This is a genomic window from Blastococcus sp. VKM Ac-2987 (assembly GCF_026967805.1).
Classification (GTDB): Bacteria; Actinomycetota; Actinomycetes; order Mycobacteriales; family Geodermatophilaceae; genus Blastococcus.
The window spans coordinates 387,143-441,930 of record NZ_JAPVBG010000001.1 but is presented as its reverse complement, the minus strand read 5'-3'; the positions used below and the strand labels follow the sequence as shown (position 1 = coordinate 441,930).

Annotated in this window: 59 protein-coding genes, 1 tRNA gene and 1 riboswitch; of the genes, 37 read left to right on the top strand and 23 right to left on the bottom strand. The window is 74.6% G+C overall.

All coding sequences use genetic code 11. The annotated features are described in order from the left end of the window. Positions 1-60 precede the first annotated feature (60 nt). From O2W17_RS02135 to O2W17_RS02085, 11 genes are all read left to right on the top strand, one after another. Positions 61-261: a hypothetical protein gene (locus tag O2W17_RS02135; RefSeq protein ID WP_269190745.1), complete on the top strand. Its 201-nt coding sequence runs from the start codon at positions 61-63 to the stop codon at positions 259-261. A gap of 73 nt (positions 262-334) precedes the next feature. Next, on the top strand, positions 335-1,249 hold the full coding sequence (gene era, locus O2W17_RS02130) for a GTPase Era (protein WP_269190744.1): 915 nt from the start codon (positions 335-337) through the stop codon (positions 1,247-1,249). A gap of 14 nt (positions 1,250-1,263) precedes the next feature. Continuing rightward, positions 1,264-2,058, top strand: coding sequence for a DNA repair protein RecO (gene recO / locus O2W17_RS02125; protein ID WP_269190743.1), 795 nt, complete (start codon positions 1,264-1,266; stop codon positions 2,056-2,058). Further along, positions 2,048-2,812 carry an isoprenyl transferase gene (locus O2W17_RS02120; protein ID WP_269190742.1) on the top strand — a complete coding sequence of 255 codons (765 nt, stop codon included), beginning with the start codon at positions 2,048-2,050 and terminating at the stop codon, positions 2,810-2,812. The genes recO and O2W17_RS02120 overlap by 11 nt, the downstream gene beginning before the upstream one ends. A gap of 140 nt (positions 2,813-2,952) precedes the next feature. Next, positions 2,953-3,837, top strand: coding sequence for a hypothetical protein (locus O2W17_RS02115; RefSeq protein ID WP_269190741.1), 885 nt, complete (start codon positions 2,953-2,955; stop codon positions 3,835-3,837). A gap of 140 nt (positions 3,838-3,977) precedes the next feature. Beyond that, a complete protein-coding gene (locus O2W17_RS02110; protein ID WP_269190740.1) occupies positions 3,978-4,961 on the top strand; it encodes a tripartite tricarboxylate transporter substrate binding protein in 984 nt (327 codons plus the stop codon). A gap of 45 nt (positions 4,962-5,006) precedes the next feature. Next, the gene (locus tag O2W17_RS02105; RefSeq protein ID WP_269190739.1) at positions 5,007-5,930 is read left to right on the top strand and encodes a CoA transferase subunit A; all 924 of its coding nucleotides are present in this window, start codon (positions 5,007-5,009) and stop codon (positions 5,928-5,930) included. Beyond that, complete coding sequence (locus O2W17_RS02100) at positions 5,927-6,727, top strand: CoA-transferase subunit beta (protein WP_269190738.1); 801 nt, start codon at positions 5,927-5,929, stop codon at positions 6,725-6,727. The genes O2W17_RS02105 and O2W17_RS02100 overlap by 4 nt, the downstream gene beginning before the upstream one ends. 109 nt (positions 6,728-6,836) lie before the next feature. Next, complete coding sequence (locus O2W17_RS02095) at positions 6,837-7,112, top strand: antibiotic biosynthesis monooxygenase family protein (protein ID WP_269190737.1); 276 nt, start codon at positions 6,837-6,839, stop codon at positions 7,110-7,112. A 23-nt stretch (positions 7,113-7,135) separates the two neighbouring features. Further along, the gene (locus O2W17_RS02090; RefSeq protein WP_269190736.1) at positions 7,136-7,531 is read left to right on the top strand and encodes an HNH endonuclease; all 396 of its coding nucleotides are present in this window, start codon (positions 7,136-7,138) and stop codon (positions 7,529-7,531) included. 71 nt (positions 7,532-7,602) lie between these two features. Continuing rightward, positions 7,603-9,000, top strand: coding sequence for a glycine--tRNA ligase (locus O2W17_RS02085; RefSeq protein ID WP_269190735.1), 1,398 nt, complete (start codon positions 7,603-7,605; stop codon positions 8,998-9,000). 80 nt (positions 9,001-9,080) lie between these two features. Here the strand turns inward: O2W17_RS02085 and O2W17_RS02080 are convergent, their stop codons facing one another. Further along, positions 9,081-10,199 (bottom strand): type IV toxin-antitoxin system AbiEi family antitoxin domain-containing protein, encoded by a 1,119-nt coding sequence (locus O2W17_RS02080; protein WP_269190734.1) that lies wholly within the window; start codon positions 10,197-10,199, stop codon positions 9,081-9,083. A gap of 291 nt (positions 10,200-10,490) precedes the next feature. On the opposite strand from O2W17_RS02080, the gene dusB reads away from it, so the two are divergent. The 6 genes from dusB (at position 10,491) to O2W17_RS02050 (ending at position 15,851) form a co-directional block, all read left to right on the top strand. After that, positions 10,491-11,651: a tRNA dihydrouridine synthase DusB gene (dusB, locus tag O2W17_RS02075; RefSeq protein ID WP_269190733.1), complete on the top strand. Its 1,161-nt coding sequence runs from the start codon at positions 10,491-10,493 to the stop codon at positions 11,649-11,651. A 79-nt stretch (positions 11,652-11,730) separates the two neighbouring features. Continuing rightward, entirely contained in the window at positions 11,731-12,171 is a 441-nt protein-coding gene (locus tag O2W17_RS02070) for an Rv0361 family membrane protein (RefSeq protein WP_269190732.1), read from the top strand. A gap of 111 nt (positions 12,172-12,282) precedes the next feature. Further along, positions 12,283-12,906 carry a YdcF family protein gene (locus O2W17_RS02065; RefSeq protein WP_269190731.1) on the top strand — a complete coding sequence of 208 codons (624 nt, stop codon included), beginning with the start codon at positions 12,283-12,285 and terminating at the stop codon, positions 12,904-12,906. A gap of 13 nt (positions 12,907-12,919) precedes the next feature. Beyond that, positions 12,920-13,396, top strand: coding sequence for a hypothetical protein (locus tag O2W17_RS02060; RefSeq protein ID WP_269190730.1), 477 nt, complete (start codon positions 12,920-12,922; stop codon positions 13,394-13,396). Next, the gene (gene dnaG, locus O2W17_RS02055) at positions 13,396-15,297 is read left to right on the top strand and encodes a DNA primase (protein ID WP_269190729.1); all 1,902 of its coding nucleotides are present in this window, start codon (positions 13,396-13,398) and stop codon (positions 15,295-15,297) included. Before O2W17_RS02060 ends, dnaG begins: the two co-directional genes overlap by 1 nt. Then, on the top strand, positions 15,294-15,851 hold the full coding sequence (locus O2W17_RS02050) for a hypothetical protein (protein WP_269190728.1): 558 nt from the start codon (positions 15,294-15,296) through the stop codon (positions 15,849-15,851). Before dnaG ends, O2W17_RS02050 begins: the two co-directional genes overlap by 4 nt. A 7-nt stretch (positions 15,852-15,858) precedes the next feature. Here O2W17_RS02050 and O2W17_RS02045 read toward each other — a convergent pair whose 3' ends face one another. Continuing rightward, the gene (locus tag O2W17_RS02045; RefSeq protein WP_269190727.1) at positions 15,859-16,068 is read right to left on the bottom strand and encodes a hypothetical protein; all 210 of its coding nucleotides are present in this window, start codon (positions 16,066-16,068) and stop codon (positions 15,859-15,861) included. Between the two features lie 139 nt (positions 16,069-16,207). On the opposite strand from O2W17_RS02045, the gene O2W17_RS02040 reads away from it, so the two are divergent. Continuing rightward, a tRNA-Asn gene (locus O2W17_RS02040) sits at positions 16,208-16,280 on the top strand. Between the two features lie 375 nt (positions 16,281-16,655). Here O2W17_RS02040 and O2W17_RS02035 read toward each other — a convergent pair. Together O2W17_RS02035 and O2W17_RS02030 are read right to left on the bottom strand one after the other, a co-directional pair. Continuing rightward, entirely contained in the window at positions 16,656-17,360 is a 705-nt protein-coding gene (locus tag O2W17_RS02035) for a transglycosylase SLT domain-containing protein (RefSeq protein ID WP_269190726.1), read from the bottom strand. Between the two features lie 178 nt (positions 17,361-17,538). Continuing rightward, positions 17,539-17,701: riboswitch (cyclic di-AMP (ydaO/yuaA leader) on the bottom strand. A gap of 244 nt (positions 17,702-17,945) precedes the next feature. Then, positions 17,946-18,350 carry an MmcQ/YjbR family DNA-binding protein gene (locus O2W17_RS02030; RefSeq protein ID WP_269190725.1) on the bottom strand — a complete coding sequence of 135 codons (405 nt, stop codon included), beginning with the start codon at positions 18,348-18,350 and terminating at the stop codon, positions 17,946-17,948. A 117-nt stretch (positions 18,351-18,467) separates the two neighbouring features. On the opposite strand from O2W17_RS02030, the gene O2W17_RS02025 reads away from it, so the two are divergent. The 5 genes from O2W17_RS02025 to O2W17_RS02005 all read left to right on the top strand — a co-directional run bounded on the left by O2W17_RS02025 (position 18,468) and on the right by O2W17_RS02005 (position 22,893). Continuing rightward, a complete protein-coding gene (locus O2W17_RS02025) occupies positions 18,468-18,839 on the top strand; it encodes a nuclear transport factor 2 family protein (RefSeq protein WP_269190724.1) in 372 nt (123 codons plus the stop codon). Further along, positions 18,836-20,530 carry a flavin monoamine oxidase family protein gene (locus O2W17_RS02020; RefSeq protein ID WP_269190723.1) on the top strand — a complete coding sequence of 565 codons (1,695 nt, stop codon included), beginning with the start codon at positions 18,836-18,838 and terminating at the stop codon, positions 20,528-20,530. Before O2W17_RS02025 ends, O2W17_RS02020 begins: the two co-directional genes overlap by 4 nt. Before the next feature lie 277 nt (positions 20,531-20,807). Then, positions 20,808-21,608, top strand: a complete 801-nt coding sequence (locus O2W17_RS02015) for a TIGR02587 family membrane protein (RefSeq protein ID WP_269190722.1) — start codon at positions 20,808-20,810, stop codon at positions 21,606-21,608. Positions 21,609-21,623: 15 nt separating this feature from the next. After that, the gene (locus O2W17_RS02010) at positions 21,624-22,037 is read left to right on the top strand and encodes a hypothetical protein (RefSeq protein WP_269190721.1); all 414 of its coding nucleotides are present in this window, start codon (positions 21,624-21,626) and stop codon (positions 22,035-22,037) included. A gap of 172 nt (positions 22,038-22,209) precedes the next feature. After that, positions 22,210-22,893: a hypothetical protein gene (locus tag O2W17_RS02005; RefSeq protein ID WP_269190720.1), complete on the top strand. Its 684-nt coding sequence runs from the start codon at positions 22,210-22,212 to the stop codon at positions 22,891-22,893. A 21-nt stretch (positions 22,894-22,914) separates the two neighbouring features. On the opposite strand, the gene O2W17_RS02000 is transcribed toward O2W17_RS02005, so the two are convergent. The 3 genes from O2W17_RS02000 to O2W17_RS01990 form a co-directional block, all read right to left on the bottom strand. Continuing rightward, a complete protein-coding gene (locus O2W17_RS02000; protein ID WP_269190719.1) occupies positions 22,915-24,015 on the bottom strand; it encodes an AI-2E family transporter in 1,101 nt (366 codons plus the stop codon). Positions 24,016-24,335: 320 nt separating this feature from the next. Further along, on the bottom strand, positions 24,336-24,959 hold the full coding sequence (locus O2W17_RS01995) for a hypothetical protein (protein ID WP_269190718.1): 624 nt from the start codon (positions 24,957-24,959) through the stop codon (positions 24,336-24,338). Positions 24,960-25,124: 165 nt separating this feature from the next. After that, positions 25,125-25,904 carry a formate/nitrite transporter family protein gene (locus tag O2W17_RS01990; protein WP_269190717.1) on the bottom strand — a complete coding sequence of 260 codons (780 nt, stop codon included), beginning with the start codon at positions 25,902-25,904 and terminating at the stop codon, positions 25,125-25,127. Between the two features lie 226 nt (positions 25,905-26,130). Here O2W17_RS01990 and O2W17_RS01985 point away from each other — a divergent pair, with 226 nt between their 5' ends. The 4 genes from O2W17_RS01985 (at position 26,131) to O2W17_RS01970 (ending at position 29,672) form a co-directional block, all read left to right on the top strand. Then, entirely contained in the window at positions 26,131-26,442 is a 312-nt protein-coding gene (locus O2W17_RS01985; protein WP_269190716.1) for a hypothetical protein, read from the top strand. Between the two features lie 8 nt (positions 26,443-26,450). Then, positions 26,451-27,704 (top strand): cytochrome P450, encoded by a 1,254-nt coding sequence (locus tag O2W17_RS01980; protein WP_269190715.1) that lies wholly within the window; start codon positions 26,451-26,453, stop codon positions 27,702-27,704. After that, positions 27,701-29,230, top strand: coding sequence for a patatin-like phospholipase family protein (locus O2W17_RS01975; protein WP_269190714.1), 1,530 nt, complete (start codon positions 27,701-27,703; stop codon positions 29,228-29,230). Before O2W17_RS01980 ends, O2W17_RS01975 begins: the two co-directional genes overlap by 4 nt. Before the next feature lie 187 nt (positions 29,231-29,417). Next, positions 29,418-29,672, top strand: a complete 255-nt coding sequence (locus O2W17_RS01970) for a hypothetical protein (protein ID WP_269190713.1) — start codon at positions 29,418-29,420, stop codon at positions 29,670-29,672. Between the two features lie 26 nt (positions 29,673-29,698). Here the strand turns inward: O2W17_RS01970 and O2W17_RS01965 are convergent, their stop codons facing one another. Both O2W17_RS01965 and O2W17_RS01960 read right to left on the bottom strand, forming a co-directional pair. Next, entirely contained in the window at positions 29,699-30,286 is a 588-nt protein-coding gene (locus O2W17_RS01965) for a lipoprotein (RefSeq protein WP_269190712.1), read from the bottom strand. Positions 30,287-30,333: 47 nt separating this feature from the next. Next, the gene (locus O2W17_RS01960; protein ID WP_269190711.1) at positions 30,334-30,846 is read right to left on the bottom strand and encodes a hypothetical protein; all 513 of its coding nucleotides are present in this window, start codon (positions 30,844-30,846) and stop codon (positions 30,334-30,336) included. 234 nt (positions 30,847-31,080) lie between these two features. Here O2W17_RS01960 and O2W17_RS01955 point away from each other — a divergent pair, with 234 nt between their 5' ends. Next, positions 31,081-32,361, top strand: a complete 1,281-nt coding sequence (locus O2W17_RS01955; RefSeq protein ID WP_269190710.1) for a phospholipase D-like domain-containing protein — start codon at positions 31,081-31,083, stop codon at positions 32,359-32,361. An 82-nt stretch (positions 32,362-32,443) separates the two neighbouring features. Beyond that, positions 32,444-34,027 (top strand): sulfite oxidase, encoded by a 1,584-nt coding sequence (locus tag O2W17_RS01950; protein WP_269190709.1) that lies wholly within the window; start codon positions 32,444-32,446, stop codon positions 34,025-34,027. 69 nt (positions 34,028-34,096) lie between these two features. On the opposite strand, the gene O2W17_RS01945 is transcribed toward O2W17_RS01950, so the two are convergent. The 8 genes from O2W17_RS01945 to O2W17_RS01910 form a co-directional block, all read right to left on the bottom strand. After that, the gene (locus O2W17_RS01945) at positions 34,097-34,981 is read right to left on the bottom strand and encodes an alpha/beta fold hydrolase (RefSeq protein WP_269190708.1); all 885 of its coding nucleotides are present in this window, start codon (positions 34,979-34,981) and stop codon (positions 34,097-34,099) included. A 61-nt stretch (positions 34,982-35,042) separates the two neighbouring features. Further along, positions 35,043-36,536, bottom strand: coding sequence for a phosphatase PAP2 family protein (locus tag O2W17_RS01940; RefSeq protein WP_269190707.1), 1,494 nt, complete (start codon positions 36,534-36,536; stop codon positions 35,043-35,045). 94 nt (positions 36,537-36,630) lie between these two features. Continuing rightward, the gene (locus tag O2W17_RS01935) at positions 36,631-37,029 is read right to left on the bottom strand and encodes a hypothetical protein (RefSeq protein WP_269190706.1); all 399 of its coding nucleotides are present in this window, start codon (positions 37,027-37,029) and stop codon (positions 36,631-36,633) included. After that, positions 37,026-37,577, bottom strand: a complete 552-nt coding sequence (locus O2W17_RS01930) for a hypothetical protein (RefSeq protein ID WP_269190705.1) — start codon at positions 37,575-37,577, stop codon at positions 37,026-37,028. Before O2W17_RS01930 ends, O2W17_RS01935 begins: the two co-directional genes overlap by 4 nt. Then, positions 37,574-39,637: a PEP/pyruvate-binding domain-containing protein gene (locus O2W17_RS01925; protein WP_269190704.1), complete on the bottom strand. Its 2,064-nt coding sequence runs from the start codon at positions 39,635-39,637 to the stop codon at positions 37,574-37,576. Before O2W17_RS01925 ends, O2W17_RS01930 begins: the two co-directional genes overlap by 4 nt. 97 nt (positions 39,638-39,734) lie before the next feature. Continuing rightward, entirely contained in the window at positions 39,735-40,760 is a 1,026-nt protein-coding gene (locus tag O2W17_RS01920; RefSeq protein WP_269190703.1) for an acetamidase/formamidase family protein, read from the bottom strand. Then, on the bottom strand, positions 40,757-42,187 hold the full coding sequence (locus O2W17_RS01915) for an APC family permease (RefSeq protein WP_269190702.1): 1,431 nt from the start codon (positions 42,185-42,187) through the stop codon (positions 40,757-40,759). Before O2W17_RS01915 ends, O2W17_RS01920 begins: the two co-directional genes overlap by 4 nt. Before the next feature lie 87 nt (positions 42,188-42,274). Next, positions 42,275-43,318: an ABC transporter substrate-binding protein gene (locus O2W17_RS01910; protein WP_269190701.1), complete on the bottom strand. Its 1,044-nt coding sequence runs from the start codon at positions 43,316-43,318 to the stop codon at positions 42,275-42,277. 21 nt (positions 43,319-43,339) lie between these two features. Here O2W17_RS01910 and O2W17_RS01905 point away from each other — a divergent pair, with 21 nt between their 5' ends. The 4 genes from O2W17_RS01905 (at position 43,340) to O2W17_RS01890 (ending at position 46,934) form a co-directional block, all read left to right on the top strand. Further along, on the top strand, positions 43,340-43,789 hold the full coding sequence (locus O2W17_RS01905) for a MarR family winged helix-turn-helix transcriptional regulator (protein ID WP_269190700.1): 450 nt from the start codon (positions 43,340-43,342) through the stop codon (positions 43,787-43,789). 99 nt (positions 43,790-43,888) lie between these two features. Then, entirely contained in the window at positions 43,889-45,589 is a 1,701-nt protein-coding gene (gene bluB, locus O2W17_RS01900; protein ID WP_269190699.1) for a 5,6-dimethylbenzimidazole synthase, read from the top strand. After that, complete coding sequence (locus tag O2W17_RS01895) at positions 45,586-46,131, top strand: bifunctional adenosylcobinamide kinase/adenosylcobinamide-phosphate guanylyltransferase (protein WP_269190698.1); 546 nt, start codon at positions 45,586-45,588, stop codon at positions 46,129-46,131. Before bluB ends, O2W17_RS01895 begins: the two co-directional genes overlap by 4 nt. After that, positions 46,128-46,934 carry an adenosylcobinamide-GDP ribazoletransferase gene (locus tag O2W17_RS01890; protein ID WP_269190697.1) on the top strand — a complete coding sequence of 269 codons (807 nt, stop codon included), beginning with the start codon at positions 46,128-46,130 and terminating at the stop codon, positions 46,932-46,934. Before O2W17_RS01895 ends, O2W17_RS01890 begins: the two co-directional genes overlap by 4 nt. 45 nt (positions 46,935-46,979) lie before the next feature. Here O2W17_RS01890 and O2W17_RS01885 read toward each other — a convergent pair whose 3' ends face one another. The 3 genes from O2W17_RS01885 to O2W17_RS01875 form a co-directional block, all read right to left on the bottom strand. Beyond that, a complete protein-coding gene (locus O2W17_RS01885) occupies positions 46,980-47,573 on the bottom strand; it encodes a dihydrofolate reductase family protein (RefSeq protein WP_269190696.1) in 594 nt (197 codons plus the stop codon). A 165-nt stretch (positions 47,574-47,738) separates the two neighbouring features. Beyond that, a complete protein-coding gene (locus tag O2W17_RS01880; protein ID WP_269190695.1) occupies positions 47,739-48,515 on the bottom strand; it encodes an esterase/lipase family protein in 777 nt (258 codons plus the stop codon). 29 nt (positions 48,516-48,544) lie between these two features. Continuing rightward, the gene (locus tag O2W17_RS01875) at positions 48,545-48,850 is read right to left on the bottom strand and encodes a hypothetical protein (protein ID WP_269190694.1); all 306 of its coding nucleotides are present in this window, start codon (positions 48,848-48,850) and stop codon (positions 48,545-48,547) included. A 173-nt stretch (positions 48,851-49,023) separates the two neighbouring features. Between O2W17_RS01875 and O2W17_RS01870 the strand changes: the two genes are divergently transcribed. Then, positions 49,024-49,287 (top strand): hypothetical protein, encoded by a 264-nt coding sequence (locus O2W17_RS01870; RefSeq protein WP_269190693.1) that lies wholly within the window; start codon positions 49,024-49,026, stop codon positions 49,285-49,287. A gap of 86 nt (positions 49,288-49,373) precedes the next feature. On the opposite strand, the gene O2W17_RS01865 is transcribed toward O2W17_RS01870, so the two are convergent. After that, the gene (locus O2W17_RS01865) at positions 49,374-50,552 is read right to left on the bottom strand and encodes an acyl-CoA dehydrogenase family protein (RefSeq protein ID WP_269192037.1); all 1,179 of its coding nucleotides are present in this window, start codon (positions 50,550-50,552) and stop codon (positions 49,374-49,376) included. Between the two features lie 36 nt (positions 50,553-50,588). Between O2W17_RS01865 and O2W17_RS01860 the strand changes: the two genes are divergently transcribed. Next, positions 50,589-51,722 (top strand): glycerate kinase, encoded by a 1,134-nt coding sequence (locus O2W17_RS01860; protein WP_269190692.1) that lies wholly within the window; start codon positions 50,589-50,591, stop codon positions 51,720-51,722. A gap of 35 nt (positions 51,723-51,757) precedes the next feature. Then, positions 51,758-52,792, top strand: coding sequence for a potassium channel protein (locus O2W17_RS01855; protein ID WP_269190691.1), 1,035 nt, complete (start codon positions 51,758-51,760; stop codon positions 52,790-52,792). Here the strand turns inward: O2W17_RS01855 and O2W17_RS01850 are convergent. Both O2W17_RS01850 and O2W17_RS01845 read right to left on the bottom strand, forming a co-directional pair. Further along, positions 52,789-52,938, bottom strand: coding sequence for a hypothetical protein (locus tag O2W17_RS01850; RefSeq protein WP_269190690.1), 150 nt, complete (start codon positions 52,936-52,938; stop codon positions 52,789-52,791). The two genes, O2W17_RS01855 and O2W17_RS01850, sit on opposite strands and share 4 nt — an antisense overlap. 50 nt (positions 52,939-52,988) lie before the next feature. Further along, on the bottom strand, positions 52,989-53,393 hold the full coding sequence (locus O2W17_RS01845) for a hypothetical protein (RefSeq protein ID WP_269190689.1): 405 nt from the start codon (positions 53,391-53,393) through the stop codon (positions 52,989-52,991). A gap of 163 nt (positions 53,394-53,556) precedes the next feature. Here O2W17_RS01845 and O2W17_RS01840 point away from each other — a divergent pair, with 163 nt between their 5' ends. After that, positions 53,557-54,120: a hypothetical protein gene (locus tag O2W17_RS01840; protein WP_269190688.1), complete on the top strand. Its 564-nt coding sequence runs from the start codon at positions 53,557-53,559 to the stop codon at positions 54,118-54,120. The last annotated feature ends 668 nt before the right edge of the window (positions 54,121-54,788 follow it).

Here is a 54,788-nt window from a genome sequence, read left to right as displayed (position 1 = left end):
TGCGCACGCGGTCGCTCCTGCCACTTCTCTGACGAGCGCGGACGGCGGAGGGTCGGGGGTGTGACGACGCTGCTGTTCCTCCTCCTGCTCGTGCTCGCCCTGCGGTCGCTGGGCCGCCCCACCGCCGGACCCGCCCGCGAGCCGGCCCGCTCCTGGGCCGAGGCCGGGCACCGGCTGACCGGCGACGTGGTGGCCGGCGTCCGCGTGCTCGGCCGGCTCGCGGCCACCCGCCGCGACCGGATCGGCAGTCCCTGGTCCTGACCGCCGCGCCGCGGGGAGCGCGTCGGGAGTCCGGCGCGCGGGGATGTCGGCCGCCGGTGGGAGACTGGCGGCCGTGACCGTCCCTGACCAGCCCTACCGCAGTGGCTTCGTCGCGCTGGTCGGGCGCCCCAACGCCGGCAAGACCACGCTGACCAACGCGATGGTCGGCGAGAAGGTCGGCATCGTCAGCAACCGCCCGCAGACGACGCGGCACGCCATCCGCGGCGTCGTCCACCGGCCGGGCGGGCAGATCGTGCTGGTCGACACCCCGGGGCTGCACAAGCCCAAGAGCCTGCTGGGCAAGCGGCTCAACGACGTCGTCCGCGACACCCTCTCCGACGTCGACGTGATCGTCTTCTGCATCCCCGCCGACCAGCCGGTCGGCACCGGTGACAAGTTCATCGCCCGCCAGCTCGCCGACGTGAAGGCGCCGGTGGTCGTGGTGGTCACGAAGACCGACGCCGCGCACAAGGTGCAGGTCGCCGAGCAGCTGATGGCCGCCAGCCGGCTGGTCGAGGCCACCGAGGTGGTGCCGGTGAGCGCGGTCGGGGGCGACCAGGTCGAGCTGCTCGAGGACCTGCTGATCAAGCTGCTCCCGGAGGGGCCGGCGCTGTACCCGGAGGAGCAGACGACCGACGAGGACGTCGAGCGGCAGATCGCCGAGCTGATCCGCGAGGCCGCGCTGGAGAAGGTGCGCCAGGAGGTGCCGCACTCCCTCGCGGTCACCGTCGAGGAGCTGAACCGGCGTCCCGACCCCAAGCGCGCGGGCAGCGAGCTGGTCGAGGTGCACGCGCTGCTGCACTGCGAGCGGCCCAGCCAGAAGCCGATGCTGCTGGGCAAGGGCGGGAACATCATCAAGGCGATCGGCACCGAGGCGCGGGCCGGCATGGAGACGCTGCTGGGCGCCCGGGTGCACCTGGAGCTGCACGTCACCGTGCTCGGTGAGTGGCAGGACGACCCGAAGAAGCTCAACCGGCTCGGGTACTGAGGGCCGGCCGACCGATGAGCGCGCACACCCCGAAGGCGCTGTACCGGGACGAGGGCATCGTCCTGCGCACCCAGAAGCTGGGCGAGGCCGACCGGATCGTCACGGTGCTCACCCGCCGGCACGGCAAGGTCCGGGCGGTGGCCAAGGGCGTGCGCCGCACCAAGAGCAAGTTCGGCGCCCGGCTGGAACCGTTCACCCACGTCGACCTGCAGCTGTACACCGGCCGCAACCTGGACATCGTCAGCCAGGCCGAGTCGATCCGGTCCTACGGCCAGGAGGTCGTGGCCGACTACCCGGCCTACACCGCCGGCACCGCCGTGCTGGAGACCGCCGACCGGCTGACCGCCGAGGAGAAGGAGCCCTCGCTGCGGCTGTTCCTCCTCGTGGTCGGCGCGCTGCGCGCGCTGGGGGAGAAGAGCCACCCCGCGCCGCTGGTCCTCGATGCGTTCCTGCTGCGGGCCATGTCGGTGGCCGGCTGGGAGCCGGCGCTGGCCGACTGCGCGCGCTGCGGCGAGGCCGGCCCGCACCGGCACTTCTCCGTGCCCGCCGGCGGCACCGTCTGCCCCGCCTGCCGGCCCACCGGGTCGGCCATGCCCAGCCCGGTCACCATCGAGCTGCTCGACGCGCTGCTGACCGGCGACTGGGGCCGGGCCGAGGCCAGCCAGGGCATCAACCGGCGCGAGGGCAGCGGCCTGGTGGCCGCCCTCCTGCAGTGGCACCTGGAGCGCGGGCTGCGCTCGCTGCCGCTGGTCGATCGAACCGAGCCGTCGGCACCCCGCCGGGAAGTGAGCCTGCTCAGTGAGGCGTGAGGTCAAGGCACCGAATCCGCACCCGTCCGGCGCGCGGCCTCCCCAGCTGCCGAAGGACAAGGTGCCCCAGCACATCGCCATCGTCATGGACGGCAACGGCCGCTGGGCCAAGCAGCGCGGGCTGCCGCGCACGGCCGGGCACGAGGCGGGGGAGTCCTCGCTGTTCGACTGCGTCGAGGGGGCCATCGAGCTGGGCGTGAAGGCGATCAGCGCCTACGCCTTCTCCACCGAGAACTGGCGGCGCAGCCCCGACGAGGTGCGCTTCCTCATGGGGTTCAACCGGGACGTGATCCGCCGCCGCCGGGACGAGATGCACGAGCTCGGGGTGCGGGTGCGCTGGGCCGGACGCCGGCCGAAGCTGTGGCGTTCGGTGATCAGGGAGCTCGAGGTCGCCGAGGAGCTGACGAAGGACAACGACGTCCTGACCCTCACCATGTGCGTCAACTACGGGGGCCGGGCCGAGATCGCCGACGCCGCCGCGGCCATCGCCCGCGAGGTCGCGGCCGGCCGGCTGAACCCGGACAAGGTCGACGAGCACACCGTCGCGCGCTTCCTGGACGAGCCCGACATGGCCGACGTCGACCTGTTCGTGCGCAGCTCCGGGGAGAACCGGACCAGCAACTTCCTGCTGTGGCAGTCGGCCTACGCCGAGTTCGTCTTCCTGGACACGCTCTGGCCCGATTTCGACCGCCGGCACCTGTGGTCGGCGTGCGAGGAGTTCGCCTCCCGGCAGCGCCGGTTCGGTACCGCCTGACGTCGACCGGCCACTCCAGGTCACGACTCCGTCGGGGCGGTCCACGTCGGGCGAAACCCCGTGGGCGGCCGGACCAGGGCTGAGTACCTTCCGGTCCTCCGGGCCGATCCCGCCCGGCGTGCACGAGAAGGACGTCCGCCATGAGCCAGCCGCCCCCGGGCGACCGCCCCGCCGGCCCGCCCGACCCCGCCTCCCGCCCGGGCAGTGCTCCGGCGGGTGGGCCGGGCTGGCCGCCGCACGGTCAGCAGCCCGCGCCCGGGCAGCAGTACGGCTGGGCGGCCCCCGGCCAGCAGCCGCCCTACGGCCAGCAGCCGCCCTACGGGCAGCCCGCGTACGGGCAGCCGCCGCAGCACGGCCTCCCGGGGGCCGGGGGTGGGCCGGGGTACCCGCCAGGCGGCTACGGTCCTCCGCCGTTCGGTGAGCCGGAGCCCGAGGAGTCCCGGAAGTTGCTGCCGTGGCTCGCCGGCGCGGGAGCGCTGCTGCTGGCCGGGCTGGGCATCCTGCTCGCCATCCTGCTGAGCGTCGACGGCGGCGACGAGGACGGCGACGGGGACACCGCTCCGCAGGCCACCGCCCCGACCAGTTCGGCGATCGCGCAGCCGCCCGGGACCGCCGCACCAGCGCCGCGCACCGGTACCGGCCAGCTGCCCGGCGGCGCCCGGTTGGCCGAGCCGGTGCCGGCGAGCGGGGGCCAGTACGCCGGATCGGGCGACGTCGCGGTCGCCTGGGTGGAGGCGATGGGGCAGGGCGACTTCCAGACCGCCTACGACCTCTCCTGCGCCGAGGTGCAGGAGGCGTCCGTCACCGCGGCGGCCGGTGGCGACCCGGCGCAGGTGCTCGGCGACTACTTCTACACCGACACCCTCGGCGGGCAGGGCTTCACCACCGGCACGTTCGACGGGGTGCAGTACCAGGCCGACTCCGGCACCGACATGGCCACGTTCATCCTCGAGCTCGACGACGGCGAGCCGTTCCAGCTGCTGGTCCACGTGATGCCCGACGGGACGGTCTGCGACTTCCTCTGACCCCTGCCGGGCCGGCGCCGGGCACCGGGCTGGGATGGACATCGCCGACGGCACTGGGCAGAGTGACGGGGACCACACCCGCACGTCCGGGACCCGGCCCGTCGGGACACCACCCCGGCCCCGACTGCTTCTGGAGAGCGATGACGTCTCTGCGTGCTTTCGCCGCACCGCTGCTCGCCGCCGGCCTGGTCCTCACCGCCTGCGGCGAGGAGTCCGGTTCCACCGAAACCTCCGCCGAGGGCGCGGAGTTCCCCACGGAGTCGATCCGCCTCATAGTGCCCTACACCGCCGGCGGGCCGACCGACATCGCCGCGCGGTCGCTGGCCTCCTACCTGGAGGAGGAGCTCGGCGAGACGGTCGTCGTCGAGAACCTGCCCGGCGCCTCGGGGGCCACCGCCTACCAGCAGCTCATCGCCGCGGAGGCCGACGGCCACACGCTGTCGATGACGGCGCTGCCCACCGCGGTGCTCAACTACCTCGTCAACGACGTCGGCTACACCCGTGAGGACTTCGTCCCGATCGGCGTCGCCACCCAGGTCCCCTCCGCACTCCTCGTGCCGGGGGACAGCCCGCACCAGGACCTCGAGTCGCTGTTCGAGGCGGCCCGCGCCGACCCCGGCTCGGTCACGGTCGCCACGCCGGGGGCCACCAACACCCACGCTGCCGAGACCCAGCGGATCACCGAGCTCTACGACGTGCCGCTGACCGTGGTCCCGTTCGAGGGCGGCTCCGAGGTCAAGACGGCGCTGCTGGGTGGCAACGTGACCGCGGGCTTCACGAACATGTCACAGGACATGCTCCCCTCCCTCGAGTCCGGCGAGCTGCGGGCTCTCGCCGTCGGCACCGAGGAGCAGCTGGACTACGTCGACGCGCCCACCTTCACCGAACTGGGCTACCCGGAGCTCACCCAGAGCACCACGACGTTCGGCGTCATCGCACCGGCGGGCACGCCTGACGAGGTGGTGCAGGAGCTCGAGGACGCCATGCGCAGCGCCACCGAGGACCCCGAGGTGGTGGAGGCGCTGGACCCGAACTACGTGCCGGAGGAGTTCATCGGCAGCGAGGGGCTCGAGGAGCTGTTCGTCGACGTGGAGGAGACCTTCGGCGATGTCCTCGGGGGCTGAGCCGGCCCGGGCCGGCACGACCACGCCTGGCGGGAAGCGGGTGCGGTGAAGCCGGTCAAGACCCGTGGGCTGGCCGACGCGATCGCGGAGTACGTCGAGGACGGGATGACCGTGGCCCTGGAGGGCTTCGGGCACCTCATCCCGTTCGCGGCGGGGCACGAGATCATCCGGCAGGGCCGACGAGACCTGACGCTCTGCCGGATGACGCCGGACCTGATCGCCGACCAGATGATCGCGGCGGGCACGGTGCGCAAGCTCGTGGCCAGCTTCTTCGCCAGCGGGTCCGCCGGCTCGCTGCACGAGGTGCGCCGGCGGATCGAGCAGCACGATCCCGAGCCGCTCGAGGTGGAGGAGTACAGCCACTACGGGATGTTCTGCCGCTACCAGGCGGCGGCGTCGGGGCTGCCGTTCTTCCCGCTGCGCTCCTACGCCGGCAGCGACCTGCCCGAGCTCAACCCGCAGATCCGGGTGGTCGAGGACCCCTACGGCGGCGCCCCGGTGCACGTCGTCCCGGCCTTGGCGCCCGACGTCACCGTGGTGCACGCCCAGCGGGCCGACCGCTACGGCAACGTCCAGCTGTGGGGGATCGTGGGCGCGCAGCAGGAGGTCGTCTACGCCGGCCGGCGGGCGATCGTCACGGTGGAGGAGATCGTCGACGAGGAAGTCGTGCGCTCCGACCCCAACCGCACCCTCATCCCGGCGCACGCGGTGGACGCGGTCGTGCACTGCCCGGGCGGGGCGCACCCGTCCTACGTGCAGGGCTGCTACGACCGGGACAACGCCTTCTACCGCGACTGGACGCCGATCAGCAGGGAGCCGGCGCGGTTGCAGGCGTGGCTGGCCGAGTGGGTCCACGGGGTGCCCGACCGGGCGGCCTACCTGGCCAAGCTGGGCGACCACTGGCCGGCCGCCGTCGCCGTCGGGGAACGGCTGTCCCGACCGGTCGACTACGGACGGAGGCTGCCGTGACCGCCATCGCCACCAGCGAGCCCGACGACAGCGTCGCGGTGTCGAGCACGGAGTTCCTGGCGGTCGTCGCGGCGCGGGAGCTGGCCGGGAAGGGACGGGTCTTCGCGGGCGTCGGGTTGCCGACGCTGGCGGTGGACCTGGCCAAGCGCACGGTCAACCCGTTCCTCGAGCTGGTCTACGAGTCCGGTGTCATCGGAGCGCATCCCGAGGGCATGGCCGAGGGCATCGCGGACTCGGTGCTCGTCTCGGGGGCCGACGCCGTGGTGAGCATGCAGGCGCTGTTCGGTTACGTGCTGCAGGGCGGCAACGTCGACGTCGGGTTCCTCGGCGCCGCCCAGGTCGACCGGCACGGCAGCCTCAACACCAGCCTGATCGGGGACTGGCGCCGGCCCACGGTGCGGCTGCCCGGCTCCGGCGGGGCGGCGGACATCATGCCGAACGCGGGGGAGTGCATCGTGGTCCTCCGCCGGCACGACACCGGGGCGCTCCCGGCGGAGCTGGACTTCTGCACCTCGCCCAGCCCGGTGCGCGCGCGAGCGGCCGATCCGCGCTCGATCCCTCCCGGGCACGGGGTCGCCACGGTCATCACCCCCCTGGGCGTGCTCCGCCGGCCGGACAAGTTCGGCGAGCTCGAACTCGCGCAGGTGCACCCGGGGGTGTCCGTGGAGCAGGTGCGGGAGAACACCGGCTGGGACCTGGCGCTGGCCCGGGAGCTCACCGAGACGCCGCGCCCGACCCGTGAGGACGTCCGGCTGCTGCGGGAGGAGATCGACACCGTCCGCCTCTACCTGCGGTGAGCACCCGCCCGGGCGGACCGGGGATCGCGCTGCCGGGTGGTGCGGACCACGCGTCCACGGGAACAGGCCCGCGTGAGAGCGTCTGCGCAGCCGGACGAGGGGAGCACGGGTGTTCGCGGTGACGCGGTTGCGGGTGGCGGAGGCGGACGCGCCGGTACTGGCGGACGAGGTGGCCCGGCTGCTGGCCGCGCTCGCCGGCCGGCCAGGCTTCCGGGACGGCGAGGTGGGCCGCTCGGCCGACGAGCCCGGGCTCTGGGCCCTGGTGACCCGGTGGGACGGCGTCGGCTCCTACCGCCGGGCGCTGTCGGCGTCCGAGGTGAAGATCGCCGGGGCGCCGGTCTGGGTGCACGCCGTCGACGAGCCGGGTGTCTACCTCACCGACTGACCGGCAGCGCCTACGGTCGGCCGGTGGTCAGCCGCACCCGCACCGCCCGGTACGCCCGCCGGCGCAAGCGCCGCATGGACGCGGTCGAGCACGACCTGAGCGCCGAGCAGTGGGGGGCGCTGCAGGACGCCTGGGGTGGCTGCGCCTACTGCGGGGCGACCGGCACACCGCTGCAGCGCGACTGCGTGCTCGCGCTGTCCCGTGGCGGGCGCTACACGCTGGACAACATCGCGCCGGCGTGCGCCTCGTGCAACGCCAGCAAGTGCAACGACGAGGTCACCGGCTGGCTGCGTCGCAAGCGCCTGGACGAGCGCGCCTTCCTCGTGCGGCACGCCGAGATCCGGGCGGCCCTGGCGCTGCGCTTCGCCGCGGGGCCGGCGTCCGCCGCCGGGCAGGCGCCGGCCGCGGTCACCGACTGAGGACGCCGGCGGGCAGGCAACTACCGTGGACGGGTCAACCGCCGACCGCCAGCCGGATGGAGCCCCTCCGCGTGAGCACCGCCAAGCACGACCCCGCCCGCCTCGACAAGGTCGTCAACCTCTGCAAGCGCCGGGGGTTCGTCTTCCCGTCCGGCGAGATCTACGGCGGTACGCGGTCGGCGTGGGACTACGGCCCCCTGGGCGTCGAGCTCAAGGAGAACATCAAGAAGCAGTGGTGGCGCACCGTCGTCCAGAGCCGGGACGACATCGTCGGCCTGGACTCCTCGGTGATCCTGCCCCGCCAGACGTGGGTGGCCTCCGGTCACGTCGGCGTCTTCACCGACCCCCTGACCGAGTGCCAGAGCTGCCACAAGCGCTTCCGGGCCGACCACCTCGAGGAGGCCTACGAGGAGAAGAAGGGCCGGTTGCCCGAGAACGGCCTGGCCGACATCTCCTGCCCGAACTGCGGCACCAAGGGCGCCTGGACCGAGCCGCGCGACTTCAACATGATGCTGAAGACCTACCTCGGCCCGGTCGAGGACGAGTCCGGCCTGCACTACCTCCGCCCGGAGACCGCGCAGGGCATCTTCGTGAACTTCGCCAACGTGATGGGCGCCGCCCGGAAGAAGCCGCCGTTCGGCATCGGCCAGATCGGCAAGTCCTTCCGCAACGAGATCACGCCGGGCAACTTCATCTTCCGCACCCGCGAGTTCGAGCAGATGGAGATGGAGTTCTTCGTCGAGCCGGGCAGCGACGAGGAGTGGCACCAGTACTGGATCGACGAGCGCACCCGCTGGTACACCGACCTGGGCATCGCCCCGGAGAACCTGCGGCACTACGAGCACGCGCAGGAGAAGCTCTCGCACTACTCGAAGCGCACCGTCGACATCGAGTACCGGTTCGGGTTCCAGGGCTCGGAGTGGGGCGAGCTCGAGGGCATCGCCAACCGCACCGACTTCGACCTCTCCACGCACTCGAAGCACTCCGGCACGGACCTGTCGTACTTCGACCAGGCGACCAACACCCGCTGGACGCCCTACGTGATCGAGCCCGCGGCCGGCCTGACCCGGTCGCTGATGGCCTTCCTCGTGGAGGCCTACACCGAGGACGAGGCGCCCAACGCCAAGGGCGGCGTCGACGTCCGCACGGTGCTCCGGCTCGACCCGCGGCTGGCGCCGGTCAAGGCCGCCGTCCTGCCGCTGTCGCGCAACGCCGACCTCTCGCCCAAGGCGAAGGACCTGGCCGCCGCGCTGCGGCGGAACTGGAACGTCGACTTCGACGACGCCGGCGCCATCGGCCGCCGGTACCGCCGCCAGGACGAGATCGGCACGCCGTTCTGCCTGACGGTCGACTTCGACACCCTCGAGGACGACGCGGTGACCGTCCGCGAGCGCGACTCGATGAGCCAGGAGCGCGTGGGCCTGACCCAGGTCGAGTCCTACCTGGCCGCCCGACTGCCCGGCTGCTGATCCCGCCTCACCCCCGTCCTGTCCCTGTCCCGTCCGGCTTGACCCGGACGGGACAGGGTTGAGCCGCGTGCGCACGCGGCTCAACCGCGCCCTGCACGGGTCGACCCGGTCGGGGTGAGGTGGCCGGTCGGTGTCCGGCCCACCCGGTCGTCGACCCGGGCCAGCCAGCCGTCGTCCCCGGTGTCCCCGGCCCGGTGCCGGCCCTCGGCCCGCGGCACCTCCCGGAACCCGCGCACCGACGGCGCGGCCCGTGCGAGCGACCGCCGCACCTGCCGGACCAGCGCCGCGCGACCGTCGGTCAGGTCCTCGTTGGTGATGCGCACGAACTGGACCCCCAGCGATCTCAGCAGGTCCTCCGTCCGCTTCTCCCGCCAGAGCTCCTCCTCCGGCGTCCGCCCGTGGGCGGGCCGGCGGTACTTGACCCGGCCGTCGAACTCGACGGCGAGCGCAGCGTCCGGGTACCAGCCGTCCACCACCTTCAGCAGGCGTCCTTCCGCCCAGAGCTCGACCTGCGGGGTGAAGGGCGGGAGGCCGAGCGCGGCGAAGGTCAGCCGGCCGTACGTCTCCAGCCACGACTCGGCCCGCCCGTCGGCCAGCGCGACCGCGCGCACCGCGCGGGGGACCCCCGGGACGCACCACTGCCGGTCCAGGACCCGCCGCAGCTCCTCCCGGGTGGTCAACCCGCGCAGCAAGGCAGCATCCGCCGCGGCGACGGCATCCACCTCCGGCCAGGCCCTGGCGACGTCGACGAGCGTGCGGGCGGCGGTGGTCACCGGGTAGGCGCCGCGCACGGTCACCTCGTCGTCCGGCAGGGCGGCGCGCGTCATCAGCCATCCCCGGCCGCGGCGCCACCGGTGGGGGTCGGTCAGCTCGGTCAGCGGCGTCGCCGACCGTGGTCGCGGCAGGCCCCACACCCACGCGGCGGTCGCGCCGCTGAGCACGGCCGTCGGGCGGTCGAGGCTGGTGAGCACGGACAGCGCATCCAGCCCCGGGCGCCGTCCGCTGCTCGTCGTCTCGCGGAGGTCCGCCGCGGTGACCAGGACGCCGGGCCGGAGCCGGACCCAGGCGCCGCTGCGGACGGCGCCGGCGATCTCCGTCTTCGTCACGCCGGCGGCGGTGAGCTCGGCCGTCGTGACGATGCCGAGCCGCCGGCGTGCGGGTTCGGCGACGGTGAGCGGCACGGACGGGGAGCGGAGCATGCCGACGAGGGTGCCGGTGCGGCACCGGGCCGGAGCGGGTCGCGGGCGAGCTGTGGAACCACGCCGGGATGGGGACCGGGCCCGACCGGCGAACGAGGGGTCCGTGCTACCGGCTCGACCCGCGCGAGGGGAGGTCCAGCCGCGTGCGCGCCCGGCTCCACGCTGCTCCGCGCGGGTCGAGCCGGGCGGGACGGCCAGGGCGGGGTGAGCCGGCGCCGCTGCCGGGCGGGAGGTGCGGCTCACCCGGCCGGGCGGTCGGGGTGACCGTCCTCGCCGCCTACTCTGGGTCCCATGACCAGCACGCTCGAGCGGACGACGACGGCGCTGCCGCCGCTGCGGCTGGGCGCGCTCACCGTGGACCCCGCCGTCGTGCTCGCGCCGATGGCCGGCATCACCAACCCGGCCTTCCGCACGCTGTGCCGCGAGTTCGGTGCCGGGCTGTACGTCTGCGAGATGATCACCACGCGGGCGCTGGTCGAGCGGAGCGCGAAGACGCTGCGGATGATCCGGGCGACCGCCGACGAGAAGGATGCCTTCTCCGTCCAGCTGTACGGCGTCGACCCCGCCACCGTCGGGCGGGCGGTGGAGATGCTGGTCGACGAGGGCGTCGCCGGCACGCGCCCGGCGCACATCGACCTGAACTTCGGCTGCCCGGTGCCCAAGGTGACCCGCAAGGGCGGCGGTTCGGCCCTCCCGTGGCACCGGGTGCTGCTGCGGAACATCGTGCGCGAGGCGGTGCGCGCCGCCCGCGACGTCCCGGTGACCATCAAGACCCGCATCGGCATCGACGCCGACCACGTCACCTACCTCGACGCCGGCCGGATCGCCCAGGACGAGGGCGCCGCCGCCATCACGCTGCACGGGCGCACCGCCGACCAGCTCTACAGCGGCACGGCCGACTGGTCGCCCATCGCCCGGCTGGCCGAGGCCGTCGACATCCCGGTGCTCGGCAACGGGGACATCTGGGAGGCCGACGACGCGCTGCGCATGGTCGCCGAGACCGGGTGCGCGGGCGTCGTCATCGGGCGTGGGTGCCTGGGCCGGCCCTGGCTGTTCGGGGACCTGGCCGCCGCCTTCGCCGGTGAGAGCCGCCGGGCGCTGCCCACGATGCGCGAGGTGGCCGCCGTGATGCACCGGCACGCCACGCTGCTGGCCGAGGAGCACGGCGAGCAGCACGGCTGCAGCGACTTCCGCAAGCACGTGGCCTGGTACCTCAAGGGCTTCTCGGTGGGGTCGGACACCCGGCGGGCGCTGGCGATGGTCAGCGGTCTCGAGGAGCTCGCCGCGCTGCTCGACGGCATCCCCGACCAGCCGTACCCGACCGCCGTCCTGGGCGCGCCGCGCGGGCGCACCAGCACGCCGCGGCCGGTGGCGCTGCCCGAGGGCTGGCTGGCCGACCGCGACGACCCACGGCCTCCCGCGGGGGCAGAACTGGAGACGAGCGGCGGATGACGTCCACGAGAACGACGGTCGAGGGAGCATCGCAGCGAGCGCCAGCGAGCGAGGAGCGGATCGAGACCGGAGTCGAGTCATGACGCAGGGACCCTTCCTCTACGACGACGACCCGGCGCCGCTGCACACGGGCACCCCGCGACGTCGCCAGGGCTGGCTGATCGCCGGCATCCTCGGCGTCGCCCTGCTGGCCGGCGGCATGGTGGCCGGGCTGTACGTGGTCCGGGGCTCCCCGGCCGACCAGTCCACCGAGGTCACCCAGGTGTTCCTCGCCGCCCTCGCCGCCGGTGACACCGAGACCTCCTACCAGCTCCTCTGCGAGGAGGAGCGGCAGCGGCTCGACGTCCCGGGGATGCAGGACGAGTACCTCCGGCCGGGATCGGCCGAGGTCGCCGAGGTGGTCGACGACCCGGTCGAGGGCGCGACGGTCCAGCAGGTCACGGTCCGCTGGGAGGACGGCGCCACCGCGGAGCTCGCGGTCATCAACGAGAACGGTCCCCGCGTCTGCCGGATCGGCTGAGCCCGGCCGACCGGACCGCCCCGGACGGCGCCCGCGCCGGCTCCGGGCGGGGCTCCGGCACACCCGCGGGGGAGGGCGCGCACGGTCGGTGCCGCGTGGTACCCATGACGGGTGGGTGTGCGGAGTCTGGTGTCGCGAGTGGCCGGGGCCGGCGTCCTGGCCGCCCTGCTGCTGGTCGCCTCCACGGCGCTGGCCATCTGGTGGACGGCGCGGCAGGACTCCCGCCCGGAGTCCGACGCCATCGTGGTGCTCGGTTCGGCGCAGTACAACGGCGTGCCGTCGTCGATCTTCGAGGCGCGGCTCGAGCACGCGCGGGCGCTGTACGAGGCCGGGGTCGCCCCGGTGATCGTCACGGTGGGGGGCAAGGCGGCGGGTGACGCGTTCACCGAGGCCGAGGCCGGCCGCGACTACCTGGTTCGGGCCGGAGTGCCCGCCGAGGCGTTGCTGGCGGTGCCCGAGGGCGTGGACACCCTGGAGAGCATGCGGGTGGTCGGTCGGGCCTTCGCCGAGCGCGGCTGGGAGCGGGCGGTGCTGGTCACCGACCCCTGGCACGCGATGCGCGCCGAGCGGATGGCGGAGGACGCCGGGATGCAGGCGGACAGCTCGCCCACCCGGCAGGGGCCGGCGGTGCAGACCCGCGCCACCCAGTTCCGCTACATCCTGCGGGAGACTGCCGCATACCTGCTCTACCGCGTCACCGGCGAGAGCGTCGCCGGCGCACCGGGCATCGGCTGAGGGAGGGACGACGGTGCTCAAACTGGGCAGGGCCGGCACGCACGGCCTTCCGAAGGGCGTCCTGCCGGTGCTCCGCGACGGCGAGGTCGTCGCGACGCTGCGGTCCGCGACGTGGACGGAGTCGGCGACGGTGGCCGTCGACGGCGTGGCGTGGGTGTACGCGCGGCACAGGCGCGAGCTCACCGGGCGCCGGGAGGGCGACCCGGAGGACACCGCCCGGCTGCGGGCGCGGCAGGCGTCGGCCTGGAAGGGCACCTGGGCGATCGACCTGGAGGGCACGGCGATCGAGGTGCGGCCGGCGTCCCGGTGGAGGGGTACGCACCGGTTCCTGCGGCACGGGCGCCCGGTGGCCGAGAGCGGCAGCACCCCCGGCTGGACCCCGCGGGCCACGATCACCATGGACGGCGAGCTGCCCCTCGACCAGCAGATCTTCCTGCTGTGGTGGGAGCACGTGCTCCGCCGGCGGGCCGCAGCGGCGGCGGCTGCCTGATGGCCGGGCGGGGTCGCATCCGGGCAGCGGACATCGCGCTGGTCCGCGAACGCAGCAAGATCGACGAGATCGTCGGCGAGCACCTGCAGCTCAAGCGTGCGGGTGGCGGCAGCCTCAAGGGGCTGTGCCCGTTCCACGACGAGAAGTCCCCGTCGTTCCAGGTGACGCCCAGTCGCGGCCTCTACCACTGCTTCGGGTGCGGGGTGGGCGGTGACGTCATCCGCTTCGTGCAGGAGATCGACCATCTTTCTTTCTCCGAGGCCGTCGAGCTGCTGGCCGGCCGGGCCAACGTCGAGCTGAAGTACGAGGACGACGGTGGTCGCCCCACCGCCGGGCCCGACCGGGCGTCGGTCGGCCAGCGGGCGCGGCTGGTGGCGGCCAACACCGCGGCGGCTGCCTTCTACGCCGAGCAGCTCGGTACGCCGGAGGCAGCGCCGGCCCGGCAGTTCCTCGCCGACCGCGCGTTCGACCGGCAGGCCGCGCTGGACTTCGGCTGCGGCTACGCGCCGGGCGGGTGGGACGGGCTGACCCGCCACCTGCGGGCCAAGGGGTTCACCCAGGCCGAGCTGGTCACCGGCGGGCTGGCCAAGGAGTCCTCCCGAGGCACCCTGATCGACCGGTTCCACCGGCGGCTGGTGTGGCCGATCCGCGACATCACCGGCGACGTCATCGGCTTCGGCGCGCGCAAGCTCATGGACGACGACCCGGGGCCCAAGTACCTCAACACCCCGGAGACCCCCCTCTACAAGAAGAGCAGCGTGCTCTACGGCATCGACCGCGCCAAGCGCGACATCGCCCGTCGGCACCAGGCCGTCGTCGTCGAGGGCTACACCGACGTGATGGCCTGCCACCTCGCCGGTGTGACGACGGCGGTGGCCTCCTGCGGCACCGCCTTCGGCGCCGAGCACATCGGCGTGCTGCGCCGGCTGCTCATGGACCAGGACGAGTTCCGCGGCGAGGTCGTCTACACCTTCGACGGCGACGCCGCCGGCCAGGCCGCGGCGATGAAGACCTTCGCCGAGGACCAGCGCTTCGTCGGGCAGACCTTCGTCGCGGTCGAGCAGGAGGGGCGCGACCCCTGCGAGCTGCGGCAGGAGCACGGCGACGCCGCCGTCCGCGACCTCGTCGCCCGGCGCACGCCGCTGATCGCCTTCGTGCTCAGGACCACGCTCGCCGGCTACGACCTGGACACCGTCGAGGGCCGGGTGGCCGCGCTGGAGAAGACGGTGCCGCTGGTCGCGCAGATCAAGGACCACGCGCTGCGGCCGGCCTACGCCCGCGAGCTGGCCGGGTTGATCGGCAACACCGACGAGTCCGAGGTGCAGGAGCGGGTGCGCCGGCTCACCGGCGACGGGGGCGGGGGCGGGGGCGGGGGCGCCTCGCGCGGCCGCCCCCGCGCGCCCAAGCGGAGCCCGGACGACGCCGCGGTCGCCGTCGAGCGGGAGGCGGTGAAGGCTGCGCTGCAGGTGCCCGAGTACGCCGGGCCGGCCTTCGACGCGGTCCCGCCGGCCGCTTACACCGATGCCGACTACGCCGCCGTCGCCGCGGCGGTGGCCGCGGCCGGCGGTGCCGCCGGGGCGACCGTCACCGGTCCGGCCTGGCTGGACGAGGTGTCCGGGCACTGCGACCGGGAGAGCGCCCGCGCCCTGCTGACGGCGCTGGCGGTGGAGCCCATGCGCTCGGTGACCGGCGAGGGCGACCCCGCCTACGTCAACGCGATCCTCGCCCGGCTGCAGGAGATGGCCACCGTCCGCCAGGTGGCGGCGCTCAAGGGGCGGCTGCAGCGGATGAACCCGGTCGAGCAGGCCGAGGATTACACGAAGATCTTCGGCCAGCTCGTGGCGCTCGAGGCGCAGGCGCGGTCGCTGCGGGAGCGGGCGATGGGCGGGCTCGCGTCATGACGTTCCTGGACGGGTTGCGACGCAGGTTCGCGCGACCGCCGGAGGTGGTGCGCGCGGCGGTGGCCGATCCCGACGAGCAGGTGCTCGCCTGGGGCGCGCGCGCCCGTGACGGCGGGTGGCTGGTCGCCACGTCCCGGGGGCTGCGGACCGTCGACGCGGCCGGGGGAGCGGCGGCGCTGCTGCCCTGGCACGAGGTCGGGCACGCCCGCTGGGCCGCGACCAACGACGGCGGCGGCTCCTTCACCGTCACCCCGCTCACCGAGGTGGAGCCCGGCGTGCAGGCCCGGCTGCCGGCAGTGCGGCACGTGCTCACCGACGCCGGTGAGCTGCCGGCGGTCGTGCGCCGGCGGGTGGACCAGACGATCGTCACCAGCCGCCGCACCCCGCTGCCGGGGCGTGGCGGCGTGGTGCTGGTGGCCCGCCGGGTGCCCGGTCAGGCGGAGCGGGAGTGGACCGTCGTGTTCGACGACGACGCCGACCGCGACGACCCGGTGGCCCGCGAGACCGCCCGCCAGAAGCTCGCCGAGACGGTCGCCGCCGAGCAGCCGGACTGAGCCGGGCTCAGCGCTGGGGTTCGCCGCCCAGCTGGGCCTTGAGGGTGGACACCGCGTCGTCGGCCTTGGCCTGCGCCATGCCCGCGATGCTCTGCAGGCGCGGGTCGTCCTTGGCCTTGTCCCAGGTGCGCCGGAGCTGCTCGTAGCGCTCGCGGCCGGCGCGGGATCCGAGCACGTAGCCAGCGCCGAATCCGGCGAGGAACGACAGCTTGGCCATGGGGGTTCCTCCAAGGTGAACGTGCGGTGAACGTCGACACGCTACCTGGGCTGCGCACGCCTCCGCCGTCCGCGAGCCGCGCGCGGGGGCCTCTCGGGCGTGCGGTACTCTCGACGGGCCAGCGGGTCGATCCCGCTCATCCCCCGTAGCTCAATTGGCAGAGCATGCGACTGTTAATCGCAGGGTTACTGGTTCAAGTCCAGTCGGGGGAGCCGCACAAGGCCTTTGACCAGCACTTTTGCCGGTCGGAGGCCTTCGTCGTCCGGTGAGCCAGGCGATGATCCCCGTGAACGCCCCGGTTTCATCCCGCCCGCCGGGCCAGGAGCAGCAGATCAGCGGCTCTTCTCGAGGCGGTGTGACGGCTCGTGCAGAGGTCCTGGGTCGTGCTCGCGCCCGGGATCTCGCGCTCAGGGCCGGTGTGGGATGGAGGGTCGCCGCCGGCGCGCTGCCGTCGGGTGCGCCGCATGACCGGACCGCCTGCCACCCCGTTGCACCCGGCGGGCCGAGGTGCTCCGGGATCGCCTTCCCCAGGAGTGGACGCCGGGGGCCGCTCCCGCTGCTGAGAGGGGCCCGCGGCGTTCAGGGGATCAGTACCAGTTGTTGGCCTGGTGGAAGTCCCAGGCCGCGCAGGGGGTGCCGTAGCGGTTCTCGATGTAGATCAGCCCGGCGTCGATCTGCCGGTTCGGGTCCGACGTCTTGGCGATGCCGGTGCCCGCCCACGTGGAGTCGAGGAACTGGGCGATGCCGTACGCGGTGCTGGTGGGGTTCTGCGCATTCGGGTTCCACCCGCTCTCCGCCTCCCAGAGCTGGACGAGGCAGCCGAACTGGGTGCTGTCGCCACCGAGCTGGGTCAGCGCGTAGTCCTTGTACGCCTGCTCGCCGGTGGCGGCGGGGGCCGGCGCGGGAGCCGGAGCGGGAGCCGGCGCAGGAGCCGGGGCCGGAGCCGACGCCGGTGCCGCCTCGGGAGTGGGGGCAGGCGCAACCGCCTCCTCCCGCTCCGGCGCCCAGTCGCCGCGCCAGTCCCGGTCCCCGTCCCAGCTCGAGCCGGATCCGTCGCCACGCCACGGGCGCTCGTCGGCCTGGGCGACCGCCTGCCCGGCGAAGGTGAGGGTGAGGGTCATGGCCGCCGTGGCGGTCAGCAGGTGCAGGACGCGGCGGCGCGGCGGCGCGTCGTCGAGGCTGCGCGGGGCGCAGGTGTGCTCGCGATCGGTGGGTGCGTGCATGAGGTCGTCCTCCTGGAGGGCATGGGCGCCGGGCGTCGTCCCAAGGACGGCGCCGCGGTGCTCGGGCATGGGGCTGCGGCACGAGGCCTGATGGGCAGGGATCGGCAGCCGAGCGCGCGGCAGAGGTCGCACCAGTGGGTCCGGCCGGAGGCGTGCGACGGCTGGTGTGCAGATACGTGAGCAGGCGGGAGCGCGACGGTCCCGGACCTGGGCGCGCGGGGCCACTGTGCCCGGGCGCGGCTGTTCTCCGTTCTCCCTCAGCCGCCTACCAGGTGAGCTGACGGGTTCGGGCTGGGAGTGCTGCCCTACCCGCTCCCGGTGAGTGACCGGGAGCGGGACTCACCCCGGTGCTGCAGGTGGGTCCCCGGCTCGCGCCCACGGGCGCGGACGCGACTCGGCGGCATCCGGCGCGGTTCCCCCGGATGGGAGCGATGCAGGCCGTCCGGACGCAGACACTGTAGGTCCGTTATGGATCCGTGACAATCGCAGCGATGCCGAAAGACGGTCCCGGCCCGGTCGAGGTCGAGTGGTGGCCACCGCCCGCGGCCGCGGGGTGCTGCCCGCCGTCGTCACGGCGCTCGGACCCCTCAGCCGCGCGCCGGCCGGGCCTGTCCAGGTGCCAGCAGGACCCGACGTCCGCCCGGGTCGCCACGGTCAGGAGCGGGTGTGACGGCTGTCGACCTCGGCCAGCAGGCGCTTGGGCGCGCGTACCCGCCACGCGTCCTCCACCAGCTCGGCGAGCTCCTCCACGGGGATCCGGTCGAGCCGCACGAGCACCACGGCGTACCCGTCGAAGTGCGGGGTGGTGAGGAAGGCGTCGGGGTCGGCGGCGAGCAGCGTGGCCTTCACCCCCTCGTCGGCCACCTGCACCCCCAGCACCGGATCGTCCTCGTCCGGCGCTGCCGCGCCGAGCGCCGCCCGGTCGGCCCCGCGCAGCGGGCGCTCCCAGACGAAGCCCTTCCCGTGGACCCGCCAGGACGGGAGCCCGCCGTACGAGGGGTGCTCGTCGGTGTCCGGCAGCGCGGCGACCAGTCGCCGGACGTCCTCCCAGGTGGCCATCCCCGCAGTGTGGACCCCTCACCACGTGTTCGTGAAAGGGTGCTCGTCGGACCGTGCTGTGGGCCCGACCCCGTGCGTCCAGGCCTGCCGCAGCGCCGTGGAGAGAGAGGAACAGCCGTGCCGACCGACCCCTTCGCCGCCTTCCGGGCTGCCGTCGAGAGCCGCGACGTCGACGCCGCGGTGCGGCTGTTCACCGACGACTGCGTCTTCTCCTCGCCGATCGTCCACGAGCCCTACCGGGGGACCGGGGCGCTGCGCGCGATCCTCACCGGCGTGATGGCGGTGTTCGAGGACTTCCACTACACCGCGTCCTACGCGGGCGACGACGGCCACGTCCTCGCCTTCAGCACCCGGGTCGGCGACCGGGACCTCGAGGGGGTGGACGTGCTGCGCAGTCGCGACGGCATGCTCACCGAGCTGACCGTGATGGTCCGGCCCTACTCCGCCGCGACGGCGCTCCGCGAGCGGATGGCGGCCCTCCTCGCGTGAGTGCGCCGAGTACACCGGGGGAGGCCGACCAGGAGGAGGCCCGACCGCCGGTCACGATCTTCGGTCCGGACTTCCCCTTCGCGTTCGACGACTGGATCACCCATCCGGCGGGCCTCGGTGCCGTTCCCCCCGAGCGGCACGGCGAGGAGGTCGCCATCGTCGGCGCGGGGATCTCCGGCCTGGTCGCGGCGTACGAGCTGATGAAGCTCGGGCTCAAGCCGGTCCTCTACGAGGCCTCGCAGCTGGGCGGGCGGTTGCGGTCGTCGCGGTTCGAGGGCGCCCCGGCCGAGATCGTCGCCGAGCTGGGCGGCATGCGGTTCCCGGTGTCATCGACCGCCTTCTACTGCTACGTCGACCTGCTCGGCCTGGAGACGAGGCCGTTCCCCAACCCGCTGACGCCGGCTTCCGGCAGCACGGTCGTCGACATCGAGGGGGAGACCCACTACGCGGAGTCCTCCGAGGCGCTGCCGCCGATGTTCCGGCAGGTCGCGGCGGCCTGGGCCGACGCCCTGGAGACCGTGAGGTTCACCGAGATCCAGGACGCGATCCGGGCGCGTGACGTCCGCACGCTGAAGTCGCTCTGGGACGCACTGGTCCCGCTCTGGGACGACCGCACCTTCTACGACTTCGTCGCCAGTTCCGATGCGTTCTCGAGGCTGTCCTTCCACCACCGGGAGGTCTTCGGGCAGGTGGGGTTCGGCACCGGCGGGTGGGACTCCGACTTCCCGAACTCGATGCTGGAGATCTTCCGCGTCGTGATGACCAACTGCGACGAGGACCAGCGATTCGTCGTGGGCGGGGTGGAGCAGGTGCCGTGGGGACTGTGGAACCACGCGCCGCCGGAGCTCGCGCACTGGCCTGCCGGGACGACGCTGGCGAAGCTGCACTCCGGCGCGCCGCGCGCCGGGGTCGCCGCCATCGCCCGGGACGCCGACGGGAGCTTCGCCGTCACGGACGCCTGGGGGCACGTCGTCCGCTACCCCGCGGTGCTCGTCACCTGCCAGAGCTGGCTGCTGACGACGCAGATCGACTGCGACGAGAGCCTCTTCTCGCAGAAGATGTGGACGGCCCTCGACCGCACCCGGTACATGCAGTCGTCGAAGACCTTCGTGATGGTCGACCGCCCGTTCTGGAAGGACAAGGATCCGCGGACGGGCCGCGACGTCATGAGCATGACCCTCACGGACAGGTTGACCCGCGGGACCTACCTGTTCGACCACGGCGACGACCAGCCCGGCGTCATCTGCCTGACGTACTCCTGGATGAGCGACGCGCTGAAGATGCTTCCCTACCCGGTGGACCAGCGCGTGCGCCTCGCGCTCGGCGCGCTGAAGAAGATCTACCCGGACCTGGACATCGCGCAGCACATCATCGGGAACCCGATCACCGTCTCGTGGGAGGCCGACGAGCACTTCCTCGGCGCCTTCAAGGGCGCCCTGCCCGGTCACTACCGCTACAACCAGCGGATGTACGCGCACTTCGTGCAGGACGACCTCCCGCCCGAGCACCGCGGCATCTTCCTGGCCGGCGACGACGTGTCGTGGACGCCGGCCTGGGTCGAGGGCGCCGTGCAGACCTCCCTCAACGCGGTCTGGGGCATCATCCGGCACCTCGGTGGCGGCACCCACGCGCAGAACCCCGGCCCCGGTGACTCGTTCGCCGAGCTCGGCCCGATCGCGCTGCCGGACTAGGACGCCCCGCGCGAACCGCCGTCCACACGAGCGTGTCGCGCGCCGGCGCCGCCGCCGCGCAGGTGTCTGCAGCGTGCGCACCGGCGCGTCGTGACGGCGGCCGCAGACCCCGATGCGGGCATGACGTTGCGATGACCATCCCCGCCCGGGTCCCCGTCGTGCAGCCCTCCGCCGAGCCTGCCGTGTAGACAGGTCTGGGGGCCGGTCGAGCGAGGGTCCCGGTCCCGCTGAGCTGCGGCGGTGAATGGCGCGACCCACCGGATCCCCTTGGAGCGCGATGCCGCAGCAGACCGATGTGCGCCAACTGGTCATGGGCTTCGGGCGCGGTATCGGCGGCGCCCTGCTCTTCGCCATGCCGCTGCTCATGACGATGGAGGTCTGGCGACTGGCCCACGCCGTCGATCGCCACCGGCTGGCTGCGCTCGTGCTGGGGACCGTCCTGCTGGTGGTGGGCCTCGCCCGCAATCTCGGCTCCACGGGGGCCGGCTGGCGCGCGAGCCTGGTCGACGCCGGGGTCGCCTTCCTCGCAGCCGCCTTCGCCACGGCGTCGATCCTCACGGCCCTCGACGTCCTCGACTGGCTGCAGGACTGGCGCGACGCCGTGTCCGTCCTGCTGCTCGCGCTGCTGCCGGCCGCGGTGGGTGCCTCCTACGCCCGGGCGCAGCTCGGGGAGAGCAGCGTCGCGCCCCAGGGCTCCGGGTACCGCCACGAGCTCTTCCTGATGGTGGCTGGGGCGGTGGTGTTCGCGTCGAACCTCGCCCCGACGGAGGAGATAGTCCTCCTGGCGGCGAAGATGACCCCCTGGCACACGCTGGTGGTCGTCGCCGTCAGCCTCACGCTGATGCACGCCTTCGTCTACCTGGTCGGCTTCGGCGGGCAGGAGGAGCACGACGGCCCGGTCCAGGCCTTCATGGCCTACACCGTCGTGGGGTTCGTGCTCGCGCTGTGCATCGCCGCCTACCTGCTGTGGACGCTCGGCCGCTTCGCGGACACCGGTCTGCTGATGGTCATCACCGAGTCGGTGGTGCTCGCCCTCCCCGCGGGCCTGGGCGCTGCAGCGGCCCGGCTCATCCTGTGATCAGAGAGGAATCCCATGACCGGATCCGATGACGACACCCAGGGGCAGCGCGCCGCCACCACGTCGGCGGCCGAGTACGTCCTCGGCGGTCTGGGCGGCCTCCTGGTGCTGCTGTTGGTCGCCTTCCTGGGGTATGAGGCCGTAGCCGTCCGGGAGGGCGGCCCCGACCTGGCCGTCGAGATCACCGCGGTGGAGCCGGCGGGCGCCGGGTACGAGGTGTGGCTCCGCGTGCGCAACGACGGCGGGACGACGGCCGAGACGGTGCAGCTGGGGGGCCGGCTCACGCGAGGCGGGCGCCTCGTCGAGCAGGCTTCGGCCACCGTCGCCTACGTCCCGCCGGAGAGCGTGCGCGACGCGGTGCTGGTCTTCGCGTCCGATCCGCGCGACGGGGTCCTCGCGGTCGGCCCCGAGGGTTACCGGGTCGCCTGAGGTTCCGCGGGACAGCGCGGTCCGCCGCCCGGTCACGCCGGCCGCAGGTCCTGCCGGCAGGTTGCGACCCGGTCTCGAACGGCCGGATCAGGGCTCCGGGTGCAGGGTGAGGGTAGTCGGTGGACGTCGCGAATCGGGGTGTGCACCGCCCCGTCCGAGCGGAGGAGAGTGCATGCGCACCCAGCGAGAGACTTGCACCGGGCGGCGACCGGTCGCCACCAACCTCCCCGCCACCAGAACCGTGCTGGCCGTGGTGCTCGCGCTGGGGGGGCTGGCCGCCTGCGGGAACGATCCCGCCGGGCCGGCGACCGACCCGGCAGCGGCCGAGGAGCGCCAGCAGCTGCGCGAGGAGATCGCCGCGCTGCAGGACCGCATCGACGCCCTGGAGGAGCAGTCCCGTCCGGACGGCGGGCCGGGTGACGATGCACCCGCCGACGGCGATCCGCAGTCCGGCGAGCAAGGGACGGCCGGCGGAGGCGCGTCCGGGCGGGCCTCCGCCGACCCCGTCGGCGTGTTCACCGACCCCGAGCCCCTGGTCGGTCAGGACGTCACCGTGACCGCCGAGGTCTCGGGCCTCATCTCCGTGACCCAGGTGGGTGCCGCCTTCCGCCTCGCCGACGGCGAGGGGAACACCATCGGCGTGATCATGGTGACCCCACCGGCCGATCTCGAGGTCGGCGACGTCATGCGCGTCACCGGCCCCCTCGCCCGGGTCGAGCAGGACGGTTTCGAGGCTGACTTCGGCATCGCCGCCGACGCGTTGGTCGACGATCCCGAGGCCTTCTTCGACGACGTCGCCGGCGAGTTCGCCATCGCGGCCCGCGACGTGGAGGTCCTGCAGCAGCCCTCCGGCTGATGCCGTCGACGGCCGGGGGGCCTACCGGGTGCCGGCAGCCGCCGACGGCTCGGGTGCCGGATCGTCCGGCAGCGGCGCGGGCGCCGGCTCCTCAGGCGCCGATCCGGGCGAGGGGGCTGCCGTGGGGTTCTCGCGCACGTGGTTCAGGACCCGGTAGGCGACCGCCACGAGCGGCACGGCCAGCAGGGCGCCGGCGAGCCCCCAGAGCAGCGACCCGGCAGTCACCGCGACGAGGATGACGGTCGGGTGCAGCCGCAGCGTCCGGCCGACGATGAGCGGCTGCAGGATGTTGCCCTCCACCTGCTGCACCACCAGGACGGCGAGCAGCACGATGATCGCGTCGGTGAAGCCGTTGGTCACCAGGGTGACGAGCACGGCTACGGCCCCGCTCACCGTGGCACCGAACAACGGGACGAAGGCGCCGAGGAAGGTCAGCAGTGTGAGGGAGGCCCACAGCGGGACGCCCAGGATCAGCAGCGCGGCGCCGATGCCCACCGCGTCGATGAGCGCCACGATGATCACCCCGCGCACGTACTGGGACAGCGTCGTCCAGGCCGCGCTCCCTGCGCCGTCGACCTGCTCCCGCCGTCTGGCCGGGACGAGGCGCAGCACCCAGGCCCACATCGACGCGCCGTCCTTGAGCAGGAAGAACGTCAGGAAGGCGACCAGGATGACGGCCGCCAGGGCGTAGAGCGCCATGCTGGCCGCGGCCGTCGGTTCGGGCGCGAGCCGGAAGATGCGGTCCACGACCGCGTTCCGGGCCTCGGTGACCTGCTGCGGATCCAGGCCCAACGGTCCCTCGATCAGCCACACGCGGATCCGGTCGATGCCCGCGGCCAGCGGCCGGGTGAGGTTCCGCAGCTGGTCCGCGGCGCGGAACCCGATGAGGAAGCCGGAGCCGACCAGGACGCCGAGGAGGAGGAGGACCGACAGCAGTGCCGCGAGCGCCCGGGGGAGCCCCCGGGCGGCGAGCCACCGGTTGATCGGCTGGACGATGGCGGTCAGCAGCAACGCGACGGCGATGGCCACCGTCACCAGCGGCAGCCGGAGCAGGAACCAGAACAGCAACCAGCCGATACCGGCCAGCGCCAGCAGGGCGGCGCTGACCACCAGGGTCCGCACCGCCCACGCGGGGGCGATCGTCGGGCTCCCGCCACCCCCGGGTGGAGGTGGCGGCGGAGGAGGCATCGCATCAGCGGGAGCGGCGGGTCGGTCCCGCACCGCACCTGCCCCGCCTCGAGCCGCGCGTCTCAGCACAGCGAACCCGTACGCACAGCTCGTTCTCCGATCATGGGACCTGCGGCCCGCAGCCCAGGCGGGACGTCGACGGCGGGCATGTCCGCATCTTCGATCATCCGGGCCCGACCGGCCGGATGAGGCGGACGGCCGCGGTGCCGCCCGCGAGGATCCGGGGCGTCACCGCGTGCCGGCGGTCCGCTGGGTCAGTCGTTCTGGCCCTGCTCCTGCAGCACCTCGATGCGGTCGGCGGAGATGGCCACGGAGCCCTCTTCCACCTCGAACCACGCGTCGGCGTCCTCGAACAGCTCGTCGGCGGCAACACCGAAGTCCTGCTCGAAGGTGTCCCGCTGCACCTGGACGACGGTGCCCGACACCTGGACCACGTCGTTCGCGTCCAGCTCCATCGGCTGGGAGGCCATGACGACGGCGATCGGGTCACCGGACTCACCGGCGATGCGGAAGGAGCTGCCGACGTCGGTCGTCGTCACCATCTCCGAGACCTCGGCGCTGACGGTCACCTCCTGGCCGATGTAGGACTCGGTGTCGTCGTAGAAGGCGGCCGTGTCGTCGTCGGCTCCCAGCGGGTCGACCGCGGCGTCCGTGCCGATGCCCTCCTCGAGCACCCCCACCCGCTCGTCGAGCCCAGCGAGGTCGTCCTCGACCTGCTGCAGGTCCTCGGCGGTGACCCCACCGGCCTCCGGGCCGGCGGAGTCGTCGCTGCAGGCGGCCAGGCCACCCAGGCCCACGACCGCGGCGATGACGGCGCCGGCGGTACGGCCGGCGCGGCGGTTCCGGACGGAGGTCATGCGTGCGGCATTGGTGTTCATGTCGTCTCCTCGTGTGCACCGGGGCGGCCGTTCCGGCCGGCCCACGACTGTTCGGACAACCCATTGCATGCACGGCGACGGACGAGCGGCTCGGACGTTCGCGGCTCTGACACGGAGCCGACACCGTGTCGCCACATGCTCACGGTCAGGTGACACCGGCGAGCCTCACCGCGAACCCTTGACCTGGGCCGTGTGGGTGAGCGTGATCAGCGTGAGGCCACCCACGACGTTGCCCGCGACGGACAACCCGAGGTTGACCAGCAGGTCGAGGTAGCCGACCGCATCGGACAGCCAGATGCCGAAGAGCAGGTGCAGCGCGGAGACCGCCGCGTGGTCGAAGGGGCCGAGGGCCAGGAAGAAGCCGACCATCCCGGTGACCAGGATGCGGGCGGTCACGGTGTCGACCGCCTTGAGCATGTACGACAGCAACGTCACGAGTGCGCCGGCGAGGACGGCTCGGGCGAGCGTGGCCGTCCAGGGCTTCCCGGCGATCTCCTCGGCGAGGTGGGTGAGCACACCGGCGGCGCCCCCGGGGAGTGCGCCGTCGACGGTCATGACCGCTGTCAGGACGGCGCCGCCGACGAGGTTCAGCGAGAGGATGGCGCCCCACAACCGGAGCACCCGGCGCCACACCGACCAACCTCGCTCCTCGATCGCCGCGGCCACCGGGTCGAAGAAGTTCTCGCTGAACAGCTCGCTTCGGCCGACGATGAGGAAGACCATCCCAATGGAGAAGGCGAGCGCGCCGGGGACCTCGGCCGCGTTCCCGCCGACGGCGCCCTCCAGGTAGGCGACGACGACGGCGAGGGCCACGATGCCGAAGACGATGGTGACGCCGGCGATGAAGCCGGTCGCCACCTGCTCGAGCGGCGGCATGTACAGCCGTCGGTGACCCTCTTCGCGGGCACGCGCGTAGATCTGATCAGGATCCGGGGCCACAGCCATGGGACGGCTGTACCGCCGCCGGCCCGCGCCTGCACCGGTCGCGGCGCACCGTCGCGAGGTCGCAACAAACCCAGCACCCTGGTCGGTGCGCCGCGGGGCCGTGGGTCGTGTTGCGGGCTCCTTGCGGAACGGTGTCAGGACGGCGGCATCGCGGTGGCCGGCGCGTGCGCGCGGGCACAACCGCCGGCGGAGTCCCTCTCACCGCCTGCGCCGTCCGGAGGAAGTCATGACCCAGCCCGTCCTGTCCCGACCCGTCGGTGGATGGTCGGGCCCTCGGCCCCTCGCCGCCATCGACGGGGATCTCCACTCCTGCCGGCGCATCCGTCGGGACGCGGAGCGGGAGCTCGCAGAGGTCCGGCGGCGCCAGGAAGAGCTCGCCGACCTGGAGGCCACCCTGCTGGTCACCATCGACTGCCGGTCGCGGCTGGTCGACCACCTCCTCGACGAACGCCTGAGCGCCTTCCCCGCCGGCGCGAGCAGCCTGGAGCTCCCCGTGGCCGAGACGTCGTCGCCTCGCCCGCACGAGGGCCCGAGGTGACTGCGCGGATGCCGACGGTCGCCGGAATCCCGCACCTGGACGGACGGGACAGCAGCGCCGCACTCCTCCGCGAGGGCTACGCCTTCGGGGCCCACCGGTTCCTGCGAGCGGGCTCGGACGCCTTCGAGACCCGCTTGATGCTGCAGAGGGCGGTAATCGCCTACGGCGAGGAGGCGGCGCGGCTGCTCTACGAGCCGGACCGGATGACCCGCCGCCGGGCGCTGCCGGTCACCACGCTGACCCTGCTGCAGGACTTCGGCAGCGTCGAGCTGCTCGACGAGCAGCCGCACCGGCACCGCAAGGCGATGTTCATGTCCCTCATGACGCCGGACGGGCTCGGCGAGCTGGCCGACCTGGTCGAGCAGGAGTGGCGGGGCCAGCTCCCCGACCGGCGGTTGGCCGGGGACGTCGTCCTCTTCGACGTGGTCCGCGAGGTGCTGTGCCGCGCCGTCTGCTCGTGGGCCGGCATCCCGCTGCGAGAGGCGGAGGTGGCGGTGCGCACCCGGCAGTTCGCCGCCATGGTCGAGGGAGCCGGCTCGGTCGGGCCCCGCAACCTCCGCGGTCATGTCCTTCGGCACCGCGCCGAGCGCTGGGCCGGCCAGGTGATCGAGCGCATCCGCAGCGGCGAGCTCGAGGCCGCGGACGGACGCCCGGCGAAGGTCGTCGCAGAGCACCGGGACGAGGACGGGCGGCTGCTGGATGCCGAGGTGGCGTCCGTCGAGCTGATCAACATCCTGCGGCCGACGGTCGCCGTCGCCCGGTACGTCGTCTTCGCCGCGCTCGCCCTGCACCAGCACCCCGACTGCCGGACGAAGGCGATGGCGGACGACGAGTACCTCCGCTGGTTCGTGCAGGAGATCCGCCGCTTCTACCCGTTCTTCCCGATGGTCGGTGGCCGGGCCCGGACGGAGTTCGAGTGGCGCGGCCGCCGGTTCGACCGCGGGGCGTGGTTCCTGCTCGACATCTACGCGACGAACCACGACACCCGGATCTGGGACGAGCCGGCCGCTTTCCGTCCTGAGCGTTTCGCCACCTGGGACGGCGGGGCGTACCGCTTCGTGCCGCAGGGTGGGGGCGACCACGACTCGGGGCACCGGTGCGCGGGAGAGTGGCTCACCATCGCGGTGGTGGAGCGGGCCGTCCGCCTGCTGACCACCGCCATGACCTACGACGTGCCGCTCCAGGACCTGAGCGTCGACCTGTCCCGCATGCCGGCCGCCCCGGCCAGCGGCATGCTCCTCTCCCGGGTACGCGCGGCGTGACGGCGGGCCCGCCGGTCCGGATCGCGCTCACGATCAGCAGCGGGGCGTCCCTCGGCGCCTACGAGGCCGGCGCGACGGCCGGTCTCGTCGTCGCACTCCAGCGGCTCAACGAACGGGATGCCCGGGACGGGCGCCCGGCGTCGGTCGTGCTCGACGCGATCGGGGGGACGTCCGCCGGTGCCATGGTCGGGCTGCTGGCCGGCCGCTGCCTGCTCGCCGGTCTGGACCCGGTGGCGGTGCTGCACGAAGGGTGGGTGCGGCGGGCGAGCCTGCGCAGGCTCACCCGGGGGCGCAGCGATGCGCCCCTGACGATGGCCGGTATCCACGAGGACACGGTCGCGCTGCTGGAGCCGCGTGACCGGTGGGGCCGGCGCGCGCACCGCGTCGCGGACGCGACCCGGCAGCGGCGACCGGTGGAGTTCACCGTCGGGCTCGGGAACCTCCAGGGGCTGACCTCGCGCATCGACGGGACGGCGGGCGGCCCGGTCCACAGCGGTCTGAGCCACGTCGACCGGGCAGATTTCACCCTGCGCCCGGACGACGACCGGGACCGGTACGTGTGCCCGGAGCGGTCCAGCCCGCTGGACGCGGCCATCGCGTCGATGTCCCACCCGGCGCTCTTCGATCCGCGGCCGCTCGACCGGCGGCCGGACGAGCAGGGCTACCGGCGGGCGGGCGTGGAGAACTTCCCCGGGTCCGGGCACTTCTGGTACGCCGACGGCGGGACGCTGGTGCGGCACCCGCTCGGCGCCACGCTCGACGCGGCCCGCCGGAGCGACCGACGGGCGTGGGCGGGGGAGCCGGGCCCCGGCGACGGGCCGGCGCCGCACCGGGTGCACGTCCTCGTCCACCCGCACACGGCACCGCCCGGCGACGACGGCCGGTGGACCGATCCCGACCGCCGGCCCGCCTGGAGCGACACCTTCGTGCGCATGGTGACGACGCTGCCGGTGGAGTCCCTGTACGCCGACCTCCGCGGGATCGAGGCGGTCAACGCGCGCCTCCACCGGCTGGACGAGGTGGCGGGTGCGCTCGCCTCCCGGCTGGACGCCGACGCCGTCAGGGAGCTGCGGCGGACGCTGCGCGAGGCCGGTGGTGTGGGCAGCCGGGTGCCGGTGACCACGGAGGTGGTCTCACCGCTCCGCCTCCTCCAGCAGCCGGGTGGCGAGCGCCCGCCCGCCGGCCAGGAGCGGGTGCCCGATCTGCTCGCCGGGGAGTTCCTGCTCCGCTTCGGTGGCTTCGGCGGACGCGCCTTCCGGCACAGCGACTTCGTGCTCGGCTGGCAGAGCCTGCAGGCATGGCTGCCGGACGCACTGGCGCGCGCCGGGCTCCCGGAGGCAGCCGTGGCGGCCGCGGTGGCGGCGGTCGACGAGCGGGATGTCCGGCATCGCGAGCGCGGACGGCGCGGGCAGGCCGCGCTCGGGGACGTCCCGTTGCGCACGCGCCTGCGCATGGCCGCCGTCCTCGCCCACGGAGCGCGCAGCGTGCTGTCCGACGTGCTGCGCGGGCGGTCGCGTGACCGTTGACGGACGTCGCCGGTGCTGTGCTCTGCTCCTGCCGTGATCCGGGTGCAGGCGAGGGGAGCCGAGGGTTCCCCTGCCGCCGCTCCGCCGCCGGCCGCCGTCCGCCGGCGTGCCGCGGCCCCGCAGGAGGCCGGGTGACCGGCGCGGTCCCCCGCGTGCCCGACACCGGCCGGCGCCCCTGGCACGACGCGTGGCGGGCGGTGCGGTCGGCACGCTGGTCCTTCTGGACGGAGGTTGTCGCGCGCTGCTGGCCGCCTACGTCGAGCTGTCCGGGTCGTTCGGCGTCGGCTACGGGCCGCTGACCGGGGTCATCGCGCTCCTGCTCTGGACGCAGCTGACCTCGGTGGCGCTGTTCCTCGGCTGCGCCGTCAGCGCCCTGCTCGAAGCCGGGCACGTCGGCATCGATCGCGGAGCGGAGCCGGATCGCGACCGACCGGCCGGCTGAGCCCCCCGACCAGCCCGACCATTCGCTCAGCCCTCGATGGCGCCGCAGGCCACCCGGGAGCCGGTGGTGAGGGGCGCGACCTGCTCCGTGACGGTGGGGATGTCGCCGAGCGTGGCGACCGCCGGGGCGATCAGCAACGCCGTGCCGCCCTCGATCAGGAGATCGTCGAGGGTCATCGTCCCGGCGAGGGTGCTGATCGACCCCACCCCGTTCTCCAGCACCAGCACGGGAGGGAGCTCGAGGAGGACGGCGTCCTCCTCCGCGGTGGCCCCGGCCTCGCACGTGCCGCCCGGGTAGAGGTACATGGGGTGGAACCCGGCCGTCAGGCCGGCGACCTGGACCTCGACCATCCCGCGGCCCTCGTCGTCGCGGAACCACGCCGTGCCGACGACCGACCCCTCCGCGTCCTCCAGGTCGGTCGAGACCTCCACCGCCACTCCGGACTCCGCCTCGGCCTCCTCGTCCGGCGCCTCGTCCTCTCCGGCCTCCTCCTCCAGGACCTGCTCGCCCTCGACGACAGCGGTGAGGTTCTCCGCCAGTTCCTCGTCGCCCGACGAGCACCCGGCCAGGGCCAGGGCGGCGGAGGCGACCAGGAGCAGTGGTGATCGACGCATGATGTCCCTCTCGAGATGACGTGCCCTGAACGGTGTGCCCGGGTTGCTCACTCCGCCTCCTCCAGGGCGGTGGCGACCAGGAACTCGTCGCCCTCCCACTCCTCGTACCGCTCGTCCGCCAGGTCGATGCCGAGCGTCTCGGCCACGACCCCGGCGTCGAAGTCCTCGATCGGCGTGGCTGCGAGAACCCAGTTCTCGCCCGCTTGGGGCTCCTGCGGGGCGGCGCCGTCGGTGACCACGACTAGCACCGGCTCGATCTCCGCCCCGATGGGCGCGGTGACCGTGAACGTCCGGGGCGACAGGACCTCGTCCACGGTCGCCAGCACCGTGACCTCCACGTTGGACCAGACGTCGAGCTCCTCGACGAAGGCGGCGTCGAGCGCCCCGGTGTAGGAGTCCTCCAGGTCCTCCGGGCCGCGGATGTCCGGTACCTCGACCGCCGTCCCGGCCACCGGATCCTCCTCGTCGGCGCTGCAGCCGGCCAGGCCTGCGGCGGCCGCGGCCAGGAGCAGCCCACCGAGCGGACCGGCCGTCACCCGCCGGGAGAGCGGTGCCTTCATGAATGTCTCCTCGTGTCCACGTCGGGCCCTGCGCGGCGACAGGACCCTGGCTGCCGTGTCCGTGCCCACGACACCCCGGCGGCTCTCCCCGATCCCGGGCATCGTCACGCCACTGTCATGAGCCCGCCCGGGTACGGGGGCAGTCGCTGCGCACCTGGGAGCGGCGCCGTTTCCGACCCGACCGAACGGGCAGCACCTCCGACGGCCCTGATCGTCGAGCCGGGAGGAGAGCTCGTGCCCGCACGCAAGGCAGCAACCGGGGATGCGCCCGCGGCGGCCGGTTCCCGGGCGCACCCGGTGTCCGGCGGTCCGGCCACGTCGGCGACACCGCGCCGGGTCCTGGAGGCGCTGGTCGGGGTCCCGTTCACCGAGGGCAACCGGGTCGACGTCCTCAAGGACGGCGAGCAGACCTTCCCGGCGCTGCTGGCCGCCGTCGCCGCGGCCCGGCGGACGGTCGACCTGCTCTGGTTCGCGTGGCGCGGCGGCGAGGTCTCCCACGAGCTGGCCGGCGCGCTGGCCGACCGCGCCCGCGAGGGGGTGCGGGTGCGCGTCCTGCTCGACGGCTACGGGGGCAAGCACATCGACCGGGACGACCTGCGCCGGCTGCAGGACGCAGGCTGCACGGTGTTCTTCTACCGGCCGTTGCACACGCCGCGGTTCGGCGTCTGGAACCTGCGCACGCACCGGCGGGCGCTGATCTGCGACGAGACGGTGGCGTTCACCGGCGGCACCGGCATCGACCGGGCGTGGACCGGCGACGGCCGGCACCCGGGCAGCTGGCGGGACACCGCGTTCCGCGTCGAGGGGCCCGCCGTCGCCGGTCTGCGGTCGGTGTTCGTGCAGGCCTGGATGCAGGCCCAGGTCCGCCTCGCGGGCGGCCTCGTGTCCGACGACGACCGTTTCCCCGAGCTCACCCCCGCGGGGAAGACCGCGGTGCAGGTGCTCCGGCCGCCGTCCCAGCCGGGCTGGAGCGAGGCGGCGATCGCGGTGTCCGCGCTCCTGCACTCCGCGCGGGACCACGTCCGGATCACCACCCCCTACGTGCGGCTGCCGCGCTGGCTGCGGGAGCTGGTGCAGGGCACGGCCGAGCGGGGCGTCCGGGTCCAGCTGCTGGTCGGCGGTCCCCACGTCGAGCGGCCGTCGGTGCACCTGCAGGGCGAGCTGGACTTCCAGCCCCTCCTCGACTCCGGGGTGGAGATCTGGCGCTACCAGCCGTCGCTGCTGCACGCCAAGGTGGTGAGCGTCGACGGCGCCGTCGCGATGGTCGGCACGGCGAACTTCGACACCCGGTCCCTGGCGCTCAACGAGCAGGTGTGCCTGCTGCTCGACGACCCGGCGGTGGTGTCCGTGCTGGACGCGCACTTCGCCGGGGACCTCGACGACAGCGAGCGGGTGGACCCGGAGCGGTGGCGCGCGCGCGGCCTCCGGTGGCGGGCCCTGGAGGTGGCGTCCGACGTCGTCGGCCGGCCGTTGCGCGGCTGGGGCGCCATCGGGCTGGCCGGCCGCCGACCCTGAGTGCCGGCCCGCTCCGTGACGATCCGGGGACGAAGCACCGCCGGCCGGTGTCCGGCGGGCTGCGATCGGACATGGTCCGGTCGTGTCCCAGGTACTGCGATCGACGGATGGACCGGCGGGCGGGCTGCGCCCGGGCAGCCGGGGTGGTGCGGCGCTGGCCGGGGTGGCGGCGGTGGCCGTCGCCCTCGGCGTCGCCGAGCTCGCCGCGGGTCTGATCCCGCGCGCCCCCTCGCTGGTCATCGCGGTGGGGGACGCCGTCATCGACAGCGTCCCCGGCGCGGTGGAGCAGTGGGCCATCGCGACGCTCGGCACGGCCGACAAGCCGGTGCTCATCGGCGGCATCCTGGTCGTCTCGGCGCTGCTGGCGGTCGGGATCGGCGTGCTCGCCCGCCGCCGCTTCCTGGCGGCCGCCGCCGGGATCGCCTTGTTCGCCGCACTGGGGACGGCGGCCGCGCTGGCCGACGGCCGCAATCCCGTCCTCCGCACCCTCCTCGTCGGCGTGCTCGGCGCCGCGGCCGGCATCGGGGTGCTGCACCTGCTGGTGACGGTGATGCGCCGCCCGCCGGTACCGGCCGAGCCGGGCGCGGGGGAGACCCCGCTCAGCGCCGTCGACCGGCGCCGGTTCCTCGCCGTGACCGGCGGCGCGACCGTGCTCGGCGTGCTCGCCGGCGTCGGGGGCCACCTGCTGTCCGGCCGGGAGCGGCTCGACGAGCTGCGCGCCGCGATCCGGCTGCCCGTCCCCGTCAGGCAGGCGGGACCCGTGCCGGCCGGCGCGGACCTCGATATCCCGGGGCTCACCCCGCTGTTCATCCCGAACGACGAGTTCTACCGGATCGACACCGCGCTGCGCGTGCCGGTCGTCGACCCCGACACCTGGCAGCTGGAGATCCGCGGGATGGTCGACGACCCGTTCACGCTGACCTACGCCGACCTCATGGAGCTGCCGCAGATCGAGGCGGACATCACCATCGCCTGCGTCTCCAACGAGGTGGGCGGTGACCTCGTCGGCAACGCGCGCTGGCAGGGCGTGCCGCTGCGGCCGCTGCTCGAGCGGGCCGGGCTCCAGCCGGGGGCGACCCAGCTGATCGGCCGCTCGGTCGACGGGTTCACCGCCGGGTTCCCCACCATCACCGCCCTCGACGTCGAGGAGGCGATGGTCGCCGTCGCCATGAACGGCGAGCCGCTGCCGGCCGAGCACGGCTTCCCGGCCCGGTTGATCGTCCCCGGCCTCTACGGGTACGTGTCGGCGACGAAGTGGCTCTCGGCCATCGAGCTCACCGACTGGGACGAGCAGGGGTACTGGATCCCGCGCGGCTGGGCCAGGGAGGGCCCGATCAAGACCCAGACCCGCATCGACGTGCCCGGCGGTGCGGTCACCGCAGGGCGGCGGCCGATCGCCGGCGTCGCCTGGGCCCCCACCCGCGGTATCGAGCGGGTCGAGGTGCAGATCGACGACGGGCCGTGGCAGGAGGCCCGGCTGGCCGACCCCTACGACGTCGACGTCTGGCGGCAGTGGTTCCTGGAGTGGGACGCCACCCCCGGCCGGCACGTGATCGTCGCCCGTGCCACCGACGGGCTGGGCGAGGTGCAGACCGATCAGCGCACGCCGGTCGCCCCCGACGGCGCCTCGGGCTACCCGGCGATCGAGGTCGTCGTCGAGGGCTGATCCCCGACGCACGGGAGCCGGGCCCGGGTCGCTGCACGAGCCCGGGCTCGCGGCGGCCGCACGACGTGATCAGGCGACGGCGTCTCGCTCCCCGGCGATCTTCACCATCCACCGGGCCACCTGCGCGGCGACCACGGCGGGGTCCGTCAGCGGCAGCATGTGACCGGCCTCCGGGACGGTGAAGACCTCGCCGTCGGGCAGCACGGACAGCAGCCGCTCGATCTCCTCACCCGGCACCTCGGGGTCGCTGCTGCCGTGCACCACGAGGACCGGGACCCGCAGGGACGGGGCCAGCGTGACCGGGTCGTGGGAGAGAGCGGCCAGGCTCGTGCCGGCCAGTGCCAGCGGCCGGGTGGCCAGGAAGTTGTCGCGCATCCGCTCCACGAGCTCCCTCGGCTCACCCCGCGCGAACGCGAAGTGCCGGATGGCGCGATCGGAGACGGTGCGCACCGGCCGGATCCGCCGGCCCACCCGTGCGCCGGTGCGCAGGATCGCGAACCAGAGGGACCGCAACCGGGCCTGCGCCCACGGTGGCAGGTCGGCGGACGGCAGGCCGGGCACGGTCACACCGGCTCCCCCCGAACCGACGAACACCGCACCGGCGACCCGGTCGTCCGCGGAGCCTTCCACGTGGGCCAGCAGGATGCCGCCGCCCAGGCTGTGCGCCACCACGACGGCCGAGCCGCCGTCGGGCACCACGGTGTCGAGCACGGCCGACAGGTCTCGGGCGTGCGCGGCGAGGCTGTAGTCACCGGACCGGGCGTCGCCGCTCTGGGCGTGCCCGCGCAGGTCGTAGCCGACGACGCGGTACCGGTCGGCGAGCCGCGCGGGCACCTCGCCCCAGGAGTCGGTGGACAGGCCGAGGCCGTGCACCAGCACGAGGAGGGGTGCGTCCTGCGGCCCCCAGGAGTAGAGGGCCAGGCGGGTTCCGTCGAACGAGGTCACGTCGGTCATGGCCGGGGGAGTACCCGCGCGGACACCGTGCGGTGTGTCGTTGTGGTGACAGTCGGGGCGGTCAGCGCGCGACCGGAACCCGCTCCGCGGTGACCGGCCGGGGGTAGCGGACCTGGTCGGCCACCCCGGGCAGCAGGTAGCGGGCGCACACGAGCACCCACACCGTGCCCAGCACCAGCCCGGCGAGCACGTCGGTCGGGTAGTGCGCCGCGGTGTAGATGCGTGAGAGCGCGACGGCCGGGGCCACGAGCACCGGCACGGCGAGCACCGCCCACCGCCGGCGGCTGCGGCCGAGGGCGATGACCAACGCGGCCAGTGCGCCGTAGAGGGCCACCGCGGCGGAGACGTGCCCGGACGGCCAGCTCGCGGCCGTCGGCAGACCGGCGGTCAGGTCCGCCACCGACGGCCGCATGCGGTCGACGGTGCGGGAGACGACGAAGTAGATGCCGAGCTCCCCGAGCACGGTCAGCAGGACGAACAGCACCGGCCGCCAGCTGCCGGTGATCGCCAGGGCCACGGTGGCGAGGGTCAGCGGGACAGCGATGACCATGGATGTCCCCGAGAGCGTCCCGACCGCCGTGGCGATGTCGGTCAGCAGCTCGCTGCGCAGGTCGACGGCGGCACTCACCACGGCTCGGTCGAAGCGGCCGAGGGCGGTGTCGCCGAGCACGGCGGTGACCAGGAGGCCCAGCGCGACCAGGGCCGCGACCAGCGCCACGGCGCCGGCCAGCAGCCGGCCCACCGTCCGGCGGCCGTCGGGGAGAGCCTCCTGGCCGGACGGGGCCAGGTGCGGCGCGTCATGCGGATCGACCTCCAGGGGGTCCAGCGTCTCCGCCGTCGGCCGGTGGTGGTCGTGCTCCCAGCCGCGGAAGGCGGCCGTCGTCACCGCCAGCAGGCCCAGGCCGAGAGCCCAGCCGGCGAGGACGTCGGTGACGAAGTGCACGCCCAGGGCGAGCCGGGTGAAGCCCACCACCAGGGCGATCAGCACGGCCGCCGCCAGCACCCACCGCCGGAGCCCGCGGCGGACCGCGGGCAGCGCCAGCAGCGCGAGCATCCCGTAGGTGACGACCGCGACCATGGAGTGCCCGCTCGGGAAGCTGGCGTTGGAGGGCAGGTCCGACACGGGGTTGTCGACCATCGGGCGGGCCCGGCCCACCAGTGCCTTCGTCACCGGCCCCAGCACGGCCAGCGCGATACCGGTGACGGCGGCGAACGAGGCCAGCCGGCGCTGACCCCGGATGAGCAGGAAGACCGTGGTGAGCGTGAACACCAGGACGGCGGCGCCGGTCCCTCCGAGATCGGTGACCGCCTGCAGTACCCGCACCAGGGCGGGGGACTCGCTCACCACCGCGTTGAGGCCGGCGGCCACCTCGCCGTCCAGCGACTCCAGCGGTGACCAGTTCTGCTGGACCAGCAGCATCAGCAGCAGGAAGGGCACCGCCCCGATCAGCAGGGCGACCAGCCCGAGCGCGGCGCGCACCCCGAACCGGCCGCCGCCGGCGGTCCCCTCGGGGGCCTGCGGTGATGTCTCCTCGTGCTGCACGACCCGGCTCATGGGGACTGGACGTACCCGGCCGTCGAGAGGGACACCGGCCACCCACCCGACGATCGCGTTACGGCTGGCGGAGCCGCCGCAGCGGCGCCCCGCGTCAGCGGGAGGAGTCGTCGCCCTCGGGGGTGATCGTCTCGAGCGTCCGGACGTCGGCGAGCAGGTGCTGCACGCGGGTGTCGCTCAGGCACCCCCGGAGCTCGCGCCGGTCGAACTCGTCCAGCCCGGGACGCAGGCGGAACGCGACCACCCCGTCGTCGACGGTCACGAAGGTGTCCTCGACCACGTCGGCGTTGACCAGCAGCCGGCAGGTGCTGATCAGGCCGCGGGCCATCTCCTCCCGGACGGCCTCGTCCTCGCGGATGGAGACCTCGAGCACCACGTCGGTGTAGGAACCCTCGGGCTGCTGGATGCTCACGGTCATCAGCTCGCTGCGCAGCAACCAGATCCCGATGCCGGTCAGGACGGCAGCGGCCAACCCGGCGATCACCCGCTTCACCGGACGGCCCTCGTGGCGGCCGGTCCCAGCAGCACCCGCAGCGAGGGGTCGTCGGCGCAGTCGTCGGCGCCGGCCAGCAGCTCGGCGTCGGTCGGGACCAGCGAGGTGACCGGGAAGGCGATCCCCTGCAGGTCGGTGGCGAGCTGCTCCTCCACCCCGGCGCGGGCGGAGCTGCCCGCGACGCGCTCGATCAGCCAGGCGATGCCGGAGACCACGAACCCGCCGCCGAGGAGCACCGGGATGAAGATGTGCGTGCGGTCGAGCGATTCGGGCGAGAGCCACCGGAACGGCTGGGTCTCGACCGGGGCGGCGCGGAGGCGCTCCAGGGCGCCGGCCGGCCGCTGGTTCCCGGCCGTCGATCGCAGGCGCTCGTCCATCGACGTGACCCGGCGGAGGACGAGCGCGGTGCACAGGCCGACCAGGGTGGCGAGGAAGAGGATCCCCACCAGGAGGGCGCGGTGCCACTCCCACCGGTAGATGTAGACGAACAGGTAGGCGCCCGAGGCGATCAGCGCCACGACTCCGATGAGCCAGCTCAGCTTCTTCACGACGTCTCCTCCTCCACGGCACCGGTGTCGCCGTCGACGCGAACGGTCGTCCCGGGCGGGAACTGGTCGAGCGCCCCGGAGTACCCGACGACGGTGGGGACGCCGGACTCCCGCGCCAGGATCGCCAGGTGCGCCAGCACGCTGCCGGTCTCGGCGACCAGGCCGGCCAGGCGCGGCAGCACCGGGGCGAGCGAGGGATCGAGGGTGCGCACCACCAGCACGGAGCCCTCCGGCGGGTCCTCGCCGTGGTGCACCGGGCCGGTGCCGGAGCCGCCACCCGCGCCGGTTCCGCCGGAGGTCCCGGTGACCGGCACGGGCCGGCCGGTGTCGCTCTCCCGGAACCGCGCGGGCAGCGGCTCGCCCGGCTCCTCCAGCAGCGGCCGGAGCACCTGGTCGGGGTCGTGCACGGCGGCCGCCAGGTCCGCCAGCCGGATGCCGCGGATCTGCTCGGCACCGCCCAGCCGGCCGGCGGCGGTCAACCGTTCCCCGAGCGTCCAGGCCGCCCGGGCGCTCACCTCCTGGAGCCAGCGCACCCGCAGGCGCAGCGCCTCGCGGAGCAGGCCCGCGTCGGTCTCGTCGCCCGGCGGCGCGCTGTCGGGCGCGTCGACGTCGGACGGCAGCTGCGGACCGGCGCAGATCCGCGGCGCGGCCAGCGCCAGCACGACAGGGTTGGCCGCCACGATCTCCGCGTCGGTGAGCCCCGCCTGACGGGACCGGGCCAGCACCCGGAGCGCGGCGCTCACCCCGGTCAGCCGGGGGGCGGCCGGGTCCACGAGCATGCCCATCAGGACCTCGTGGGCGTGCACCGAGCGCAGGGCGGGCTGCACGCGGTGCAGCACGGCGACCAGCTGGCGGTCGGACAGGTCGCCGAGCGGCGGCACCCCGCCCAGCACGTGGTCGGTGGAGTCCAGGACGTCCCGGGCCAGCAGGGGGAGCGCCGACCGCAGCCGGCCCACCCGCCAGGAGGCCCGGAGCCGGCGCAGGCGCGGCCGGGGGTCGAGGCGTTCCCGGAGCCGCGGCGTCTCCTGCCGGCTCTCGAGCAGGTCCAGGTCGACCGCCGGCCAGCCGCCCAGGACGGTGACCAGCGGTGAGTCGTCGACGGCGGCCCGGTCTGCGGTGCCCGCGAGCAGGAGGGCGTGCCGCAGCGCCTCGCGCAGCGGCGGCAGCCAGAGGTCGGCCTCGAGCGGCTGCAGCGGCTCCGGGAAGGTCTCGGCCACCGGCCCCGGCCCGAGCACGGGCCCGACGGGGCGACCCCGCCCCTCCGCGGTGACCGGGCGGCTCTGCAGCAGCCGCAGGCGGCCCTGCTCGTCGAAGGCCCACTCGACGTCCTGCGGGCCGCCGAAGACCCGGGCGGTCCGGCGGGCCAGGTCGGCCAGCGCCTGCAGCTGGGGGCGCCGCAGCCGGACGCCGCCGTCGCCCCGGGTGACGTCCGTCCGGCGCCCCGAGCGGTCGAGCTCGTACCGGTCGCCGTCCACGTCCCCGCTGACCAGCCGGTCCGGCCCGCCGCTCACCGCGGCGACGACCAGCCGGTCCTCCCGGCCGGACACCGGGTCGATGCCGAAGAGCACCCCGCCGCTGCGGGCGTCCAGCAGCGGCTGGACGAGGACGGCCAGCGGCTCGCGGCCGGTCAGCGTGTCCGATCCGGCCGCCGCCGTCTCGCGGGAGGCGATGACGACGTCCACCGCGCGGCGGAACTCCTCGGGGCCGTCGACCCCGACCACCGACTCGAACCGGCCGGCCATCGACGAGTCCCCGAGGTCCTCGACCGTCGAGCTGCTCCGCACGACCAGCGACCGCCGCCCGTCGCCGGTCAGCTCCCCCCAGGCGGCCAGCACCTCGTCCGGCAGCGGCGCGCCGTCGGCCAGCCGCTCCACGGCGGTCGTGGTGATCACGAAGCCGGGCACGATGGGCAGGCCCTGGGCGGAGGCGCGGGCGAGCGCCGACGCCTTGGCGCCGGTCAGCCGGTCGTCGGTCGCGGCCCCGTCGTCGAGGGCCACGACCGGGGGGCCGTCGGTCGGCGGGGCGGCTCGGGAGCCGCCGTCGGTGGAGGTGGCAGACACCACCGGTGGGTTGCCCGGCGCCGTTTCGCCAACCGTCGCGTCACCCTTCCAAGGGGTTTCGTCCGGAAACCGTAACGCGGTCGGCGGGCGGCGGACCTCAGCGCTGGGAGAGGTAGGCCGCCCCGGTCGCCCGCAGCCGGTCGTGCACGCCGTCGGCGACGACGACGCCCTCGCGGCCCAGGTACCTCTTGGCCAGCTTGGCGACCATCGTGTAGTTCGTGTCCACGACGTTGCCCGCCGGTGCCAAGCCGGCCTGGCTGACCAGCTGGTAGGCGTCGAGGGTCTCCCAGCCGGTGAGCTCGGCGGCCCAGGTGACCAGGTCGTGCTGGCTCACCCGGTAGGCGTCCTCCAGCGGGCGGGCCGAGCCGGTGGACAGGAGGAACTCGTCGTTCTCCAGCCGCGGCCACGGGGTGCCCGCACCCTTGATCAGGTCGACGACGACGACCGTGCGCATGGCCGCCTCGACGGCGGTGCCGCACACCTCGCCCTCACCCTGCCGGCAGTGCCCGTCGCCGATCGACAGCTGGGCGCCGGGCACGTTGACGCCGAAGTACGCCGTCGTCCCGGCGCGCAGCTCGGGGGTGTCCATGTTCCCGCCGTGCGCACCCGGGGTGATGCTGGCGAACACCTCGCCGCCCGCGGGCGCCACGCCGACCGTGCCGTGCATCGGGTCGAGCGGCAGCTCGACCTCCGGTCCGCCGCGGCGGGGACGGAAGAGGCAGGTGCCCCGCTCGCGGTCGACCTCGTAGACCCACACGACCTCCTCGAGCGGGTCGTGCAGCATCGCCGTGCTGTGCGTGGTGGTCAGCGCCCCGAAGTGCGGGAACGTCGTGGACACCGCCCAGTCCCGGGCCGGCGCGATCTCGACGAAGTGCACCGCGACCGTGTCGCCGGGCTCGGCCCCCTCGACGTGGATCGGGCCGGTGACCGGGTTGAGCTGCGAGAAATCGCAGACCTGGCTGGGCAGGTCGCCGGTGCCGGCCACCCGGCCGCCGAAGCAGTCCTCGGTGGTCAGCTCGACGACGGTGCCCGGCCGCACCCGCAGCAGCGGCTCCGGCGCTCCGCCGAACGCGTAGCGGTACTGCTCGGGGCCCGGGTGGAGCGGGACGACCTCGAGGCTCACAGGTTCTCCTCCGTCTTGAGTTCGGGCGTGCGACCCGTGGCCAGCAGGAAGACCAGCAGCGCGATGCCGATGGCGAACCACACGAAGCCGAGTTCCTGCGCGGCCACCTGGGCGTTGTAGACGACGTAGGCCAGGATCGCGAACCCGACGACCGGCACGACCAGGTGCAACCACCAGTTCCGGCTGCCCAGGCGGCCGACGTAGTGGACCACCACCGACACGTGCAGCAGCAGGAAGGCCGACAGGGCACCGAAGTTGACCAGCGTCGACAGCAGCGTGATGCCGTCGTCGCGGGTGCTCATGTAGATGCCCAGCGCCAGCGAGATCGCGGCGACCAGGAACGTGGCGTTCACCGGCACGCGGCGGACCGGGTGCACCGTGGCGAGGAAGCCCGGCAGCTGGCGGTCGCGGGCCATCGCGAAGAGCAGGCGGGAGGTGGCGGCCTGGGCGACCAGCGAGTTCGCGAACCCCCACGCAATGGCGGTGGCCACGGCGGTCAGCGTGGCCAGCCACTCGCCACCGGCGACCCCGGCGGCGTCGTAGAACGCAGTGCCGGCGGCGTCGCCCTCGGCGATCAGCGTGTCCGGGTCGGGCACGAGCAGCGCCGCGACCCAGGTCTGGACGACGAACAGCGTCCCGGCGAGCACCAGCGCTCCGATCATCGCCTTGCCCAGGGAGCGCGCGGAGTCCCGGTTCTCCTCGGCGAGCGTGGAGATGGCGTCGAAGCCGAGGAAGCTCAGCACGGCGATGGAGACCGCGCCGAACACCAGCTCCAGGGAGAACGTGTCGGCGTCGTAGACGGGGGAGAGGTCCCAGCCGCGACCCTCGCCACCGGCCAGCGCGATGACCCCGACGACCAGGAAGATGGCCAGCACGACCAGCTCGGCGACCAGCACGACCTTGTTCACCCGGGCGGTGAACTCGATCCCGAAGTAGTTGACCACCGTGTTCAGCAGGACGAAGGCGACGACCCACACCCAGACCGGGACGGCCGGCACGATCGAGTTCATGGCGAACCCGGAGATCAGGTACAGCAGGCCGGGGATGAGCAGGTAGTCCAGCAGGACCATCCACCCGGCGATGAAGCCCACCGGCCGGGCGATGCCGCGGCCGGCGTAGGTGTACACCGATCCGGCCATCGGGAACGCGCGCGACATCTGGGAGTAGGACGCGGCGGTGAACGCCATGGCCAGGCCGCCGACGACGTAGGCCAGCGCGACCATGCCGCCGGAGGCCTGGAAGACGCCGCCGAAGATGCCGAACGGCGCGATGGGGACCATGAAGACCAGGCCGTAGACCAGCAGGTCGCTGAAGCTGAGCGAGCGCTTGAGCTCCTGCTCGTAGCCGAAGGCCTCCACGCCGCGCTCGCTCGCGGCGGGGGTCACACCGCCGAGGGCGGGACCGGGGGTGGTGCGGGGTTCGCTCATGGGCGGTCTGCTCCGTCTCTTCTCCCGGTGTGCTGCCGGGGCGCGAGCAGAGTAGGACGGTTTCCTTCCAGGTGGAAGTAAACCGTCTCACGCGCTGAGAAGGCCCGGGAGCTCGCGCAGGAGGAGACCGTCCGCGCGGGCCAGTCGGGCGGCCGGGGCGGGCCGTCCCCGGCGGGCGCCCCGGGGAGGGGAGACGGCCAGGCGGACCCCGTCGTAGAGGCCCCGGGCGTACGCGCAGACCACCGGTGCCGACGGCCCGGAGCGGCGGACGGAGCGCTCCTGGAGGGCGAGCTGGCCCTCGTCCGGCCCGTCGTCGGCCGCGGCGAAGGAGGGCATGCACGCGTACAGCTCACCGGTCGCGTCCCCACCGAGGGCGTAGAGGCCGTTCTCCTCCAGCGCTCCCGACAGGCGCACGACCCGCCGGTCGAGCCCGGCGCGGGCGAACTCGCGGTTGAAGGTGACCAGGTCGCGGCCCACCATGCTCAGCAGCACGCCCTCGGCGCGGGTGCGCCGCACCAGGTCCAGCAGCGGCCCGGTGTCGGCGGGCCCGAAGGGGACCAGCGCCTCACCCACCACCTCGGCGCCGGCGTCGGCCAGCACCCGGCGGGCGGCGCGGTGGACCGCCCGCGGCCAGACGTAGTCGGTGCCCAGCAGCACCCAGCGGCGGGCGCGGCGGGCGTGCACCAGCCAGCGGAGCGCGGCGGCGTGCTGCTCCAGTGGTGACGCGCCGGTGCGGACCACACCGGCACGACGGCGCCCGCCCTCGTGCGGCGGCGTGAAGACGTACCGGGCGCCCGGGGGCAGCGTGGCCTCGAGCTCCCGGTGCACGTCGCTGGTGTGGAACCCGACCAGGACATCGAAGACGCCCGCCTGGAACAGCGAGGTCACCTCCGCCGCGACGACGGCCGGTGCCCGACCGGAGTCCACGGCCACCAGCTGCACCTCGCGGCCGTCCACCCCGCCCGCGGCGTTGGCCTCCTCGGCGGCGAGGCCGGCCAGGTCCAGGGCGGAGGGGGCGGTGAGCGCCAGGGGGCCGGACAGCGGCACGGCCAGCCCCACCCGGAGCACATCGGGCCGCGGGCCCGCGAGCAGGACGTCCCAGGGGTCCAGCGGACGAGGGGAACCGGGCACGGGGAGAAGTATGGTTCCCCCATGTCTCCGGGCGGCGTGGGAGCCGGGGCGCGTGACGAGCGCGTCGCCGACGATCTCGTCGAGCTGCTCACCGTCACCCAGCGCCGGGTCGCCTCGGGCGTGACCGGTGCCCTGGCCGAGGACGGCGGGACGCTCGACGGCTACCGGCTGCTGCGGGGGCTCGCCGGCGGCGGGCGCACGATGAGCCAGCTGGTCACCGCCCTGCACCTGCCGGCACCGACGCTGACCCGCCTGGTGGATGCGGCCGTCGACCAGGCGCTGGCCTACCGGCTGCCGCACCCCGACGACGGCCGCAAGGTCGTCGTCCACCTGTCCGATCCCGGCCGCGACCGGCTGCGGCGGTGGGAGGGGCTGGTCCGCGCGCAGGAAGCGTCGCTGGCCGCCTCCCTCGGCGCCGACCGGGTCCGGGCGCTGGCCCGTGCGCTGACCGAGCTGGCCGCCGGCGGCTGACCGCCCGCGTGGGGGACGGCGTGCGCCGCGGTGCCCGGGCGGCCGCGGTCGCCGTGCGAGGGTGGTCCCGGGCGCGCACCTGACGGAGGAGTTGCTGGCATGACCTGGCCCCGGCCGGTCCCCGTGATCGGTGACCGCACGCACGCCGCCGAGCGCGCGGCCGACCCGTCCGGCTGGGCGTTCGACGCCGGCAGCGTGGCGGCGCTGCACGCGGTCGTCGAGGCCCGTCGCGACATCCGCCGCTACCGTCCCGACCCGGTGCCCGAGGAGTTGGTGCGCGCGGTCCTCGGAGCCGGGCACCGGGCTCCGTCGGTCGGGCACTCGCAGCCGTGGCGCTTCGTCGTCGTCACCGGGCAGGCGACCCGGGACCGGGCCGCGGCGCTGGCCGACCGGGAGCGGCTGCGGCAGGCCGAGCTGCTCACCCCCGACCGGCGTGCCCGGCTGCTGGACCTGCAGCTGGAGGGCATCCGCGAGGCGCCGGTCGGCATCGTCGTCGCCTGCGACCGGCGGGCCCACGCCACCGGGGTGCTCGGCCGGGCGACCTTCCCCGACGCCGACCTGTGGAGCTGCGCCTGCGCCATCCAGAACATCTGGCTCGCCGCCCGCGCCTCGGGGCTGGGCGTGGGCTGGGTGACCCTCTTCCAGCCGGCCGACCTGGCCGAGCTGCTGCACCTGCCGGAGGGGGTGGAGACCCTCGGCTGGCTGTGCCTGGGCTGGCCGGACGAGCGGCCGCCCGAGCCGGGGCTGGTGCGGCACGGCTGGTCCAGCCGGCTGTCGCTGGACGACGTCGTGCTGGCCGAGCGCTGGCCGGCCGACGGCAGCCCGGAGGCCCCGGTCTCGCACCTGGCCGGGCCGGAGCCGGAGGCCGTGGTGGCCGCCCGCGACACCGGCGACGACCTGCTCGCGGTGCCCGGTTCGCTCGGGGTGCTCGACCGCGCGGTCGACCGCGTGCTCGCCCTGCCCGGCGCTGAGCCGGCCACGGGGACCCTGGTCGTCGTCGCCGGCGACCACCCCGTCGCCGCCGCGCACGCCGTCTCGGCGTACCCGGCGTCGGTGACCGCCGACGTGCTCGCCGCCACTGGTACCGGTGAGTCGCTCGGCGCGGCGACCGCGGCGCAGGCCGGGCTGGCGGTGCGGGCCCACGCCGCCGTGTCGCCGGACCCGCAGGGCGACCTGGTCGCCACCGACGCGCTGACGCCCGCAGCGGTCGACGCGCTGGTGGCCGAGGGCCGGGAGCTGGGCCGGGAGCTGGCCGGCCAGGGGCTCGTGTGCCTGGGTGAGGTGGGCATCGGCAACACCACGGTCGCCGCGGCGCTGGCCTGCGCGCTGCTCGGGCTCGACCCCGGGGACGCGGTCGGGCTGGGCGCCGGGGCGGACGCCGAGATGCTGGCCCGCAAGCGCGCCGTCGTCACCGCGGCCCTGGAGCGGGCGCGCGCTAAGCACGGCGCGGTGCTGGCCGAGCCGCGGACCGCGCTGGCCGCCCTCGGGGGGCCGGAGTTCGCGGTGCTCGCCGGCGTCACGCTCGGGGCGGCCGCCGGGGGCGTCCCCGTGGTGCTCGACGGGCTGGTCACCTCGGTCGCCGCCGTCGTCGCCGTGCGGCTGGAGCCCGCCGCCCGGACCGCGCTGGTCGCCGGCCAGCGCAGCCGCGAGCGGGCGCACGCCGAGGTGCTGACCGAGCTCGGCCTGGAACCGCTGCTGGATCTCCGGCTGCGCTCGGGCGAGGGGGTCGGGGCGGTGCTGGGCGCGCAGCTGCTGCTCACCGCGCTGCGGGCCCGGCGCACCGCGGGACGGGTCTCGTGATCGGTCGCCCGGCCCGCCGGACGCTGGTGCTCGGGGGCGCCCGCTCGGGCAAGTCCCGGTACGCCGAGCAGCTGCTGGCCCGTGCGCGGCGGGTCGACTACGTGGCCTGCGGGCTGCCCGCCGACGGCGGTGACCCGGAGTGGGCCGACCGGGTGGCGTTGCACCGCGACCGGCGGCCCGGCTCGTGGCGCACCGTCGAGACCGTCGACCTGGTCGGTGTGCTCGGGGATGGCGGTCCGCCGGTGCTCGTCGACTGCCTGTCCACCTGGCTGGCCCGGGCGATGGACGACTGCGGGGTGTGGGACGGCGGCCCCGACGCCGACGCACGGTTGGCCGCCGCCGTCGACGACGTCGTGGCGGCCTGGGCCGCTACCCGCCGGCGGGTGGTCGCGGTGAGCAACGAGGTCGGCTCCGGCGTGGTGCCGGCCACCGCCTCGGGCCGCCGGTTCCGCGACGAGCTGGGCATCCTCAACGCCCGGGTCGCCGCCGCCTCCCAGCGGGTGTGGCTGCTCACCGCCGGGCTGCCCCAGCGGCTGCGATGAGCGCGCCGGAGCGGACCGCGGGCGCCGGTGGGCTGCTCGCCGCGCTCGGCCTGTTCAGCGTGCTGCCCGTTCCGCAGCGCGCCCGCGTCCCCGGGCCCGGCGTGCTGCGCTGGCTGCCGGTGGTCGGGCTGGTGCTGGGCGCGCTCGCCTGCGTCCCGGCGCTGGTCGTGTGGCGCGGCGCGGACGAGGGTTCCCCCCTGCTCGCCGCGGCACTGGTGGTCACCGCGCTGGCCCTGCTCACCCGCGGTCTGCACCTGGACGCGACCGCCGACCTGGCCGACGGGCTGGGCAGCGGGCGCCCGGCCGAGCAGGCCCTGGCGATCATGCGCCGGCCGGAGGTGGGGGCCTTCGCCGTCGCGGCGATCGGCTGCACGCTGCTGGTCCAGGTGGCGGCGCTGGCCGCGGTGCTGGGCGACGCCGGGCCGGTCGAGGGCGTGCTCGCCGTCGTGCTCGCCACCGTCACCGGCCGCACCGCGGTGCTGCACGCGGCGGCCCGGCCGGCCGCCCCCGGCTCGTCGCTGGGCGTCCTGGTCGCCGGATCGGGCTCCGGGCTGCTGCGGTGGTCGGTCACCGGGGTGCTGCTGCTCGCGGCGGTCGGGGTGCGGCTGGCCGTCGGCGGCTCGGCCGCGCAGGGGCTGTGGTCCGCCGCCGCCGTCGTCGTCGCGCTGGTGCTCGCCGCGCTGCTGGCCCGGCACGCCGCCCGGCGCCTCGGTGGGGTGAACGGCGACGTCTTCGGCGCGCTGGTCGAGGCCGCCACCACCGCCACGCTGGTCGTGCTGGCCACCGGGGTCAGCTGGACCTGAGTCCGGCAGCGGGGTGTCCTCTGGGTGGGAGGTCCGTTCCCGGGGTCACCAGCGTCGGTCCGCGGACCGGCGTCTCCGGTCGGCAGGGGCGGGCCGGTAGCGCAGGAGCACCGAACCCGACGGGAACGTCGTGGTGGCGACGAGCTCCAGACGGACGGCGCCGAGGTCGTCGAAGATCCGGGGCCCGGTCGGCCAGAGGTAGGGGCTCACCGTGAACCAGAGCTCGTCGACGAGGTCCTGGGCCATGAGGTCGCGGGCCAGTTCGCCGGCACCCGTGACGATCAGGTTGCCCGAGTGCCTGTCCTTGAGGTCGTTCACGCTGTCGGCCAGGTCGCCTTCGAGCAGGGTGGCGTTCCAGGTCAGCGGGCCGCTCAGCGTCCGGGACGCGACGTACTTGGTCATGCTGTTCATCCGATGCGCGTAGGCCTCGTACCCGGGGAGGTCCGCCATCTGCGGCCACACCGCGGCGAGGCCCTGGTAGGTCTTGCGCCCGAGCACCATCGCGTCGGCTGCCTGCCACTTCTCGAGCGAGGCGCGCTGGCTGTCAGGGTCCAGGACGAGCCACCCGTCGGGTTCGGGCACCGGCGCCTCGAAGGCGCCGTCGACGGTGATGGCGTTGTTGATGATCAGTCGTCCCACGAGGAGCTCCCGCGCTCGATCCGGTGGCGATCAGCAGTCGTTCGTTCTTCTGACAGCCCACGCGAGGGGAACTCATCGCACCCCGCAGCCCTCGCTGCTGAGCTCAGCTGGACCTGAGCGCGGCGGACGAGCCCTGACCGCAGGCGGCCGCGAGGGGTCGGGTGCTCACTCCACGGGGAAGAGCGAGCGCACGCCGAGCCGCGTCGGCCGCACGAAGGGGCGCCAGGCACCGCGCGGCTGGGCCAGCCGGTCGGCCACGATCCAGAGCACCGCCGGGTCCACGCCCATGCCCAGGTGGCTGGCGTGCACGGCGACGTTCTCGCTGCGGGGCCCCTCCTCCTGGAGGCAGGTGCGCCAGTCGACCACGCCGTCCCAGCGGGAGTAGACCGAGGTGCTCGGCACGGGGAGCGCCCGGGCCGGCCGGACGTCCTCCACCGCCCGCAGCCGGCGGTACTCCCGGACCATGCCGTCGCGGCTCGCGGCGCGTCGCGGCCGCGGCGGGATGCCGGCGATGGGGGAGCCGAGGGAGACCACCTGCCGGACCAGCCGTGGGCTGCGCTCGGCCAGCCGACGGGCGAAGACGCCGCCCAGGCTCTGGCCCACGATGCTCACCGGCCCGCCGTGCTCGTCGGCGAGCCGCTCCACCAGCGCGCGGACGCCGTCGACGATCTCGGGGCGGGGGCCGTGGTTGCGGCCGAGGTCCCAGCCCACGGTGGGATAGCCCAGGCGGCCGAGCCAGGTGCGCAGCGTGCGGGTGGAGACGTCCGAGGCCAGCCAGCCGGGCAGGACGACCACGGGGTGCGGCTCGCCGCGCGGCGCCAGGCGCAGCAGGGGCCGCCCGGCGGCCAGCGCGCCGGCGCTGACCAGGGCACGCGCCGGTTCGGAGAGGGCGAGCAGGGCATCGGTGCGCTCGCCGCGGGCCGGCTGGGATCGAGGACTCACCTGGCCTCGATGCCCGGGGAACCGGTGGATCAGTCGCCGGGGGGCAGCACCCGGGGCACGAACACCTCGTCGATCGGCCGCGGGCCGACGTACTGGCGGCAGGTGCAGGGCACCCAGCTGTGCCCCGACCAGCGACCCCGCTTGTCGTAGGTGTCCCGGCGCAGCTCGGCGTAGCAGGTGTTGGTCCCGGTGTCGTGCTGGCTGAGCGTGTGCCCGCAGCCGCAGAGCGGCGTCACCGGTGGGGGAGGAGCCGTCCGCCGGCCGCGGCCCAGCCGCCCGGCGGCGAACCCGGCGCCGAGCAGCGCCGCGCCCACCAGCAGGCTGATCGGATCCATGGTGCGTGCTCCTCCCGCGAGGACTACGACGGTAGCGTGCGGCCGGCGTCACCCGGAGGGGTGCGCTCCGCTTCCGGCGACAGCGGAGGGTGGCCGCGCAGCCGGTCCCCGACGTCCGGTTTTCGCCTGAACAGGGGGATTGAGCGCCCGGCGGCCGGGGAAACGTTAACCTCGTGGACACGTACGCCGTAGGGTTCGCCCGCCCGGACCGCTGGTCGGGTGGGCCGCAGACGGAGCCGAGTTACCCCTGGCACGCCGTGGAGGCGCACCGGCCGCCGGCCGAGCTGGACGGCGAGGTCGAGCTGGCCGTGTGCGGCGCCATCGTCCAGGTGTGGGGCACGCAGAAGTGGGAGCGGGTCGGCATCGGCCGCACCGGCTGCCCGGAGTGCGCCCGCCTCACCGCCGTCGACAGCCGGCTGACCGCCGCGCGACGCTGACCCGGCGCGCCCGAGCCCCGGATCCCAGCAGGGACCCGGTCCGCCTGCTCGCGAGCCCCACGACGCCGGCCGTGGGGCCCGGTGCGTCAGGACTTCTCGGGCTTCCGCCCGCTGATCGCCGACAGCCCCGTGATCGCGCGGCCGACGATCAGCGCCTGCACCGAGTCGGTCCCCTCGAAGGTGAAGATCGCCTCCATGTCGGCGTGGTGCCGGGCGATGTGGTGGTCGAGCAGGATGCCGTCGCCGCCGAGGATGTCGCGGGCGTCGGCCACGATCGCCCGTGCCTTCGCCGCGTGGTTCATCTTCGCCAGCGAGGCCATGGCCGCGGTCATCCGGCCGGAGTCGGCGAGCTTCGACAGCCGCCAGCACATCAGCTGCATCGAGGTGATCTCGGCGAGCATCCGGGCCAGCTTGTCCTGCACCAGCTGGAAGCCCGCGATGGGCTGCCCGAACTGCTCGCGCTGCATCGCGTGCGCCAGCGCCAGCTCGTAGGACGCCGTCGCCAGGCCCAGCGCCCGCCACGCCACCGTGTACCGGGTGCGGTCCAGCATCGAGGAGACGTCCTTGAACGAGTGGCAGTTGGCCAGCTTGTTCTCCGCCGGCACCCGCACGTCGGTCAGCGTGATCTCGGCCTGCCACACCGCGCGCAGCGCGGTCTTGCCGGTCATGACCGTCGCCTCGTAGCCGGGCGTCCCCTTCTCGACGACGTAGCCACCGACCTTCCCGTCCTCGCCGCGGGCCCAGATGATCACGTAGTCGGCGATCGAGCCGTTGCCGATCCACTTCTTCTGCCCGTTGAGCACGAAGCCGTCGCCGTCCGGACGGGCCGAGGTCTCCAGGCCGACGGCGTCGGAGCCGTGCTTGGGCTCGGTGAGGCCGAAGGCGCCGATCTTCTCCAGGCGCGCCATCTCCGGCAGCCAGCGCTCGCGCTGCTCGTCGTCGCCGAGGACGGCGATCGACTGCATCGCCAGGAAGCTGTGCACCCCGTTGAAGGTGCCGATGCTGCCGTCGGCGCGGGCCAGCTCGGCCGCGACGAGCCCGGCGGCCACGTTGCTCATGCCGGGGCAGCCGTGGCCCTCGATGGTGCCGCCGACGATGCCCAGCCCGGCCAGCTTGTGCGCCATCTCGAACGGGAAGTCCGCGCGTTCCCAGTAGTCGTTGATGTGCGGGGTGACCTCTGCGTCGCAGAAGGCACGCACCCGGTCGCGGATCTCGATCTCGGCGGGCTCGAGGAGGTCCTCGATGGCGTAGAAGTCCGGCGTCATGGCGGTCACGACCCCGAACGTACGACGGAAAGGGGCATGCTGCCCGTCGTGCACGTCGTGATCGCCCCCGACTCGTTCAAGGGCAGCCTGACCGCCGAGGCCGCGGCTCGCGCCATCGCCGACGGCATCGCCCGGGTGCGCCCCGAGGTCGAGGTCGTCCTGCGGCCGGTCGCCGACGGCGGGGAGGGCACGGTCGCCGCGGCGCTCTGGGCCGGCTTCCGGCCCGAGCCGGTCACCGTGACCGGCCCGGACGGGCGGCCGCGGGAGGCGCTGCTCGCCCTGCGACCGGGCGTCGCCGTGCTGGAGCTCGCCACCGCGGCCGGGCTCGGGCTGGCCCGCCCGGCGCCGCTGACCGCCACCACCCGGGGCGTCGGCGAGCTGATCGTCGCCGCACTCGACCACGGGGTCAGTCGGATCGTGCTCGGCATCGGTGGCAGCGCGACCACCGACGGCGGGGCGGGGATGCTCCAGGCGCTCGGCGTCCGGCTGCTCGACGCCGACGGGCGGGACGTCCCCGCCGGTGGCGGCGGGCTGCGCTCCCTGGCCCGGGCCGACGCGACCGGGCTGGACCCGCGGCTGGCCGGGGTGGAGCTGGTCGTCGCCTCCGACGTCGACAACCCGCTCACCGGGCCCTCCGGCGCGGCCCACGTCTTCGGCCCGCAGAAGGGCGCCGCCCCGGACGAGGTGCGCACGCTGGACGCGGCCCTGGCCCGGTACGCCGCCGTCCTCGCGCGGGACCTCGGGGTCGACGTCGCCGACGTCCCCGGCGCCGGTGGCGCGGGCGGCACGGCGGCCGGCGCGCTCGCGGTCGGGGGGCGGGTCGTCTCCGGGGCCGGGCTGGTGTGCGACCTGATGGGCGTGTCCGACGTGCTCCGCGGGGCCCGGCTGGCCGTCACCGGGGAGGGGGCCCTGGACGAGCAGACGCTGCACGGCAAGGCCCCGGCCGAGGTGGCAGCCCGTGCGGGCGCGGCCGGCGTGCCCTGCCTGGCGCTGGCCGGCGTGGTGCGGCTGCCGGTCGAGCGGCTGCGCGCCGCGGGCTTCCGGGCCGCGCACGGGCTGGCGGAGATCGAGCCGGACGTCGACCGCTGCCGGGCCGAGGCGGCGCGGCTGCTGCCGGAGCTCACCGCGCGGGTGATCGGTGGGCTGCTGCCCCCGCCCGCGGCGCGGTAGCTTGCGTCGTCCCGGCCGCTGCCCCTGGAGTTCCGTTGCCGTTCCTCCTCCACCGACTCACGCGGTTGATCCGGCTGCGGCTGAGGGGTTGGCGCCTACCGCTGGCGGTCGCGGTGTTCGTCTTCCTCTCCAGCTGGCTGGCGATGGCGCTGGTCGAGCCGGCCGGCAGCGCCATCACCGCACCGGCCACCTACTGGTGGTACTTCCTCGTCACCGCCGCGACGGTGGGCTACGGCGACGTCTTCCCCAGCTCCGTCGGCGGGAGGGTCATCGGCGCCTACGTCATCGTGGGCGGCATCGTCACCCTGACCCTGCTGTTCACCCAGCTGTCCGAGGCCCTGCAGTCGTTGCGCGGCCGGCGCCTGAGAGGTGTGGTCCCCCTGGACATGTCCGACCACGTGGTGCTGCTGGGCTACTGGCCCGGGCGCACCGAGCGGATCGTCGCCGAGCTGACCGCCGAGGGGCGGACCCAGGTCGCGCTGTGCGCCTGGGAGGACGTCGTGGAGAACCCCATGCCCGACCAGCCGGCGGTGCACTTCGTCCGCGGCGACCTCACCACCGAGGACGTCATGCAGCGGGCGTGCGTGCCGCAGGCCCGGACGGTGGTGGTCGACGCCCGGGACGACAACGAGACGCTCGCCGTCGCGGTCGCCGTCGAGCACGCCCACCCCGGGGTCCACCTGGTCGCGGCGCTGCGCGACCTGGGGCGGCGGGACACGCTGCGCTACGTCAGCGCCGGCGTGCAGGGCGTCCAGTGGCACATGCCGTTCCTGCTCACCGAGGAGGCGAACGACCCCGGGATCACCCAGGTCTACAGCGAGCTGATGACCCACGGCGGGCGCAACACCTACTCGCTGACCGTGCCGCCGGGCTTCCCGCACGCCACGTTCGGCGAGTGCCAGAGCCACTTCGGCACGACGTTCGGTGCCACCGTGCTGGCCGTGCGCGGCCCCGCCGGCCTCGCGGTCAGCCCGCCCTGGGACACCCGCCTGGAGGTGGGGACGACGCTGTACTACGTCGCTCCGCACCGCATCCCCGCCCGGCAGCTGTCCGCCGGGCACCGCGCCTAGGAGGGGTGCCCCTCGACGTCGGCCTCGTCACCCTGCGGCGCCTCGCGGGGCGCGCTCTGCGCCTCCAGGGAGGCCGCCACCTCCGGTGACTCCTGCTCCAGGGCGATGTCGCGGGGCTGCGGCGTCTCGGACTCCGGCGTCGTCATGCCCTCAGCCTGCCGCAGCGCGGCCGGCTCCGCTCGGTCGCCGGCCCTCGTCACCCGCCGTCCGCGGGCACCCACCCCGGGCGGTAGACGATCGCACCGGAGACGGCCTGGACGTCCAGCACCACCGTCCCGGTGAGCTCCTGGGACGGCGCGAGCGGGCCATCCGGGAGGGGCGCCGCACCGATGTCGCAGACCCCGGCCGGGCCGGCGCCGGTGGCGACGGTGCCGTCGTCCCCGACGAGGTGCAAGTCGCCGGCCACGACGCTGCGCTCGCCGCCCAGGAGGGCGAGGTCGGCCCCGGTGGTCACCGTGAGCCGGACGGCCACCAGCGAGCCGTTGCCGGCGGTGACGGAGGGGTCGGTGCAGGACGCGCCGGCCACCACGTCCGTCACGACCACCGAGAGGACCAGCGCGCCCGTCGCGGGGTCGTGCACCTCCAGCGCTGCTCCGGGCACGAGCGCCACGGCGGGCTCGGGCGTCTCCGTGGGCGCGGGCTCCGTGGGCGCGGGCTCCGTCGGTGCGGGCTCGGTGGGTGCGGGCTCCGTCGGTGCGGGCTCGGTGGGTGCGGGCTCCGTCGGTGCGGGTTCGGTGGGTGCGGGTTCGGTGGGTGCGGGCTCCGTGGGCGCAGGTTCGGTGGCCGAGGGCTCCGTGGGCGAGGGCTCCGTCGGCGAGGGCCCCGCGGCGGGCTCCTGGCCGGGTCGCTGCTGCGTCGGGGATGCCGGCGCGACCGGCGGCGCCGGGCTGGTCGGCGCCGTCGACGGGGTGGGCTGCTGGGACGCGGACGGGGGTGACGGTGTGGTCGGCGCCGTCGACGGGGTGGGCTGCTGGGACGCAGAGGGGGGTGACGGTGTGGTCGGCGCCGTCGACGGGGTGGGCTGCTGGGACGCGGACGGGGGCGACGTCGGGCCGCGAGAGGTGGACGCGGCGGCGGGCACCTGGTCGACGGCGGGGGGCGCCTCGTCGACCCGCGCGTCGGCCGGCCGGGGCGGCGTCGCCGGGGCGGGGGCGGACGACCGGGCCGCCTCCTGCGGGTCCGACCGGAAGAGGCTGGGGACGGTCGCAGCGGGGGCGCCGGGGAGGAACCAGTCGTCGGCGCCGGGCGGGAGGGCGCCGATGGTCGGGATCACCAGAGGGCCCATGCCGCTGTCCTCGGGCAGCGTCCAGACCGACGAGCCCACCTGACCGTCCGCCGCCACCTGCAGGTCGCCGGGCGCGGCGGCCGGCGCACCGACCCCGCCCAGCGTCATCAGGGCCGCGGACCCGAGCCCGCCGGTCATGAACGCCAGTGCGCGCAGCCGCCGACGGGCCGCCAGCTCGGCGTGGTACCGAGCCTGCGGTGACGGCGGCGTCGACGGTGACGGCGGCGTCGACCGCTTCGCGGCGAAGCGCCGGCGCGCCGGCCGGGCCACCGGCCGGACGGCGGAGGGATCGCGCGGAAAAGGGGACGGACGCGGCACCGCGCCGGCTCCAGGGCCGGGTGCCGGGGCGTCCGCGCCAGGAGCCGGATCGGGCCCGACGGCGGGCGGAGGCTGGGTGGTCATCGTCATCACCGCCAGGGTCGACGAGCCGGTGGAACGGCGGGGTAGCAGCGGCCGAACGGTAACCGGCCGGACGGCGGTGCGAGGGGGGTTCCGGGTCGGTATCGCCTCATCCACCCACTCTTGGATCGCGCGGTCCACCCACTCTTGGGGGGCGCCGGCCCCGGACCTCCAGCGGCTCCACCCACGGAGGCGGAAGGCTCCGAGGACCTGCACCGTCCCGTGCTCCTGGTCGGCGGCGCCGACCAGGAGCACGGCGGTGGGGGGCCCCCCCGCCGCCACCACCCGGTCACGGGTGGCGGGCGGCGTCGT

What these genes read in the sequence shown, in the direction of transcription:
- O2W17_RS01995 (WP_269190718.1), bottom strand. Translation starts at nt 24,959, where the DNA reads ATGAACACCAATGCCGCACGCATGACCTCCGTCCGGAACCGCCGCGCC.
- O2W17_RS02015 (WP_269190722.1), top strand. Translation starts at nt 20,808, where the DNA reads ATGCCGCAGCAGACCGATGTGCGCCAACTGGTCATGGGCTTCGGGCGC.
- O2W17_RS02010 (WP_269190721.1), top strand. Translation starts at nt 21,624, where the DNA reads ATGACCGGATCCGATGACGACACCCAGGGGCAGCGCGCCGCCACCACG.
- O2W17_RS01965 (WP_269190712.1), bottom strand. Translation starts at nt 30,286, where the DNA reads ATGCGTCGATCACCACTGCTCCTGGTCGCCTCCGCCGCCCTGGCCCTG.
- O2W17_RS01865 (WP_269192037.1), bottom strand. Translation starts at nt 50,552, where the DNA reads ATGACGCCGGACTTCTACGCCATCGAGGACCTCCTCGAGCCCGCCGAG.
- O2W17_RS01960 (WP_269190711.1), bottom strand. Translation starts at nt 30,846, where the DNA reads ATGAAGGCACCGCTCTCCCGGCGGGTGACGGCCGGTCCGCTCGGTGGG.
- O2W17_RS01940 (WP_269190707.1), bottom strand. Translation starts at nt 36,536, where the DNA reads ATGAGCCGGGTCGTGCAGCACGAGGAGACATCACCGCAGGCCCCCGAG.
- O2W17_RS01890 (WP_269190697.1), top strand. Translation starts at nt 46,128, where the DNA reads ATGAGCGCGCCGGAGCGGACCGCGGGCGCCGGTGGGCTGCTCGCCGCG.
- O2W17_RS01980 (WP_269190715.1), top strand. Translation starts at nt 26,451, where the DNA reads ATGCCGACGGTCGCCGGAATCCCGCACCTGGACGGACGGGACAGCAGC.
- O2W17_RS01905 (WP_269190700.1), top strand. Translation starts at nt 43,340, where the DNA reads ATGTCTCCGGGCGGCGTGGGAGCCGGGGCGCGTGACGAGCGCGTCGCC.
- recO (WP_269190743.1), top strand. Translation starts at nt 1,264, where the DNA reads ATGAGCGCGCACACCCCGAAGGCGCTGTACCGGGACGAGGGCATCGTC.
- O2W17_RS02035 (WP_269190726.1), bottom strand. Translation starts at nt 17,360, where the DNA reads ATGCCCGAGCACCGCGGCGCCGTCCTTGGGACGACGCCCGGCGCCCAT.
- O2W17_RS01850 (WP_269190690.1), bottom strand. Translation starts at nt 52,938, where the DNA reads ATGACGACGCCGGAGTCCGAGACGCCGCAGCCCCGCGACATCGCCCTG.
- O2W17_RS01875 (WP_269190694.1), bottom strand. Translation starts at nt 48,850, where the DNA reads ATGGATCCGATCAGCCTGCTGGTGGGCGCGGCGCTGCTCGGCGCCGGG.
- bluB (WP_269190699.1), top strand. Translation starts at nt 43,889, where the DNA reads ATGACCTGGCCCCGGCCGGTCCCCGTGATCGGTGACCGCACGCACGCC.
- dusB (WP_269190733.1), top strand. Translation starts at nt 10,491, where the DNA reads ATGACCAGCACGCTCGAGCGGACGACGACGGCGCTGCCGCCGCTGCGG.
- O2W17_RS02005 (WP_269190720.1), top strand. Translation starts at nt 22,210, where the DNA reads ATGCGCACCCAGCGAGAGACTTGCACCGGGCGGCGACCGGTCGCCACC.
- O2W17_RS02080 (WP_269190734.1), bottom strand. Translation starts at nt 10,199, where the DNA reads ATGCTCCGCTCCCCGTCCGTGCCGCTCACCGTCGCCGAACCCGCACGC.
- O2W17_RS02070 (WP_269190732.1), top strand. Translation starts at nt 11,731, where the DNA reads ATGACGCAGGGACCCTTCCTCTACGACGACGACCCGGCGCCGCTGCAC.
- O2W17_RS01990 (WP_269190717.1), bottom strand. Translation starts at nt 25,904, where the DNA reads ATGGCTGTGGCCCCGGATCCTGATCAGATCTACGCGCGTGCCCGCGAA.
- O2W17_RS01915 (WP_269190702.1), bottom strand. Translation starts at nt 42,187, where the DNA reads ATGAGCGAACCCCGCACCACCCCCGGTCCCGCCCTCGGCGGTGTGACC.
- O2W17_RS02110 (WP_269190740.1), top strand. Translation starts at nt 3,978, where the DNA reads ATGACGTCTCTGCGTGCTTTCGCCGCACCGCTGCTCGCCGCCGGCCTG.
- O2W17_RS02115 (WP_269190741.1), top strand. Translation starts at nt 2,953, where the DNA reads ATGAGCCAGCCGCCCCCGGGCGACCGCCCCGCCGGCCCGCCCGACCCC.
- O2W17_RS02045 (WP_269190727.1), bottom strand. Translation starts at nt 16,068, where the DNA reads ATGGCCAAGCTGTCGTTCCTCGCCGGATTCGGCGCTGGCTACGTGCTC.
- O2W17_RS02030 (WP_269190725.1), bottom strand. Translation starts at nt 18,350, where the DNA reads ATGGCCACCTGGGAGGACGTCCGGCGACTGGTCGCCGCGCTGCCGGAC.
- O2W17_RS01985 (WP_269190716.1), top strand. Translation starts at nt 26,131, where the DNA reads ATGACCCAGCCCGTCCTGTCCCGACCCGTCGGTGGATGGTCGGGCCCT.
- dnaG (WP_269190729.1), top strand. Translation starts at nt 13,396, where the DNA reads ATGGCCGGGCGGGGTCGCATCCGGGCAGCGGACATCGCGCTGGTCCGC.
- O2W17_RS01860 (WP_269190692.1), top strand. Translation starts at nt 50,589, where the DNA reads ATGCTGCCCGTCGTGCACGTCGTGATCGCCCCCGACTCGTTCAAGGGC.
- O2W17_RS01945 (WP_269190708.1), bottom strand. Translation starts at nt 34,981, where the DNA reads ATGACCGACGTGACCTCGTTCGACGGAACCCGCCTGGCCCTCTACTCC.
- O2W17_RS02050 (WP_269190728.1), top strand. Translation starts at nt 15,294, where the DNA reads ATGACGTTCCTGGACGGGTTGCGACGCAGGTTCGCGCGACCGCCGGAG.